Source organism: Kocuria sp. ChxB (assembly GCF_044359605.1).
Classification (GTDB): Bacteria; Actinomycetota; Actinomycetes; order Actinomycetales; family Micrococcaceae; genus Kocuria; species Kocuria rhizophila.
The window spans coordinates 978479-1035406 of the sequence record NZ_CP121123.1; the positions used below are offsets into that span (position 1 = coordinate 978479).

The 56928-nt window shown below is 68.7% G+C and carries 57 protein-coding genes (2 of these 57 only partly in view); 4 read left to right on the forward strand and 53 right to left on the reverse strand.

What is annotated here, in order from left to right; genetic code table 11:
• The 3 genes from P8S73_RS04245 to alr form a co-directional block, all read right to left on the reverse strand.
• On the reverse strand, nucleotides 1–434 hold the beginning of the coding sequence (locus P8S73_RS04245; protein WP_082019328.1) for an MFS transporter. Its footprint begins 1075 nt before the window's first position; 434 of the gene's 1509 nt are visible here — the first part of the coding sequence; its start codon is at nucleotides 432–434; its stop codon lies off the left edge, out of view.
• Between the two features lie 5 nt (nucleotides 435–439).
• Nucleotides 440–1156 carry a purine-nucleoside phosphorylase gene (gene deoD, locus P8S73_RS04250; protein WP_039102078.1) on the reverse strand — a complete coding sequence of 239 codons (717 nt, stop codon included), beginning with the start codon at nucleotides 1154–1156 and terminating at the stop codon, nucleotides 440–442.
• 252 nt (nucleotides 1157–1408) lie between these two features.
• The gene (gene alr, locus P8S73_RS04255; RefSeq protein WP_135009978.1) at nucleotides 1409–3361 is read right to left on the reverse strand and encodes an alanine racemase; all 1953 of its coding nucleotides are present in this window, start codon (nucleotides 3359–3361) and stop codon (nucleotides 1409–1411) included.
• A 286-nt stretch (nucleotides 3362–3647) separates the two neighbouring features.
• Here alr and P8S73_RS04260 point away from each other — a divergent pair, with 286 nt between their 5' ends.
• Both P8S73_RS04260 and P8S73_RS04265 read left to right on the forward strand, forming a co-directional pair.
• Nucleotides 3648–4988: a glycosyltransferase gene (locus P8S73_RS04260; protein WP_396350529.1), complete on the forward strand. Its 1341-nt coding sequence runs from the start codon at nucleotides 3648–3650 to the stop codon at nucleotides 4986–4988.
• A gap of 10 nt (nucleotides 4989–4998) precedes the next feature.
• Entirely contained in the window at nucleotides 4999–5796 is a 798-nt protein-coding gene (locus P8S73_RS04265; RefSeq protein WP_019309613.1) for a phosphatase, read from the forward strand.
• 99 nt (nucleotides 5797–5895) lie between these two features.
• Here the strand turns inward: P8S73_RS04265 and P8S73_RS04270 are convergent, their stop codons facing one another.
• From P8S73_RS04270 to glmS, 9 genes are all read right to left on the reverse strand, one after another.
• A complete protein-coding gene (locus tag P8S73_RS04270; RefSeq protein WP_019309614.1) occupies nucleotides 5896–6981 on the reverse strand; it encodes an inositol-3-phosphate synthase in 1086 nt (361 codons plus the stop codon).
• 231 nt (nucleotides 6982–7212) lie between these two features.
• Nucleotides 7213–8076, reverse strand: coding sequence for a LysE family translocator (locus tag P8S73_RS04275; RefSeq protein ID WP_396350530.1), 864 nt, complete (start codon nucleotides 8074–8076; stop codon nucleotides 7213–7215).
• Nucleotides 8073–9164 (reverse strand): L-glyceraldehyde 3-phosphate reductase, encoded by a 1092-nt coding sequence (gene mgrA / locus P8S73_RS04280; RefSeq protein WP_019309616.1) that lies wholly within the window; start codon nucleotides 9162–9164, stop codon nucleotides 8073–8075. Before mgrA ends, P8S73_RS04275 begins: the two co-directional genes overlap by 4 nt.
• Before the next feature lie 145 nt (nucleotides 9165–9309).
• A complete protein-coding gene (gene treZ / locus P8S73_RS04285; protein ID WP_047978152.1) occupies nucleotides 9310–11130 on the reverse strand; it encodes a malto-oligosyltrehalose trehalohydrolase in 1821 nt (606 codons plus the stop codon).
• A gap of 3 nt (nucleotides 11131–11133) precedes the next feature.
• Nucleotides 11134–13503, reverse strand: coding sequence for a malto-oligosyltrehalose synthase (gene treY, locus P8S73_RS04290; RefSeq protein ID WP_396350531.1), 2370 nt, complete (start codon nucleotides 13501–13503; stop codon nucleotides 11134–11136).
• A gap of 319 nt (nucleotides 13504–13822) precedes the next feature.
• A complete protein-coding gene (glgX, locus tag P8S73_RS04295) occupies nucleotides 13823–16021 on the reverse strand; it encodes a glycogen debranching protein GlgX (RefSeq protein ID WP_257744169.1) in 2199 nt (732 codons plus the stop codon).
• A gap of 84 nt (nucleotides 16022–16105) precedes the next feature.
• Nucleotides 16106–17770: a bifunctional ADP-dependent NAD(P)H-hydrate dehydratase/NAD(P)H-hydrate epimerase gene (locus P8S73_RS04300; protein ID WP_257744168.1), complete on the reverse strand. Its 1665-nt coding sequence runs from the start codon at nucleotides 17768–17770 to the stop codon at nucleotides 16106–16108.
• Complete coding sequence (locus tag P8S73_RS04305) at nucleotides 17763–18134, reverse strand: holo-ACP synthase (protein WP_124109441.1); 372 nt, start codon at nucleotides 18132–18134, stop codon at nucleotides 17763–17765. Before P8S73_RS04305 ends, P8S73_RS04300 begins: the two co-directional genes overlap by 8 nt.
• 365 nt (nucleotides 18135–18499) lie before the next feature.
• Nucleotides 18500–20383, reverse strand: coding sequence for a glutamine--fructose-6-phosphate transaminase (isomerizing) (glmS, locus tag P8S73_RS04310; protein WP_019309622.1), 1884 nt, complete (start codon nucleotides 20381–20383; stop codon nucleotides 18500–18502).
• A 74-nt stretch (nucleotides 20384–20457) separates the two neighbouring features.
• On the opposite strand from glmS, the gene coaA reads away from it, so the two are divergent.
• The gene (gene coaA, locus P8S73_RS04315) at nucleotides 20458–21414 is read left to right on the forward strand and encodes a type I pantothenate kinase (RefSeq protein ID WP_019309623.1); all 957 of its coding nucleotides are present in this window, start codon (nucleotides 20458–20460) and stop codon (nucleotides 21412–21414) included.
• Between the two features lie 112 nt (nucleotides 21415–21526).
• Entirely contained in the window at nucleotides 21527–21961 is a 435-nt protein-coding gene (gene mscL, locus P8S73_RS04320) for a large conductance mechanosensitive channel protein MscL (protein WP_019309624.1), read from the forward strand.
• A gap of 87 nt (nucleotides 21962–22048) precedes the next feature.
• On the opposite strand, the gene glmM is transcribed toward mscL, so the two are convergent.
• From glmM to rpoB, 41 genes are all read right to left on the reverse strand, one after another.
• A complete protein-coding gene (gene glmM / locus P8S73_RS04325) occupies nucleotides 22049–23404 on the reverse strand; it encodes a phosphoglucosamine mutase (protein ID WP_019309625.1) in 1356 nt (451 codons plus the stop codon).
• Nucleotides 23405–23449: 45 nt separating this feature from the next.
• On the reverse strand, nucleotides 23450–24490 hold the full coding sequence (gene ppk2, locus P8S73_RS04330) for a polyphosphate kinase 2 (RefSeq protein ID WP_019309626.1): 1041 nt from the start codon (nucleotides 24488–24490) through the stop codon (nucleotides 23450–23452).
• A 461-nt stretch (nucleotides 24491–24951) separates the two neighbouring features.
• Nucleotides 24952–25455 (reverse strand): 30S ribosomal protein S9, encoded by a 504-nt coding sequence (gene rpsI / locus P8S73_RS04335; RefSeq protein WP_019309627.1) that lies wholly within the window; start codon nucleotides 25453–25455, stop codon nucleotides 24952–24954.
• A gap of 32 nt (nucleotides 25456–25487) precedes the next feature.
• The gene (rplM, locus tag P8S73_RS04340) at nucleotides 25488–25931 is read right to left on the reverse strand and encodes a 50S ribosomal protein L13 (protein WP_019309628.1); all 444 of its coding nucleotides are present in this window, start codon (nucleotides 25929–25931) and stop codon (nucleotides 25488–25490) included.
• Nucleotides 25932–26204: 273 nt separating this feature from the next.
• On the reverse strand, nucleotides 26205–27158 hold the full coding sequence (locus P8S73_RS04345) for a tRNA pseudouridine(38-40) synthase TruA (RefSeq protein ID WP_059281415.1): 954 nt from the start codon (nucleotides 27156–27158) through the stop codon (nucleotides 26205–26207).
• Between the two features lie 93 nt (nucleotides 27159–27251).
• Nucleotides 27252–28016 (reverse strand): 50S ribosomal protein L17, encoded by a 765-nt coding sequence (rplQ, locus tag P8S73_RS04350; RefSeq protein WP_019309630.1) that lies wholly within the window; start codon nucleotides 28014–28016, stop codon nucleotides 27252–27254.
• Nucleotides 28017–28087: 71 nt separating this feature from the next.
• Nucleotides 28088–29107, reverse strand: a complete 1020-nt coding sequence (locus P8S73_RS04355) for a DNA-directed RNA polymerase subunit alpha (protein WP_019309631.1) — start codon at nucleotides 29105–29107, stop codon at nucleotides 28088–28090.
• Nucleotides 29108–29254: 147 nt separating this feature from the next.
• Entirely contained in the window at nucleotides 29255–29659 is a 405-nt protein-coding gene (gene rpsK, locus P8S73_RS04360) for a 30S ribosomal protein S11 (protein ID WP_012397714.1), read from the reverse strand.
• A 58-nt stretch (nucleotides 29660–29717) separates the two neighbouring features.
• Nucleotides 29718–30086, reverse strand: a complete 369-nt coding sequence (rpsM, locus tag P8S73_RS04365) for a 30S ribosomal protein S13 (RefSeq protein ID WP_012397713.1) — start codon at nucleotides 30084–30086, stop codon at nucleotides 29718–29720.
• Between the two features lie 158 nt (nucleotides 30087–30244).
• Nucleotides 30245–30358 (reverse strand): 50S ribosomal protein L36, encoded by a 114-nt coding sequence (gene rpmJ / locus P8S73_RS04370; RefSeq protein WP_012397712.1) that lies wholly within the window; start codon nucleotides 30356–30358, stop codon nucleotides 30245–30247.
• An 85-nt stretch (nucleotides 30359–30443) separates the two neighbouring features.
• Nucleotides 30444–30665, reverse strand: coding sequence for a translation initiation factor IF-1 (gene infA, locus P8S73_RS04375; protein WP_012397711.1), 222 nt, complete (start codon nucleotides 30663–30665; stop codon nucleotides 30444–30446).
• 211 nt (nucleotides 30666–30876) lie between these two features.
• Complete coding sequence (rlmN, locus tag P8S73_RS04380; RefSeq protein WP_121566355.1) at nucleotides 30877–32025, reverse strand: 23S rRNA (adenine(2503)-C(2))-methyltransferase RlmN; 1149 nt, start codon at nucleotides 32023–32025, stop codon at nucleotides 30877–30879.
• 48 nt (nucleotides 32026–32073) lie between these two features.
• A complete protein-coding gene (gene map, locus P8S73_RS04385; protein ID WP_019309633.1) occupies nucleotides 32074–32907 on the reverse strand; it encodes a type I methionyl aminopeptidase in 834 nt (277 codons plus the stop codon).
• A 182-nt stretch (nucleotides 32908–33089) separates the two neighbouring features.
• Entirely contained in the window at nucleotides 33090–33656 is a 567-nt protein-coding gene (locus P8S73_RS04390) for an adenylate kinase (protein ID WP_124109450.1), read from the reverse strand.
• 81 nt (nucleotides 33657–33737) lie between these two features.
• Nucleotides 33738–35051 (reverse strand): preprotein translocase subunit SecY, encoded by a 1314-nt coding sequence (gene secY / locus P8S73_RS04395; RefSeq protein ID WP_059281413.1) that lies wholly within the window; start codon nucleotides 35049–35051, stop codon nucleotides 33738–33740.
• A gap of 189 nt (nucleotides 35052–35240) precedes the next feature.
• The gene (gene rplO / locus P8S73_RS04400) at nucleotides 35241–35708 is read right to left on the reverse strand and encodes a 50S ribosomal protein L15 (RefSeq protein WP_019309636.1); all 468 of its coding nucleotides are present in this window, start codon (nucleotides 35706–35708) and stop codon (nucleotides 35241–35243) included.
• A 2-nt stretch (nucleotides 35709–35710) separates the two neighbouring features.
• A complete protein-coding gene (gene rpmD, locus P8S73_RS04405) occupies nucleotides 35711–35917 on the reverse strand; it encodes a 50S ribosomal protein L30 (protein WP_012397705.1) in 207 nt (68 codons plus the stop codon).
• Nucleotides 35917–36642 (reverse strand): 30S ribosomal protein S5, encoded by a 726-nt coding sequence (rpsE, locus tag P8S73_RS04410; protein WP_019309637.1) that lies wholly within the window; start codon nucleotides 36640–36642, stop codon nucleotides 35917–35919. Before rpsE ends, rpmD begins: the two co-directional genes overlap by 1 nt.
• On the reverse strand, nucleotides 36639–37010 hold the full coding sequence (gene rplR, locus P8S73_RS04415; protein ID WP_012397703.1) for a 50S ribosomal protein L18: 372 nt from the start codon (nucleotides 37008–37010) through the stop codon (nucleotides 36639–36641). Before rplR ends, rpsE begins: the two co-directional genes overlap by 4 nt.
• Nucleotides 37011–37012: 2 nt before the next feature.
• Nucleotides 37013–37549 carry a 50S ribosomal protein L6 gene (gene rplF / locus P8S73_RS04420; protein ID WP_019309638.1) on the reverse strand — a complete coding sequence of 179 codons (537 nt, stop codon included), beginning with the start codon at nucleotides 37547–37549 and terminating at the stop codon, nucleotides 37013–37015.
• Nucleotides 37550–37580: 31 nt separating this feature from the next.
• Complete coding sequence (rpsH, locus tag P8S73_RS04425) at nucleotides 37581–37979, reverse strand: 30S ribosomal protein S8 (RefSeq protein WP_059281412.1); 399 nt, start codon at nucleotides 37977–37979, stop codon at nucleotides 37581–37583.
• Nucleotides 37980–38053: 74 nt separating this feature from the next.
• Nucleotides 38054–38623, reverse strand: a complete 570-nt coding sequence (gene rplE, locus P8S73_RS04430) for a 50S ribosomal protein L5 (protein ID WP_019309640.1) — start codon at nucleotides 38621–38623, stop codon at nucleotides 38054–38056.
• Entirely contained in the window at nucleotides 38623–38961 is a 339-nt protein-coding gene (gene rplX / locus P8S73_RS04435) for a 50S ribosomal protein L24 (protein ID WP_019309641.1), read from the reverse strand. Before rplX ends, rplE begins: the two co-directional genes overlap by 1 nt.
• A 1-nt stretch (nucleotide 38962) precedes the next feature.
• Nucleotides 38963–39331: a 50S ribosomal protein L14 gene (gene rplN / locus P8S73_RS04440; RefSeq protein WP_012397698.1), complete on the reverse strand. Its 369-nt coding sequence runs from the start codon at nucleotides 39329–39331 to the stop codon at nucleotides 38963–38965.
• Nucleotides 39332–39832: 501 nt separating this feature from the next.
• Nucleotides 39833–40120: a 30S ribosomal protein S17 gene (gene rpsQ / locus P8S73_RS04445; RefSeq protein WP_019309642.1), complete on the reverse strand. Its 288-nt coding sequence runs from the start codon at nucleotides 40118–40120 to the stop codon at nucleotides 39833–39835.
• Complete coding sequence (rpmC, locus tag P8S73_RS04450; protein WP_019309643.1) at nucleotides 40117–40413, reverse strand: 50S ribosomal protein L29; 297 nt, start codon at nucleotides 40411–40413, stop codon at nucleotides 40117–40119. Before rpmC ends, rpsQ begins: the two co-directional genes overlap by 4 nt.
• A gap of 3 nt (nucleotides 40414–40416) precedes the next feature.
• Entirely contained in the window at nucleotides 40417–40833 is a 417-nt protein-coding gene (gene rplP, locus P8S73_RS04455; protein ID WP_019309644.1) for a 50S ribosomal protein L16, read from the reverse strand.
• Nucleotides 40833–41666: a 30S ribosomal protein S3 gene (gene rpsC / locus P8S73_RS04460; protein WP_012397694.1), complete on the reverse strand. Its 834-nt coding sequence runs from the start codon at nucleotides 41664–41666 to the stop codon at nucleotides 40833–40835. Before rpsC ends, rplP begins: the two co-directional genes overlap by 1 nt.
• A complete protein-coding gene (gene rplV / locus P8S73_RS04465; RefSeq protein ID WP_012397693.1) occupies nucleotides 41667–42032 on the reverse strand; it encodes a 50S ribosomal protein L22 in 366 nt (121 codons plus the stop codon).
• Nucleotides 42033–42084: 52 nt separating this feature from the next.
• Nucleotides 42085–42366 carry a 30S ribosomal protein S19 gene (gene rpsS, locus P8S73_RS04470; RefSeq protein WP_019309646.1) on the reverse strand — a complete coding sequence of 94 codons (282 nt, stop codon included), beginning with the start codon at nucleotides 42364–42366 and terminating at the stop codon, nucleotides 42085–42087.
• Nucleotides 42367–42378: 12 nt separating this feature from the next.
• Nucleotides 42379–43218 (reverse strand): 50S ribosomal protein L2, encoded by an 840-nt coding sequence (gene rplB, locus P8S73_RS04475; protein ID WP_019309647.1) that lies wholly within the window; start codon nucleotides 43216–43218, stop codon nucleotides 42379–42381.
• Nucleotides 43219–43249: 31 nt separating this feature from the next.
• The gene (gene rplW, locus P8S73_RS04480) at nucleotides 43250–43555 is read right to left on the reverse strand and encodes a 50S ribosomal protein L23 (RefSeq protein WP_019309648.1); all 306 of its coding nucleotides are present in this window, start codon (nucleotides 43553–43555) and stop codon (nucleotides 43250–43252) included.
• Nucleotides 43552–44175, reverse strand: coding sequence for a 50S ribosomal protein L4 (gene rplD / locus P8S73_RS04485; protein WP_039101860.1), 624 nt, complete (start codon nucleotides 44173–44175; stop codon nucleotides 43552–43554). The genes rplW and rplD overlap by 4 nt, the downstream gene beginning before the upstream one ends.
• 5 nt (nucleotides 44176–44180) lie before the next feature.
• Nucleotides 44181–44837 carry a 50S ribosomal protein L3 gene (gene rplC, locus P8S73_RS04490; protein WP_019309650.1) on the reverse strand — a complete coding sequence of 219 codons (657 nt, stop codon included), beginning with the start codon at nucleotides 44835–44837 and terminating at the stop codon, nucleotides 44181–44183.
• Between the two features lie 16 nt (nucleotides 44838–44853).
• Nucleotides 44854–45162, reverse strand: a complete 309-nt coding sequence (gene rpsJ, locus P8S73_RS04495) for a 30S ribosomal protein S10 (RefSeq protein ID WP_003803825.1) — start codon at nucleotides 45160–45162, stop codon at nucleotides 44854–44856.
• A gap of 719 nt (nucleotides 45163–45881) precedes the next feature.
• Nucleotides 45882–47072, reverse strand: a complete 1191-nt coding sequence (tuf, locus tag P8S73_RS04500; RefSeq protein WP_019309651.1) for an elongation factor Tu — start codon at nucleotides 47070–47072, stop codon at nucleotides 45882–45884.
• A 157-nt stretch (nucleotides 47073–47229) separates the two neighbouring features.
• Complete coding sequence (fusA, locus tag P8S73_RS04505) at nucleotides 47230–49344, reverse strand: elongation factor G (protein ID WP_059281410.1); 2115 nt, start codon at nucleotides 49342–49344, stop codon at nucleotides 47230–47232.
• An 81-nt stretch (nucleotides 49345–49425) separates the two neighbouring features.
• Nucleotides 49426–49896, reverse strand: a complete 471-nt coding sequence (gene rpsG / locus P8S73_RS04510; protein WP_012397685.1) for a 30S ribosomal protein S7 — start codon at nucleotides 49894–49896, stop codon at nucleotides 49426–49428.
• Nucleotides 49896–50270, reverse strand: a complete 375-nt coding sequence (gene rpsL / locus P8S73_RS04515) for a 30S ribosomal protein S12 (RefSeq protein ID WP_012397684.1) — start codon at nucleotides 50268–50270, stop codon at nucleotides 49896–49898. The genes rpsG and rpsL overlap by 1 nt, the downstream gene beginning before the upstream one ends.
• A 620-nt stretch (nucleotides 50271–50890) precedes the next feature.
• On the reverse strand, nucleotides 50891–54778 hold the full coding sequence (locus P8S73_RS04520) for a DNA-directed RNA polymerase subunit beta' (RefSeq protein ID WP_059281409.1): 3888 nt from the start codon (nucleotides 54776–54778) through the stop codon (nucleotides 50891–50893).
• Nucleotides 54779–54843: 65 nt separating this feature from the next.
• Nucleotides 54844–56928 carry the 3' portion of a DNA-directed RNA polymerase subunit beta gene (gene rpoB / locus P8S73_RS04525; protein WP_059281408.1) on the reverse strand. 1425 nt of this gene lie beyond the right edge of the window, so the window shows 2085 of its 3510 coding nt (coding positions 1426–3510); the start codon falls outside the window, past its right edge — the gene reads right to left on this strand; the stop codon is at nucleotides 54844–54846.

The window sequence follows — 56928 nt, forward strand, 5'->3', positions numbered from 1 at the left end:
ACCACGCGGCCCACGAGCACCACGGGGAAGGACGCGGAGCCCACGAAGCCGATCACGGAGCCCACCACGATCAGCCCGATGCTCAGGTACAGCAGCTTGCGGATGGCCACGGAGTCCGCGAGCGCGGAGTACACCACGGCGCCGATGCCGATGAGCACACCCGTGAGCGTGGCCTGCAGGCTCACGGTGGACTCGCTGAGGTTCAGCGCCTCGGCCATGGGCTGGGACGTGAACTTGAAGCCCTGGTCGATCACCAGGCAGAAGATGAAGAGGAACAGCAGCACGGGCACGGCACGGCGGGGGTTCACACCGCTCGTGGTGCGGGCCCCGGCGGCACCGGTGGCCGTGGCGGGCACGGCGGCCGCGGGCGTGGACGCCGCGCTCTGGGGCCCCGCCTCGGAGGCTGGGACGGGGTTCTGGTTCTCGGGGTTCATGTGGTTCACAGCTCCGTCACGGTTGCGGCCAGCTCGATCATCTGCGCGAACCCCGTCTGGCGCTGCTCGGGGCTCATCTCCTCGTGGGTCACCAGGTTGTCGGAGACCGTGAACATGGCCAGTGCCTCCACCCCGGCGGCCGCGGCGTTGGCGTAGAGCCCCACGGTCTCCATCTCCACGGCGAGCACGCCCATCCGGGCCCAGCGCTGCGTGGTGTCGTCCTGCGCGTGGTAGAAGGTGTCCGAGGACACCACGTTGCCGGCGTGGGCGGTGATCCCGCGCTCGGCGGCACCGCGGTACACGTGGTCCAGCAGCCGGAAGGAACCGGTGGGCGCCCACGTGCCGGGCAGGTCGAACTGCGCCAGGTAGTTGGAGTCCGTGGAGGCGGCCTGGGCGAGCACGATGTCGTTGAGGCCCAGCTCGGGGGTCAGTCCACCGCAGGAGCCGATGCGCACGAGCTTGCGGCAGCCGAACTCGTGGATCAGCTCCCAGCTGTAGAGCGCCATGGACGGGATCCCCATCCCGGTGCCCATGACGGACAGCTCGCGGCCGTTGAAGGTGCCGGTGTAGCCGAGCATGTTGCGCACGGAGTTGAACTGCACGGCGTCCTCGAGGAACGTCTCCGCGATGTACCGGGCGCGCAGCGGGTCGCCGGGCAGCAGGATGGTTTCGGCGATGGGTGCGCCATCGGGTTTGATGTGGGGTGTCGATGTCCGCGGCATGCGGTTCTCCTCGGGTCGGTGCGCGCAGGCGGCCGAGTGCCCATGGAACGACGACGCCGTCGGGGTCCCCCTGGGGTCTCACCGTCTGCGGTGGACGTGCAGGTGTCCGCCCTCATTGTGTCACGCAGAGGGGCCCCGTCCCGGTCTGACCGGGCGTGATCCGCGACGCATCCTGACCCCTCGGACCGGTGCCCCGGGGCGGTCGCGGGAACCGGTTCTGGCCCCGCCCACGCTTTGGTCGTGGCGGCCCCGTCACACCCGCGGGCACTGTGCCCAGCGCGAGCCGATTCCCCGCAGCGTCACCCGGCGCGTCTCGTTGGCCGTGTCCTCGTCCTGCCACTGGGCACCCAGGTCCGCGAGCACCCCGGCCAGGTCTGCGCCCTGCTGCTCGGGGGCGGCCTCGGCCCCGCGGGCCCGCTCGATGTCGACCACGAGCCGAGAGGCGCTCAGGTGCTCCACCTTGCCGGTGCCCCACTCCACCACGGTCACGCACGTGTCCAGCGTGTCCTCCAGGTCGATGCTCTCGATGTCCTCCGCCGACGTGAGGCGGTACGCGTCCACGTGCACGAGGTCCGGTCCGCCCGGGCGGGGACCGTCCGCCTGGTTGGGGTGGCGGCGCGCGAGCACGAACGTGGGCGAGATGATCCCCTCTCGCACGCCCAGCCCCTCGCCGAGCCCCTGGGTGAAGGTTGTCTTGCCCGCGCCCAGCTCGCCGTTGAGCAGCACCAGGTCACCCGCTCGCAGGTGCGGTGCCAGGGCGCGCGCCAGCTCGCGGGTCTCCTCCGCCGTCCCGAGCTCCCGGGTGAGACTCCAGTTCTCCCCCGCCGCGTCACTCTCCCCGGAGCCCTCCTGCGCGTCCTGCCCGGGCACGACGCCGCCCGGTCCGGTTCCCGGCCCACGGTCGCGGTCCGCGCCGGGTGCCTCCAGCGAATCCGCGGCGGGCTCCTCGCCGGTGTCCGCACCGGGGTGCCCACTGCGCTGGGCGTTCCGGTTCTGGCCGTGGGTGGAGCCCGGCTCCACCCCCACGTACTCGCGGGGGACGCGCGGCGAGATCCGGGTGACGATCTCGTAGTTGATGCTCCCGGCGGCGTCGGCCCACTCCACCACGGAGGGGTCCTCCCCGGCGCCGAAGAGCACGGCCTCGTCCCCGATCCGCACGGACTGCTCCTGCGAGCCGGCGCCCACTGGCCGTCCCAGGGACAGGTCCACGACGCACTGGTCCATCGCGATCCGACCCACCACCGGGTAGACCCGGTCCCCGATCCGCACGGGCGCTCCCGTGGCCACGCGCGGGACCCCGTCGGCGTAGCCCAGCGGGATCAGCGCGAGCCGGGTGGGCCCCTCGGTGCGGTAGGTGAGCCCGTAGGACACCCCGGCACCGGCCGGCACGTCCTTGACGTTGGCCACCCGGGTCCGCAGGGTCATCGCCGGGATCAGCCCGAACTCCTGCGGGGTGCGCTCCGCGAACGGGCTCAGGCCGTACAGCCCCAGCCCCACGCGCACGGCGTCGAGCAGCATGGTGTCCGGGTCCGGGAGGTCCGCCGCGGACAGCAGCCCCGGGGTGTTGGCGGCGTGGACCATCGTGGGGTTCAGACCCGCGTCGCGGGCGGCACGCACCGCGTCCCGGAACGCGGCCAGCTGCTGGGCCGTCTCCGGGCGGGACGGTTCGTCCGCGACGGCGAGGTGCGTGAAGATGCCCTCCACCGTGAGCAGCCCCTGGCCCTCGGCCTGGCGCACCCGTTCCAGCAGCTCCGGCCACTGCGCGGGGGTTGCCCCGTTGCGCCCCAGCCCGGAGTCGAACTTGAGGTGGACCACCGCGGGCCTGCCGACCGCCCGGGCGGCGTCCAGCACGAGGTCCAGCTCCCCGCCGCTGAGACCCAGGCGCACGTCCTGGCGCACCGCAGCAGGGAAGTCCGTGGCCGCGGTGTGCAGCCACGCCAGCACGGGGGCCGTGATGCCCTCTGCGCGCAGAGCCAGCGCTTCCGCCACGTGGGCCGTGCCGAGCATGTGGGCCCCGGCCGCGAGCGCCGCTCGCGCCACCCGGGGTGCACCGTGGCCGTACGCGTCCGCCTTGACCACCGCGATCAGGGTGCGGCCCCGGGCGAGATCGAGCAGCCGCCCCACGTTGTGCTCCACCGCGGCGAGGTCCACCACTGCGCTGCGTTCGCTGGGTCCGTCTGCCGGCCGGTTCTGCTCCGAGGTCATCTCACTCACGCCCCCATTGTGCCCCGACTCCGCCGCACACCCGAGGTGGCGGCCTGGCCTCCCCGACCGCGCGGTCGACGCGGTGCGCGTCCGGCGCCGGAGGTGCCGCCCGGCCACGGCAACAGCGCGTGCGGGGCGCGGAAAGAGCGGTGGCGAACCGCCCGAGGGGTTCGGCAGGGCAGGCCCGCGTATTCTTCCGGGGCAGGGCCGGGCCGCGGCGGGTCCGCGGCGCGTTCGTCCGGAGCCTGTCCCCGCCGCCGTCCGCGCGCGCCGGTAGGCTGGGCGCGTGCCTCCCGCCTGCCCCGACCGCGTGCTGCTGCTCAGCATGCACACCTCCCCCGTGGACCAGCCGGGCTCCGGGGACGCCGGGGGCATGAACGTCTACGTGTGGCACCTCGCGCGCGCACTCGCCCAGGCCGGGTGGCTCGTGGACATGGCCACGCTCGACCGCGACCCCTCCCACGCCGAGGGCGTGCACCCCTCGGACCTCGCACCGGGCATCCGGCTGCTCACCGTGTCGCTGCCCGGCGCGGCCACGGCCCCCAAGCAGGACCTGCCGCGCTTCACCGAGCCCTTCGGCCGCACCCTCGCGCACTTCTACAACGGCGACGACGCCGCTCCGCGCGTGCTGCACGCCCACTACTGGCTGTCCGCGGTGGCGGGGCTGGAGCTCGCCGAACACCTGCACGCCCCCCTGGTGCTGACCCTGCACACGTCCGCGGCCGCCAAGAACCTGCGCGCCGGCGCGGACGAGGCCCCCGAACCTCGTGAGCGCGAAGACGCGGAGCGGCGCATCATCTCCCGCGCGTGCCGCACCGTGGTCAACACCCCGGTGGAGGGCCGCCAGCTCGTGGAGCTGTATGCCGCGGACCCGGCACGGATCGCGGTGATCCCGCCCGGGGTGGACCCCACCGAGTTCCATCCCGCGCCACAGGATCCGACCTCTCAGTCCATCCAGCCCGTGGCCGTGCCCCGCGCCGGGGGGCACACGACCGTGCGTCCCGGCAGTGGTCCGGACGCTGCGAGTCCCACCTCTGCGGAGCCACCGGGCCGCCCGGAGCCCTTCACCGTGCTGTGCGCGGGTCGGATGCAGCCGCTCAAAGGTCAGCAGGTGCTCGTGCGGGCGCTCGGTCAGCTGCGCCGCACCCACCCGGAGATTCCCGTGCGGCTGGTCCTGGCCGGAACGGGTTCCCCGGACTTCCTGGACGGCCTGCGCGAGCTGGCCGGCGCGGAGGGGGTCGCGGGCGACGTCGTGTTCTGCGGGTCCCTGCCCCGCCCCGAGCTCGCCCGGCTCATGGGCTCGGTGGACGCGGTGGCCGTGCCGTCCTCGTCGGAGACCTTCGGGCTCGTGGCCGTGGAGGCCCAGGCGTGCGGAACCCCCGTGCTCGCCACGGACGTGGACGGGCTGCGCCACGCCGTGCGCGACGGGGAGACCGGCCGGCTCGTGCCCGGCAGGGATCCGGCGGTGTGGGCCGAGGCCCTGCACCGCGCGGCCGCCGATCCCACCGCGTGGAGAGCGATGTCACAGGCCGCGGCCCGGCGGGCGCGCGAACTGACGTGGGACGACGTCGCCGGGCAGCACGTCCGCGCCTACCTCGCGTGTGCGGGTGGCGGGCCCACCACCTAAACTCGCGACTGTGACCACCGCGTACCTGAGCCGTGACTCCCTCGCCCGATACCTGGACCGCTCCCGGATCACCGGAGCCGTCGCCACCCCGCGCGAGGCCAACCTCCGCAACATCCAGGGCTTCCTGGACGGGGACCAGCACCAGCACATGGGGGTCGAACGGACCCGCGAGTGGGACTTCGACTCCGTCTTCGAGCTCATGCGGGACCGCGTGGGCATCAACGACGACCCCGCCTACGTGAGCGGTCAGGACTCGATCTCCGCACAGCTGTGCGTGGCCAGGCTGGACGAGTACGCGGAGATCTTCAGCAGGGCGGTGCGGGGCCGCAAGCGCCTGCTCTTCGCCACGGGCCACCCCTCCGGGCTCGCGCCCGTGTACGCGCGCCTGGCCCGGGTGGCCCGCGCTTCCGGGGCCCGGGTGATCCGCTTCGACGAGGCCCTGCCCTTCGAGGACGGGGACGTCCGCCAGATCGAGGACGTGGTGATGGTCGAGCAGTACGGCGGGCTGCGCCACACCCACTTCCCCGACCCCATGCGGCTCGTGCTCGAGCACCTGGCCGAGCAGGGCAGGCAGGCACCGGATCTCGTGGTCTCGGACCACGGAATGGCCGGCTGGGCCGGGTCCCGTGCGGGGCTGCCCACCATTGCGATGGGCGACTGCAACGACCCCGGGATCTTCGTGGCGGAGGCCCAGAACCAGGTGGACGTGGTGGTGCCCCTGGACGACAACGTGGCCCCGCACCTCTACGACCCCCTGGTGGACTACGTCATCTCCCGCGCGGGACTCGCGGGGCAGGACCGCCCCTGAGTCGCCCGTCCCGCCCACGGGCGTCCGGACGCACCACGGCGCCCGGCACCGAACTTCTCGGTGCCGGGCGCCGCGATGGGTGCCGGGGATGTCAGTCGCTCAGCGCTCCACCTCGCCGCGGATGAACTTCTCCACGTTCTCGCGGGCGGTGTCGTCGTCGAACTGCTCGGGCGGGGACTTCATGAAGTAGGAGGACGCCGAGGTCAGCGGCCCGCCGATGCCCCGGTCCAGGCCGATCTTCGCCGCACGGATGGCGTCGATGATCACGCCCGCGGAGTTCGGCGAGTCCCACACCTCGAGCTTGTACTCCAGGGAGATGGGGGCGTTGCCGAAGCCGTGGCCCTCCAGGCGCACGAATGCGAACTTGCGGTCGTCCAGCCAGCCCACGTAGTCGGACGGACCGATGTGGACGTCCTTGGCGCGCATCTCGTGCGGCACGTTGGAGGTCACCGCCTGGGTCTTGGAGATCTTCTTGGACTCCAGCCGGGAGCGCTCCAGCATGTTCTTAAAGTCCATGTTGCCGCCCACGTTGAGCTGGTAGGTGCGGTCCAGTACGTAGCCGCGGTCCTCCAGCAGCTTGGCGAGCACGCGGTGGGTGATGGTGGCGCCCACCTGGGACTTGATGTCGTCGCCCACGATCGGCAGACCCGCGTCCGTGAACTTCTGCGCCCACTCGTCCGTGCCCGCGATGAACACGGGCAGGGCGTTGACGAACGCGACCCCGGCGTCGATCGCGGCCTGCGCGTAGAAGCGGTCCGCCTCCTCGGAGCCCACGGGCAGGTAGGACACGAGGACGTCCACCTGACGCTCCCGCAGCACCTGCGCCACGTCCACGGGCTCGGCGTCGGACTCCGTGATGGTCTCGCGGTAGTACTGGCCCAGCCCGTCCAGGGTGGGCCCGCGGTCCACGGTCACGTCCAGCGGCGGGACCTTGGCGATCTCCATCGTGTTGTTCTCACCGGCCAGGATGGCCTGGGACAGGTCCAGGCCCACCTTGGCGGCGTCCACGTCGAACGCGGCGACGAACTGCACGTCCCGCACGTGGTAGTCCCCGAACTGCACGTGCATGAGCCCGGGCACGGAGTCGGAGGGATCGGCGTCACGGTAGAAGTGCACGCCCTGGATGAGCGATGTGGCGCAGTTGCCCACACCGGCAACGGCCACGCGGATGGGATGTTCGGACACGGTTCTCCTCGACTCGGCGGATGACGGCCCACGCACGTCTCGCGCGCGTTCGTGCGGCCACGGAGTCACCACCGTGCCACGCCGCACTCGACCGACTTCACAGTGTAACCAGGCTCACCACCCTTTCCTTCCCGTGCGCGGACGACGACGCCCGGCCCAGCGCCTGCCCCGCAGCCAGGGTGCAGCCTCCCGCCCGGTGGCTCCCTCCGTCCCCGGCGCAGCGGCGAGGTGTCAGATCGTCAGCAGGGCCTCCACGAGCAGCCCCACGGCCACGAGGGCGAACACCACGCCGGAGACGATCTCGACCTCGGCGGTGCGGGCCTGGAACCGGCGCGCAAGGGCGGGAATGGACCCCGCCCAGGCCACCGCGAGGAACCAAGCGAGGCCCACGGCCACCATCATCCCCAGCACCGCGAGGGCCTCCCACCAGAGGATCCCGGCGGGAACCACCGAGCCGAACAGCGCCACGAAGAACACCACGGCCTTCGCGTTGGCGAGGTTGGTGACGGTGCCCTGGGCCAGCGCCCGCCAGGGGGTGAGACCCTCCGGGCCCAGGAACCGGCCGCGGCGGGAACCGGCGGAGAGCTCCGCGACGACCGCGGCGTCGTCGGAGCGCAGCGGATCCGTGGCGAGGCCCGTGCGGGCGGGTTCCGCGGCGACGTCGTGCGCCACGGGGTGCTGCGCGGCGGACCCCGTGCCGCCAGGACCGCGCCCGGGGGCGCCGCCCTGGACCGGGTGCGCGCCGCCTGGGTCCTGCGGCTCGTGGAGCACGGGGCCCAGGGTGCTGCTCCGGCGGGCCGCTCGGCCGTCGAGTCCCGAGCGCAGGGAGCCGTAGCCCATGCGCAGCAGGAACAGGGCGCCGCCGATCTGCACCGCGAGCTTCAGCACGTGGTTGTCGCTGATGAACACCGTGACGCCCATGAGGGACAGCGCGATCCAGGCGAAGTTCCCGACCATCACGCCCAGGGCGGTGAACACGGCGCTGGGCCGCGAGGACAGGAACGCGTTGCGCAGGATCACGAAGATGTCCGGACCGGGGACCACGATCCCCGCGATCCACAGTCCCAGCAGCGCCGCGTACTGCGCTGAGGTCATGCGTGCTTGGACTCGGTGGCCGCACCCCAGATGTTCACGCCGGCGTCCGTGACGAGCTCGTCGATCCGGCGCAGCTCGTCCGCGGAGAACTCCAGGTTGGCCACGGCCCGGGCGGAGTCCTCGATCTGCTGAGCGGAGGAGGCCCCCACCAGCGCGGAGGTGACCTGCCCGGAGTCCTGCGGGCGCAGGGTCCACGCGATCGCCATCTGGGCCAGGGTCTGGCCGCGCTCCTGTGCCATGGTGTTGAGCTCACGAATCTGGTCCAGCGTCTGCTCGCTGAGCCAGGACGGGTCCAGGGACTTGTTCTCCGCGGCGCGGGAGCCCTCCGGCACGCCGTTGAGGTACTTGTCGGTGAGCATGCCCTGCGCGAGCGGGGTGAAGCAGATGGAGCCCATGCCGGTCTCGGTCAGCGCGCCCAGCAGGTTCTTCCCGCCCGCGCGCTCGTTGGGCTGCTCGATCCAGCGGTTGAGCATCGAGTAGGAGGGCTGGTGGATCACCAGCGGGGTGCCCAGCTCGCGCATGATCCGCTGCGCCTCGAGTGTGAGGTCCGCACCGTAGGAGGAGACGCCCACGTACGTGGCGCGACCGGAGCGCACGATGTGGTCCAGTGCCCGCATGGTCTCCTCGAGCGGCGTCTCGGGGTCCGGTCGGTGGTGGTAGAACACGTCCACGTGGTCCAGGCCCATGCGTTCCAGGGACTGGTCCAGGGAGGTGACCAGGTACTGGCGGGAGCCGCCCACGTCACCGTACGGGCCGGGCCACATGTCCCACCCGGCCTTGGTGGAGATCACGAGCTCGTGGCGGTGCCCCGCGAAGTCCTCCTTGAGGATCCGGCCGAAGTTGAGCTCCGCCGAGCCCGCGGGCGGGCCGTAGTTGTTGGCCAGGTCGAAGTGGGTGATGCCCAGGTCGAATGCGCGGCGCAGCGTGGCGCGCATCCCGGCCACGGGCTTGTCGTCCCCGAAGTTGTGCCACAGCCCCAGGGAGACGGCGGGCAGCTTGAGCCCGGACTCCCCCACACGCCGGTACGGCATGGTCTCGTAGCGGTTCTCGGCAGGGGTCCACACGGTGTCGTCGCCATAGATCAGCATGGGCACCAGTCTGCCACCGCTCGGCTCCGCACACCGCACCGCATGACGGCGCACGACGCCGCCCGGGTCCCTTCGCGCACGACGCCGCCGGGCCCGTTCGCGTGCCAGGCGGCGTCGTGCGGGTTCGGTTGCCCAGCGGGCGGTCTCAGACGCGCAGCACCACGGCGGTCTCCGGGGCCACGCGCACGGTGCCCTCGGAGCCCGGCTCGGGGGCCGCGCCGCTGGCGAACAGCAGCTGGGGCTCATCCCCGCCCATGAGTGGCAGGTTGCGGGGCTCGTTGCCCAGGTTGATGGCCACGACCACGCCGTGCACGGACTCGGGCTCGCTCATCCGCTTGAGCACGAACCACTGCTCGTCGTCGCTGGCCTGGGTGGCCACGGTGTCCCAGCGCTGGTCGGTGAGCTCGGGGGTGCCCCGGCGCAGAGCGATGAGGTCCCGGTAGGCCCGGTAGATCCGCTCGTGGTCACCCTCGTGGACCTCGGACCAGTTGAGCTTGGAGCCCTCGAACGTCTGCGGGTCCTGGGGATCCGGCACGGTGGCGTGGTCCCAGTCCATCTGCGCGAACTCTGCCTTGCGGCCCTTCGCCACCGCCTCACCCAGCTCGGGCTCGGGGTGCGCGGTGAAGAACTGCCACGGCGTGCTGGCGCCGTACTCCTCCCCCATGAACAGCATGGGAGTGAAGGGCTGGGTCATGAGCCACGTGGCGGCGGCGATCGCCCGGTCCACGCTCATGGACTGGTTCATCCGGTCACCGGCCGCGCGGTTGCCCACCTGGTCGTGGTTCTGCAGGAACGTGACGAACTGGAACGGGCGCTGCTCGGCGGCGTCGATCTCCCGGCCGTGCGAGCGGCCCCGGAACGTGGAGTACGTCCCGTTGTGGAAGTACGCGGTGTGCATGGTCTTCTCCAGGGCGTGCAGGGACGCGAAGTCCCCGTAGTAGCCGTGGGTCTCACCCGTGAAGGCCGTGTGCGCGGCGTGGTGGACGTCGTCCAGCCACTGCGCGTCCATGCCCAGGCCGTGGCGGTCCGTGGCGGCAATCATGCGGGGGTCATTGAGGTCGGACTCCGCGATGGTCACCAGGTCCTTGCCCGTGCGGGCGGACTCCTCGGCCACGCGCTCGGCGATCTCCTCCAGGATGTGCGTGGCACGGGAGTCCGCGAGCGCGTGCACGGCGTCCAGGCGGAAGCCGTCCACGTGGTACTCACGCAGCCACATGGTGACGTTGTCCAGGATGTACTCGCGCACCCCGTCCGCGCCCCAGCCGTCCAGGTTGATGAGGTCTCCCCAGCTGGAGGCGCCGGGCTTGAAGTAGTCCGCGAACAGGGGCAGGTAGTTCCCGCTGGGTCCCAGGTGGTTGTACACCACGTCCTGGATCACGGACAGGCCCCTGGTGTGGCACGCATCCACGAAACGCTGGTACGCCTCGGGGCCACCGTAGGGCTCGGCCACGGTGTACCACGCCACGCCGTCGTAGCCCCAGTTGTGCTCGCCGTTGAAGCCGTTGACCGGCAGCAGCTCCACCGCGGTGACGCCCAGGTCCACCAGGTGGTCCAGCCTGCCGATGGCGGCGTCCAGCGTTCCTTCCGGGGTGAAGGTCCCGGGGTGCAGCTCGTACAACACGGAGTCCTGCAGCGGGCGGGGGCGAAAATCGGCGTCGTGCCACTCGAAGGCGTCGGCGTCGAACGTGCACGAGAGCTCATGGACGCCCTGCGGCTGGCGGCGCGAGCGCGGGTCCGGGAGCACGTCCGAGACCTGCTCGCGCTCCTTCGGCGTGCCCTCGTCGAAGGTCTTGGTCAGGATGTAGCCGTAGCGCACGGTGCCCTGCGGGGCGGCGTCGGCGGCGGGAAGCGTCCACCAGCCGGGGCGACCCTCGAGGCCCTCCATGGGGTGGTCCTCGCCCTCGATGCGGACGGTGACCTTGCGGGCGTGGGGCGCCCAGACATCGAAGCGGTGGTCGGTGCTCATGGTTCAGCTGTCCTTCCGGCGCAGGATCGCCACGGGGTAGGTGTCGAGGAGTTCGGCAAGGGCCACGGGCGCATCCTGGGCGGCCGTGAACTCGCGGTGTGTCAGGACGTCCTGCCACGTGCCGGGGGCCAGGGCCACGGTCTCGTCCGTGAAACCGCCCTCGGCGGCGAGCGTGGCGGGGAAGCGGGTGACCACGGTGGCCGCGCCGCCGCGGTCGAAGCCCAGGGCGTGCCCCGCGAGCGCACCCGTGGTCTCCAGAGGGGTGTAGTCCCCGAACAGCTCGGGGTGCTCGCGGCGCAGCCGCAGGGCGCGGGAGGTCAGCAGCATCCGGGCCGCCCCGGTCTCGTCCACCGCGGGGGTGGCCGCGGCGGAACCCGGCGCGGCGGCGTCGAGCTCGCAGAGCATGGCGTCGCGCGCGGTGAAGTCCACGGGGCGGCGGTTGTCCGGGTCCACGAGGGAGGGTTCCCACAGCTCCTGTCCCTGGTAGACGTCCGGGACACCCGGCAGGGTCAGCTGCAGGGCGGTGGCGGCCAGGGCGTTCGCCCAGCCCGGCTCGCTCACCCGGGCCACGCAGCCCTCCACGACGCCGCGGGCGCGCGGGTTCGTGAACAGGAAGTCGATGAAGCGGGTCAGCTCCCGCTCGAAGTCCTCGTCCCCGTCCACCCACGCGGTGGACACGGACGCCTCGCGCACGGCCTTCATCGCATAGTCGACGGCGCGGTCCCGCTCCAGGGGCCACGCACCCACCACGGCCTGCAGCACGAGGTTCACGGCGGGGCCGTCCGTGAGCGAGATCCCGGCGTCCTCCGCGCGGCCCACGAGCGTGGAGACGGTCTCGGCCCACACGCGCGGCAGCTCGGAGAGCACCGTGATCCGCGCGCGGACCGAAGCGGAGCGCTTGGTGTCGTGGGTCGTCAGCGCGTTCATGGTGGCCGGGGACTCCCGCTGGCGCCGCGCGGCCTCGGTGTGGAACTGCTCCGGGGTCAGGGAGAAGACCGAGGGGTCGCCGCCCACCTCCGTGAGGGACGTGAGCTGGGTCCAGCGGTAGAACGCGGTGTCCTCCACGCCCTTGGCCATGATCATTCCGGAGGTCTGCTGGAACCGCCGGGCCACCTCCGCCAGGTCCGCCTCCCGGGTGGCATCAGCGCCCAGGACGCGGGCGAGGTCCGTGAGCACGCCGTCGAGGTCCGCGCGCCGCTCCCGTGCCGCGGCCACGGCCTCACGGAGGTGCTCCGCACCCTCGGGCAGGTAGGTGCGGTACACGGGGAAGTTGGCGGCGATCTCCGCCAGCCCGTCGTACGACGCCTCCGCGCCGTGCGGGAAGTCCTCGGGCAGCTCGCGCACCAGTCGGTGGATCTCAGCGGCCAGGCCATGATCCGCCATGCGGCGCTTGGTCTCGTGGATCAGCTCGTCCCAGCGCACGGGTGTGCCGCCGCGCAGCTGCGTGTCCAGCGAGGCGAGTTCGTAGTGGCCCCGGGCATCGGTCAGCACCCGGTCGATCCAGCCCAGGGAGTCGTAGCCCGTGGTGCCCGCCGAGCGCCAGTCCGAAGGCAGGTGCTCCCCCGGTTCCAGGATCTTCTCCACCACGGTCCATGCGCCGCCCGTGACGTCGCCGAGCATCTCCAGGTAGCCACGCGGGTCCCGCACCCCGTCCGGGTGGTCGATCCGCAGCCCGTCCACGAGGCCCTCGCGGAACCAGCGGGAGACCTCCGCGTGGGACTCGTCGAAGACCACCCGGTCCTCCACGCGCACGCCGGCCAGCGTGGCCACGGTGAAGAACCGGCGGTAGTTCAGTTCGGAGTCCCCCCGGCGCCAGTTGACCAGCTCGTAGTGCTGGCGCCCGTGCACCTCGGCGGGGTCGTCGCCCTCGGACCAGGTGCCGTCCGCGAGCGGGTAGACGTTGTCGTAGTAGCGCAGCGTGCCGTCCTGGACGGTGAGTGCGGAGAGGTCCTCGTCGCCGTCGCCCAGCACCGGGATCAGCACCTTGCCGTGCCCGGCCTCCCAGTCCACGTCGAACGCGTCCGCGTAGCGGCTCTCACGCCCCTCGGCGAGCAGCGACCACCACCACGGGTTCTGCTGCGGCTCGGCCACGCCCTGGTGGTTGGGGACGATGTCCACCACCACGCCCAGGCCCGCGGCGTGCGCGGCCTCGGACAGCGCCGTGAGACCCGCGGAACCACCGCGCTCGGGGTCCACCTCGGTGGGGTCCACCACGTCGTAGCCGTGGTCGGAGCCGCTCGTGGCCCGGAGGATCGGTGAGAGGTACACCCAGTCCGCCCCGAGGCGCCGGATGTACGGGACAAGCCCCGCCACGCGGTGGAGGTCCTGCTGGGACGTGATCTGGAGGCGGTACGTGGAAGTGGGAGTCAGCACCCCTCCAGTCTCGCGGAGTGCGCGCGCTCGTGCCAGTCCATCCGCCCAGGGCAAGACTGCCCGGACCCGATGGCCACGACGTCGTCGGGGGCACCCCGCCGCAACCACAGTGCCGAGGACCCCGGGGCCGGGGTCCCGGTGCTCGGGATCCCCGGGACGTGGGACCCCGGCATCCGGCGTGTGGCACGCCGTCCCCGGGAGCGAGGCACGCCGGCACCCGGGACGACGAACGCGCCACCCCGCACGGGGTGACGCGTTCGGCACACTCACTGCCGGTCGCCGCCCGGGGATTCGGAGCGGGCGGCGGTCCTGGGCAGTGTCAGGGCAGGTCCGGGGTCTCGGCGTACACCGCCGCCGACGCCGCCACGGACGCGGCCACCGAGGCGTCCGGTTCCTCCTCGGGCTCCTCCCACGCGCGCAGCAGCACGGTGGACTTGCCGTCCATCTGCAGCACGCTGGAGTGCTCCCGCACGTCACCGTCCGAGTGCCGGCCGGCGGTGTCCAGGATCTCCTCCCACTTCATGCCGTACTCGGCCGGGGGCAGGGTCACGTCCACGGGCTCCGGGTTCGAGTTGAAGTACACGATGAAGTTGTCGTCCGTGATCCGGCGGCCGCGCATGTCCACGCCCGCGATGCCCTCACCGTTGAGCCACATGCCCACGGCGCGGGCCAGGGGCTCGTCCCAGTCGGCCGGGACCATGGGCGTGCCGTCGGTGTTGAGCCACGCGATGTCCGGCATGGCATCGCCCTCGCCCAGCTCCCCCATGTCCACGGGGCGGCCGTCGAAGAACTGCGAGCGCCGGAACGTGGGGTGCTCGTGGCGCAGCCGGGTGATGGCCGCGGTGAACTCCACGAGGGGCGCGTCCACCTTCTCCCAGTTGATCCACGTGAGCTCGTTGTCCTGGCAGTACGTGTTGTTGTTGCCCTTTTGGGTGCGCCCCAGCTCGTCCCCGTGCAACAGCATGGGGGTGCCCTGGGAGAGCATCAGGGTGGCCAGGAAGTTGCGCTGCTGGCGGGCGCGCAGGGCCAGCACCGCGGCGTCGTCCGTGGGGCCCTCCTCGCCGCAGTTCCACGAGCGGTTGTGGGACTCGCCGTCGTTGTTGTCCTCGCCGTTGGCCTCGTTGTGCTTCTCGTTGTAGGAGACCAGGTCCCGCAGCGTGAAGCCGTCGTGGGCGGTCACGAAGTTCACGGAGGCGAACGGGCGGCGGCCACTGTTCTCGTAGAGGTCCGCGGAGCCGGTGACGCGGGACGCGAACTCCCCCAGCGTGGCGGGCTCGCCGCGCCAGAAGTCGCGCACGGTGTCCCGGTACTTGCCGTTCCACTCGGTCCACTGCGGCGGGAAGTTGCCCACCTGGTAGCCGCCGGGACCGATGTCCCAGGGCTCCGCGATGAGCTTGACCTGCGAGACGATCGGGTCCTGCTGCACGAGCTCGAAGAACGTGGAGAGCTTGTCCACGTCGTAGAACTCCCGCGCGAGCGTGGCCGCGAGGTCGAAGCGGAAGCCGTCCACGTGCATCTCGGTGACCCAGTAGCGCAGCGAGTCCATGATGAGCTGCAACGAGTGCGGGTGGCGCACGTTGAGCGAGTTCCCCGTGCCCGTGTAGTCCATGTAGAACTTGTGGTCGTCGTCCACGGTGCGGTAGTACGCGTTGTTGTCGATGCCCTTCATGGACAGCGTGGGGCCCATGTGGTTGCCCTCGGCCGTGTGGTTGTAGACCACGTCCAGGATGACCTCGATGTCCGCCTGGTGCAGGGCCCGGACCATGGCCTTGAACTCCTGCACCTGGCTGCCCAGGTGGGAGGCGGCGCTGTACTCGTTGTGCGGGGCGAAGAACGCGATGGTGTTGTAGCCCCAGTAGTTGCGCAGGTCCTTCTCCAGCAGCGTGGAGTCCTGCACGAACTGGTGCACGGGCATGAGCTCCACCGCGGTGACGCCCAGCTTCTTGAGGTGGGCGATCACGGACGGGTGGGAGACCCCCGCGTAGGTGCCGCGCTGCTCCTCGGGGACCTCGGGGTGCTGCTCCGTGAGCCCCTTGACGTGCGCCTCGTAGATCACGGACTTGTGGTAGGGCGTGTGGGGGGTGCGGTCGCCCTCCCAGTCGAAGAACGGGTTGATCACCACGGCCTTCATCATGTGCGGTGCGGAGTCCTGGTGGTTCTCGGAGTCCTCGTCGCCGAAGTTGTAGGAGAACAGGGACTCGTCCCAGTCGATCCCGCCTTCCACGGCCTTGGCGTAGGGGTCCAGCAGCAGCTTGTCGGGGTTGCAGCGCAGCCCCTGGGCGGGGTCCCACGGGCCGTGCACGCGGTAGCCGTAGCGCTGGCCGGGCTGGACCGCCGGGAGGTAGCAGTGCCACACGTAGCTGTCCACGGCGGTGACCTCCACGCGGGTCTCCGTGCCGTCCTCGTCGAACAGGCACAGCTCCACGCGGTCCGCGACCTCGGAGAAGATCGCGAAATTGGTCCCCGTGCCGTCGAACGTGGCGCCCAGTGGATACGGGTGTCCGGGCCAAACTTCCATGTGGTTCTCCTCAAGGTGTGGTGGGGCCGAGCGCGGGTCCCCCGCCCTCGGCCAACCTCCCACCTTAGTCGCTCCGGGGCCTGCTCAGGGACGCGTGAGGACCGTGCGCGCATTCTCGGCGAGCACGGACGGGGGCACGGGGCCCTCCCCGTGGGCACGCGATGCGAGCGCGTGCAGCCCGGCTCCCAGCGCAGCGGCCGTGGCCCACCGGCCGTCACCGCACGCCCACGGTCCCAGACCCGCCAGGGCATCCGGGTGCTCGGCCACGTGGGCGAGCACGGTGCCCAGGATTCCCGCGAGCGTGTCCCCGGACCCGGCGGTCGCGAGCCACGGGCTGGCCCCGCCCACGCTGAGGCACAGGCACTCAGAATTCTCCGGGGATCCCGTGGCACCCACCGGTGAGGCGATCACCGTGGTGGCGCCCTTGAGCAGCACGGTGGCCCCGGTCAGGCGGGCGGCCTCCCTGGCCCAGCGCAGAGGGTTTGCCTCGATGGCCGTGCGCTCGACCCCCGACTCGCACAGCCCGAAGCCGTGCAGCCACTCGAAGATCTGGGACAGCTCCCCCGCGTGCGGGGTGAGGATCTTGTGCGGGCCCAGGCGGGCGTCCGCGACCGAGCGGGCGGCGGCGTCGAGCGCCCCGGCGTCCAGCACGGCGGGCTCCGCGGCCTCGATCACGGCCTCGACACGGGCCGCCTGGGCCTCGTCCCCCACCACGCCGGGGCCCGCGAGCCACGCCTGGACGTGCACGTCCCACGGCTGGTCGTCGGAGCACACAACCTCGGGGCTGCGGGCGAGCACCATGGCGCGCGCCGTGGAGTCCCCCAGGAAGCGGACCATGCCCGCGCCGGCATTCACCGCGGCCTGGGTGCACATGATGGCCGCGCCCGGATAGCTCGGCGCGCCGGCCACGACGCCCAGCACCCCGCGCGTGTACTTGGTGTCGGTGGCCCCGGGCCGCGGCCACGCGGCGAGGACGTCGCGGGCCTCGAGCCGGTGCACCGCCGCAGAGCCCATCTGGTCCTCGATGCCGATCGGCACCACCGTGAGCGATCCGGCGGCCTGTTCGCCCGGGGAGACCACGTGCCCGGTCTTCGCGCCCCCGAACGTGACGGTGGCGTCCGCACCCAGCACGGGCTCCGGCGTCTCACCGGTGTCCGCCGAGACGCCCGAGACGATGTCGCACGCCACCACCCGGGGGCCGCTGCGCTCCCCGCGCGCGTCCGCGTCCCGTTGCTCCTCGAACGCCCGCACCAGATCCGCGACCGGTCCGCGGAGCCCGCCGCTCGCACCGGTGCCGAGAACCGCATCCAGCACGAGGTCCACCGAGTGCAGCAGGGCCGCCGCTTCGGTCACGTGGAGGGGATCCGCCGCCTCCGTGCCTCCGGTTGATTCGGCCCTGCCCTGCGGGTCGTCCCCGGCCAGCCGCATGACGACGCCGCCCGCCCGGGTGAAGGCCGCCAGTCCCGCCTCGTGAGCGCGCGAGCCCGTGAGCACGGCCACCACCGACACCCCGCGACGACGCAGGAACGTCCCCGCCCACAGTCCGTCCCCGCCGTTGTTGCCGGTGCCCACGAGCACCACGGCCCTGCGTCCCGCGAGTGTGCCCCGGCGGGTGTGCCCGCGCAGCTGCTGCTCGCACTCGCGCGCCAGGCCCAGCGCCGCGCGGCGCATCAGCTCGTCCCCCCACCCCTCGTCCAGCAGCGGCTGCTCCGCCGCGCGGACGGCGGCGCCGGAAAATCCGTCAATCATGGTTCGTCCCTCCCTGCCCCTCCGCCACGACGAACGCCACGGCCATGCCGCCGTCGTGGGAGATGCTCACGTGCCAGGTCTGCACACCGCGTGCGCGCTGCTCCCGTTCCACGGTGCCCGTGGTGTGCAGCCGGGGCGCTCCGTGGGGGTCGTTGGTGACCCAGCAGTCCTGCCAGATCATGCCGGGCGGCGCGTTCAGCGCCTTGGCCGCAGCCTCCTTGACGGCGAACCTCGCCGCGAGGGACCGCGGGGCGAGCTCCCGCTCGTGCGGCACGAACAGCCGTTCCCGCAAGCGGGGAGTGCGCTCGAGCTGCCGCTCGAAACGCTCGATGTCCACGATGTCCACGCCGGTGCCCACGATCATGCCGCCAGCCTAGCGGCGCGCTCCGACCCCCTGAAGGTGCCGAACGCCGCCGTGCCCGTTCCGCACGGGCGGCCCGCAGACGTCGCGGATGCTGCGGGCCCGTGGACCGTGGAACCCCCACGCATGGGGCGGGACGCCTCCGCTCGGCGGCTGCGCGGCGTCGTCGTGCCGGGACCCCGGCGGCCGCTCCACGCCCCCGTCCTTCGACCTGCCGCCCTCAGCACGCCGCGTCCTGGTCCCCGGAGCTCTGGAGGCCGCCCGGCAGCGGAACGCGGGCCCGCGACCAGCGCCCGGAGACGACGACGGCGGGTGGCGCCCCCCCCTGGGAAGGGGCACGACCCGCCGTGCACTGCAGCCGGGTGCGGCTACTCGACCGTGACGGACTTGGCCAGGTTGCGCGGCTGGTCCACGTCGTAGCCCTTGGCTCCCGCGAGCTCGCACGCGAAGATCTGCAGCGGCACCGTGGCCACGAGCGGCTGCATGAGCGTGGGGGCCTCGGGGACGTAGAACACGTGGTTGGCGAACTCGCGCACGGCGTCGTCACCCTCCTCGGCGATCACGATGGTCTCGGCGCCGCGGGCGCGGATCTCCTGGATGTTGGAGACCACCTTGGCGTGCAGCGAGTCCCGCCCGTTCGGCGAGGGGACGATCACGATGACGGGCTGGCCCTGGTCGATCAGGGCGATGGGCCCGTGCTTGAGCTCACCCGCGGCAAAGCCCTCCGCGTGGATGTAGGCGATCTCCTTGAGCTTGAGGGCGCCCTCCATGGCCACCGGGAAGCCCACGTGGCGCCCCAGGAACAGCACGGACTCGGCGTCCTTCATGCTCGTGGCGAGCTCCTTGACCTGCGGCTCCACCTCGTCCAGCACCCGCTGGATCTTCCCCGGCATGGCCTCCAGCTCGGACAGCAGCGTGGCGATCTCGTCCTTGAACTTGTTGCCCCGCAGCTGTGCGAGGTACAGGCCCAGCAGGTAGGCGGCCGTGATCTGGGCCAGGAATGCCTTGGTGGAGGCCACGGCGATCTCGGGGCCGGCGTGCGTGTAGAGCACGGCGTCGGCCTCACGCGGGATCGTGGAGCCGTTGGTGTTGCAGATGGCCACTACCTTGGCGCCCTGCTCCTGCGCGTGGCGCACCGCCATGAGGGTGTCCATGGTCTCCCCGGACTGGGACACGGCGACCACCAGGGTCTTCTCGTTCACGATCGGGTCGCGGTAGCGGAACTCGTGGGCCAGCTCCACCTCGGTGGGGATCCGGCACCAGTGCTCGATGGCGTAGCGCGCCACCTGGCCGGCGTAGGCCGCCGTGCCGCACGCGATCACCACGATCTTGTCGATCGAGCGCAGCAGGGACTCGTCGATCTTGATCTCGTCCAGCGTGAGACGGCCGTTCTCGTCCAGGCGCCCGAGGAGGGTGTCCGCCACGGCGGAGGGCTGGTCGTGGATCTCCTTCTCCATGAAGGAGGGGTAGCCGTCCTTCTCGGCGGCGGCGGCGTCCCACTCGATGTCGAAGGGCTTGCCCTCGGCGGGGTTGCCGTGGAAGTCGACGATCGCGTAGTCCTCGGCGGTGATGGTGACGATCTGGTCCTGGCCCATCTCCACCGCACGCTTGGTGTAGTCGATGAAGCCGGAGACGTCCGAGCCCAGGAAGTTCTCGTGCTCGCCCAGGCCGATCACGAGCGGGGAGTTGCGGCGGGCCGCGACCACGCGGTCCGGGACGTCCGCGTGGACGGCCAGCAGGGTGAAGGCACCCTCCAGCCGACGGCAGGTGTCCTGCATGGCGACCGTGAGGTCCTTGTGCTCGGGGTCCTGCGCGTCGTAGGTGCGGGCCAGCAGCACGGCGGCCACCTCGGTGTCCGTCTCGGACACGAAGGTCTCGCCCTGGGCGGCCAGCTCGCGCTTGATCTCGCTGAAGTTCTCGATGATGCCGTTGTGGATCATGGCGAGCTTGCCGCCGTCTACCACGTGGGGGTGCGCGTTGACGTCCGAGGGGCCGCCGTGGGTGGCCCACCGGGTGTGCCCGATCCCGATCGTGGACTCGGGCAGAGGATCCGCCTCGAGCTCGCCGATCAGGTTGCTGAGCTTGCCCGCCTTCTTGCGGTACTCCACGTCGTGATCCGCGATCACGGCGACCCCGGCGGAGTCGTACCCGCGGTACTCGAGGCGGCGGAGCCCCTCGAGAATGACGTCCAGTGCGCCGTGCGACCGACCGTCAACGCCCTTTGAGCCCACATATCCCACAATTCCACACATGAAGATGCATTCTACCGGAAACGCCATCCCGCATGTGCGTGGCACCACGGCCTCGGGCCTACACTGGTCCGAGCATGAGCACCCAGCCCACCACCCAGCGCGTCTCTCCCTTCGTGGAGCTGGACCGACAGACGTGGTCCAGACTCTCGCACGAGATCGACGTCCCCCTCACCGCGCAGGAGATCGAGAACCTGCGCGGTCTCGGCGACCGCCTGGACGTGGACGAGGTGCGGGAGGTCTACCTCCCCCTCTCCCGCCTGCTCACGCTCTACGACATGTCCTCCACGCAGCTCAACGCCGCGACGAACTCGTTCCTGGGTGAGCACCACGCACGAACACCCTTCGTGATCGGGATCGCCGGCTCCGTGGCCGCGGGGAAGTCCACCACCGCCCGCCTGCTGCGCGAGATGCTCTCCCGGTGGCCCTCCACCCCCAACGTGCAGCTGGTCACCACCGACGGCTTCCTCCACCCCAACGCCGAGCTGCGGCGCCGAGGGCTGATGGACCGCAAGGGGTTCCCCGAGTCCTACGACCGGCGAGCGCTGCTGCGTTTCGTGGCCGAGATCAAGTCGGGCGCGGCCGAGGTCCGCGCACCCAAGTACTCCCACGTCACCTACGACATCCTCCCGGACGAGGAGGTGGTGGTGACCCGCCCGGACGTCGTGATCGTGGAGGGCCTCAATGTGCTCGCACCCGCCAAGCTGGAGAGCGGCAACCGCACCGCCCTGGCCCTGAGCGACTTCTTCGACTTCAGCATCTACGTGGACGCCCGCACCAGTGACATCGAGCGCTGGTACGTGGAGCGCTTCCAGGCCCTGCAGTCCTCGGCGTTCGCCGATCCCGACTCCTACTTCCACCGCTACGCGAACCTCACCGACGACGAGGCACGGGACGTGGCCACGGACATCTGGCACCGGATCAACGAGCCCAACCTGGAGCAGAACGTGCGCCCCACCCGGGGGCGGGCCCGCCTGATCCTGTCCAAGGACCACGACCACAAGATCCGACGGGTGCTGCTGCGCAAGAACTGACCGCCTCGCGTCGGAACCCGGTTCACCCGCCCACCGTTGTGCGACCGTGATGGTCACCGCTTGTCACCTATCGATTTCTTCCTTTCCGAAACCTGTGTGTACGCTGAGCGGCATGTTCAATGGTTTCAAGGAATTCATCATGAAGGGCAACGTGATGGATCTCGCCGTTGCCGTCATCATCGGCGCGGCCTTCTCCCAGATCGTCAACGCCCTCGTGGAGAGCGTGCTCATGCCCGCCATCTCCGCCCTCGTCGGGTCCCCCAACTTCGACGACTTCGCCGTGGTCACGCTCAACGGCAACGACCTCAAGTTCGGTGTGCTGCTCACCGCCGTCGTCAACTTCCTGCTCATCGCCGCCGCAGTGTACTTCTGCATCGTGATGCCCATGAACAAGATGATCGAGCGCCGCAACCGCCGTCTGGGCATCGAGCCCGCCGCGGAACCGGCCGATCCCAACACCGTGCTGCTCACCGAGATCCGCGACGCCCTGGCTGCCAAGCCCGGCACCGCGGGCACCGAGGGCCGCCACTCCGGTCCCGCCGTCTGACCCACCCGTCCCTTCTGAGAACGAGGGCCCCGCATCCGTGACGGATGCGGGGCCCTCGTTCATCTCGGCACACGCCGTGCGGGGCGCTCAGCCCTGGAGGCTCAGGTGCTCCTCGACCACGGCCACCAGCTGCTCCGCCTCGCGCTGGGCGTCGTCGTGGGTGGCGGCCTCCACCATCACCCGGACCACAGGCTCGGTGCCGGACGGACGCAGCAGAACACGCCCCTCCGCCCCGAGCCGCTCCTCGGTGCGGGCCACGGCCTCGAGGACCGGCTCACTGGTCTTGGCCGCGGCCTTGTCCACGTTCTTCACGTTGATCATCACCTGCGGCATCCGCGTCATGGTGGTGGCGAGCTCCTGCAGCGGCATGCCCGTCTGCGCCACGCGGGAGGCCAGCATGAGCCCCGTGAGCAGACCGTCACCCGTGGTGGCGTAGTCCGCCATGATCACGTGGCCGGACTGCTCGCCACCCAGGTTGTAGCCGTTGGCCACCATGGACTCCAGGACGTACCTGTCCCCCACCGAGGCCCGCACCAGGGTGATCCCGGCCTCGTCCAGGGCCAGCTGCAGACCCAGGTTGCTCATGACCGTGGCCACCAGCGTGTCCTGGTTCAGCCGCCCGGCCTCCTTCATGGCAATCGCCAGGATGCACATGATCTGGTCGCCGTCCACCTCCGTGCCCGTGTGGTCCACCGCGAGGCAGCGGTCGGCGTCGCCGTCGTGCGCGATGCCGAGGTCCGCCCCGAGTTCACGAACCGCCTGCTTCAGCGGACCGAGGTGGGTGGAACCCACACCGTCGTTGATGTTCAGCCCGTCCGGTTCCGCACCGATCACGTGCACCGTGGCGCCCGCGTCGCGGAAGGCGTCCGGGGACGCCCCAGACGCCGCGCCGTGCGCGCAGTCCAGCACGATCGAGAGCCCGTCCAGCCGGTGGGGAATGGCTCCCACCAGGTGCAGGATGTAGCGGTCCTCGGCGTCGGACAGCCGTGTCACGCGGCCCACGTCGGCACCTGTGGGGCGCACGAAGTCCTTGGCCTCGTAGACCTGCTGGATGGTGTCCTCCACGGCATCCGGCAACTTCTTGCCCCCGTGGGCCAGGAACTTGATGCCGTTGTCCGGCGCCGGATTGTGGGACGCGGAGATCATCACACCGAAGTCGGCGTCGATGTCGCCCACCAGGTAGGCCGCAGCCGGGGTGGGCAGCACCCCGGCGTCGTACACGTCCACGCCGGAGCTCGCGAGCCCTGCGGTGACGGCGGCGCCGATGAACTCGCCGCTCGCGCGACCGTCCCGTGCCACCACCGCGGTGGGCCGTCTGCCCTCGGGTGCGTGGCGGTGTCCCAGGACGATTGCCGCGGCCTGCGACAGTTCCATGGCCAGTTCAGCTGTGAGGAGGCCGTTCGCGAGACCGCGGACGCCGTCCGTTCCAAAGATTCTAGACATCGCAGATCATCCTACGGCCATCCGGCCGGTTGCAGCCGCACCCCGTCAGTCCTTCCCGGGGCGAACCACGGGAAAGCCGTCGGGGTTGGTGCCGTTGTCGTCGGTGAAGTCCGTGGCCCCGCCCACGATCTTGGAGTCCACGTCCCCCACGAGCGCGCGGTCCTTGTTGGGGTAGTCGAACTGCGTCAGGACGTGACGCATGGCCTCCAGGCGGGCCCGCTTCTTGTCGTTGGACTTGATCACGGTCCAGGGCGCGTCGCCGGTGTCCGTGTAGAAGAACATGGCTTCTTTCGCCTCGGTGTAGTCGTCCCACTTGTCCAGGGAGGCCACATCCGTGGGCGAGAGCTTCCACTGGCGCACGGGGTCCGTGCGGCGGGACTGGAACCGTGCGAGCTGCTCGGCCCGGGTCACGGAGAACCAGAACTTGATCAGGTGCGTTCCGGAGTTCACGAGCATGCGCTCGAACTCGGGGGCCTGGCGCATGAACTCGTAGTACTCCTGGGAGGTGCAGTAGCCCATGACGCGCTCCACGCCCGCGCGGTTGTACCAGGAGCGGTCCATGAGCACGATCTCCCCACCGGAGGGCAGGTGCTGCACGTAGCGCTGGAAGTACCACTGCGTCTGCTCGATGTCCGTGGGCTTCTCGAGCGCCACCACCCGCGCCCCGCGGGGGTTCAGGTGCTCCGTGAAGCGCTTGATCGCGCCGCCCTTGCCCGCGGCGTCGCGCCCCTCGAAGATGATGAGCAGCTTCTGCCCGGTCTCCTTGATCCAGAGCTGGAGCTTGAGGAGCTCGATCTGCAGCGCGCGCTTGGTGCGCTCGTAGTCCTTGCGGGAGAGCTTTTCGTCGTACGGGTAGCCGATCTTCCAGGCCTGGGAATCCCCCGCGCCGGTCGTCTTGTGGAGCTTCCTGTCCAGCTCGGAGATCTCGTCCAGTTCGGCCGCGTAGTCCTCCACCACCGACACCCGGTGCTGCTCCTTCTTGAGCGCCTCGTCCACCGCGCTGTCCTGCTCGGCGTGCCTCGCCGCCTCGTTCTCTGCCTTCGCGATGATCGCGTTCTCCTGCTGCTGCTCCGGTTGCTTGCTCATGCGGGCCCTCTCGTGACGGTGCGGTGGGAGCGGCGGTGCTCCACTTCACACTTTACGCCCGCGTCACGCGCCGGTTACCCGCGCAACACCGGGCACGACGACGCCGCGCCCGCCCGCGCGCCCCTCCCCTCCCCCCGGCCACGCAGCCCAGGACGCAAAAACGCAGGGCCCCGGGCCTCGGCCGAAACCGAGGAACGGGACCCTGCAAGACGAAACCCGGCCGAGGCCTGGACGGCCTCGCACAGCGCGAGGGGAGCCAAGCGCGAAACGACGCAGGGCCCCGGGCCTCGGCCGAAACCGAGGAACGGGACCCTGCGAGACGAAACCCGGCCGAGGCCTGGACGGCCTCGCACAGCGCGAGGGGAGCCAAGCGCCAAACGACGCAGGGCCCCGGGCCTCGGCCGAAACCGAGGAACGGGACCCTGCGAGACGAAACCCGGCCGAGGCCTGGGTGGCGTCGTTTAGCGCTTGGAGTACTGCGGAGCCTTGCGCGCCTTCTTGAGGCCGGCCTTCTTGCGCTCGATGACGCGGGCGTCACGGGTCAGGAAGCCTGCCTTCTTGAGGGCGGGACGGTTGTGCTCGGCGTCGATCTCGTTGAGCGCGCGAGCCACGCCCAGGCGCAGTGCACCGGCCTGGCCGGAGGGGCCGCCGCCGGAGATGCGGGCGATGACGTCGTAGCCGCCCTGCAGCTCGAGGAGGGTGAACGGATCGTTCACCTCCTGCTGGTGCAGCTTGTTGGGGAAGTACTCCTCCAGGCTGCGGCCGTTGACGGTCCACTTGCCGGAGCCGGGGATGAGGCGCACGCGGGCAACGGCCTGCTTGCGGCGGCCCACGGCCTGGCCGGGAACGGTCAGGGCGGGGCGCTCCGACATGGCGGCGCCACCGGCCACGGACTCGGTGGACTCGGAGGTGTAGCTGGTCAGCTCCACGTCCTCGGTGATCTGCTCTTCAGTGTTCTGAGCCACGATTCTCCTTATGTGTTCTTCGTTGGCCCGAATTACTGGGCGACCTGCGTGAATTCGTAGGGCTTGGGCTGCTGCGCCTGGTGCGGGTGCTCGGCACCGGCGTAGACCTTGAGCTTGGACAGCTGCTGGGCTGCCAGCTTGTTCTTGGGCAGCATCCCCTTGACGGCCTTCTCCACGGCGCGCGTGGGGTTCTTCTCGAGCAGCTCGGCGTAGCTGGTGGACTTGAGTCCGCCCGGGTAGCCGGAGTGGCGGTAGGCGCGCTTCTTCTGGAGCTTGGAGCCGGTGAGGGCCACCTTCTCCGCGTTGATGATGATGACGAAATCGCCGGTGTCCACGTGGGGAGCGAAGGTCGGCTTGTGCTTCCCGCGCAGCAGCGTTGCGGTCTGGCTGGCAAGACGACCCAGGACGACGTCGGTGGCGTCGATGACGTGCCACTGACGCTGGACGTCACCGGGCTTCGGAGTGTACGTACGCACGTTGATCTGCCTTCGTTTGTCTGGTGAAGACACGATTACTCGTGTCGATCGGTTCTGCTGTGCTTCGGGGCCCGGGTGAGATCCGGGCGGCATCCGTGCGTCCGCAACCCGGTGCACCGCACGGCCCTGCGCTCTGCAACATGAGCGACCGCTGCGGGTACACGTGAACCGGGGCAGAACACGCACAACAGCGTTCGATGATACCGGATCCCCGCTCCGCCCGCCACTCACGGCCAGGACTGCCCCGGGGAGCACCCGTGCGCTCCCCGGCCGTCAGTCGTCGTCTCGCCGGGCTCGGGTCACGCGCGCACGCTCGGCGAGTTCCTGCGCGTCGGGATAGTGCACCGCGTCCAGGACCAGGCCGTGGGCCGGGGCCATCGCCACGGCGGCGTCCCGGACCCGTGCCTCGAGCCGCTGAGCGGGCCACGCGGCGTCGTGCCGCCCCTGCCCCACGCGCACCACCGCGCCCACGATCGAGCGCACCATGTGGTGGCAGAAGGCATCGGCGGTGAGCGCCGCCGTGATCATGCCGTCCGCCCCGCGCGTGACGGACGCCCGCTGCAGCTCGCGCACCGTGGTCGCACCCTCGCGAGGCTTGCAGAAGCTCAGGAAGTCGTGCAGACCCAGGAGGTCTCGCACCGCCCGGTCCATGGCGGCCACGTCGAGCCTCTCGTCCACCCACCAGGAGTACGTGCGCGCCAGCGGGTCGTGGCCCGTCACGGCATCGGCCACGCGGTAGAGGTAGCCGCGGGACAGCGCCGAGAAGCGCGCGTCGAAGCCCACCTCGGCCACGGACACGTCCCGCACCACCACGGCGCCCACGGCGGGCGCCCATCCCTCCGCGGCCCGATCCTTGCCGAGCACCCTGTTCAGCGCCCCGTTCAGCCGCCGCGTCAGCTCCGGCACGGGCGCGCCCGCCCCCGTCTCCCCGTCACCATGCTGCGTGGGCACGCCGCCGCGCACGACGTCGCGTGACATGCCACGCCGCCTGCTCTGCTGCTGCCAGCGCTGCCGGGGCACATCCACGTGCACGGTCTGGTGCCGGGCGTGCACCCCCGTGTCCGTGCGTCCGGCCACCACGGTGGGACACGCCTCGCGGAAGATGAGGGAGAGCGCGTCCTCCAGGGCCGCCTGGACGCTCGGCAGACCCGGTTGCCGCGCCCACCCCTTGAACGGCGCACCGTCGTACGCCAGGTCGATCCGCAGTCTGATCTGCTCCTGCCCCACAGGTCTCCCTCTCGTTCTCGGAGACGACGACGCCGCCGCAGGCAACCTGCGGCGGCGTCGTCTCCGGTGTCCGTTCGACCGAAGAACCCGAGACTACTCGGAGATCTTCTGCGCGGCGGCGCCGCCCGCGGGCTGGAAGCCGGCGGCCTCGGCGTTGGCCGGAGAGTCGAACCAGATCTCCGCGGTGGTGCCGGAGTACCAGCGCGAACCGGGCACGTGGTACTTCATGGAGTTGCGGTTGCCCTTGACCGAGAAGCCCTCGGGGGCCTCACCGGACTCGAGCGGAGCGTGCGAACCCGGGAACTCGGCCTCCGAGTTCTCGGCGGCGACCTCAGCGGCCTCCTCCGAGCCCACGGCAGGAGCCTGCTCGTCGGCCGGGATCTCCTTCTCCTGGACGTCCGCGGTGGTGGAACCGGCGGGGGTGTCCACGGGAGCGGCGGGAGCCGGGGCAGCCTTGGCCGTGGCGCGCTCGGCCTCGGACACGGTCGCCTTGGAGGCCACGGGCTCCATCACGAGCTCGATGACGGCCATGGGGGCGTTGTCGCCCTTGCGGTTGCCGATCTTGGTGATGCGGGTGTAGCCGCCTTCGCGACCCTCCATGGCCGGCGCGATGCTGGTGAACAGCTCGTGCACCACGGACTTGTCGGTCAGCTGACGCATGACCCGACGGCGGGAGGCCAGGTCACCGCGCTTGGCGAAGGTGATGAGCCGCTCCGCCACCGGACGCAGGCGCTTGGCCTTGGTCACGGTGGTGGTGATCCGCTTGTGCTCGAACAGCTGCTGGGACATGTTCGAGAGGATCATGCGCTCGTGGGTCGGCCCGGCGCCGAGACGGGGTCCCTTGGTAGGGGTAGGCATAGTAGATCTCCTGGTGATCGGTCCCGCGCGGGCAACTCATCGCCCGCGGGGCACGGAAAGTGGTGTGGGCGTCAGTCGAGATCGACGTCGAACGGGTTGTTGTTGTCGTCCTCGTCCTCGAGCGACGCCGCGTGGGCGGCGAGGTCGTAGCCCGGAGGGGAGTCCTTGAGGGCCAGACCGAGCTCGCCGAGCTTGTCCTTGACCTCGTCGATGGACTTGGCACCGAAGTTGCGGATGTCCATCAGGTCGGCCTCGGAACGACCCACGAGCTCACCCACGCTGTGGATGCCCTCGCGCTTGAGGCAGTTGTAGGACCGGACCGACAGCTCGAGGTCCTCGATGGGCAGCGCCATGTCCGCGGCGGCGGCCGCGTCCGTGGGCGAAGGACCGATCTCGATGCCTTCCGCCGCGGAGTTCAGCTCGCGGGCCAGCCCGAACAGCTCCACCAGCGTGGTGCCGGCCGAAGCCACCGCGTCGCGCGGAGAGATGGCCTCCTTGGTCTCCACGTCGAGGATGAGCTTGTCGAAGTCGGTGCGCTGCTCCACACGGGTGGCCTCCACGCGGAAGGTCACCTTGAGCACGGGAGAGTAGATCGAGTCCACGGGGATCCGACCGACCTCCGCGTCACCGGACTTGTTCTGGGACGCCGAGACGTAGCCGCGGCCGCGCTCGATGGTCAGCTCGATCTCGAGCTGGCCCTTCGAGTTAAGGGTCGCGATGTGCAGCTCGGGGTTGTGCACCTCGACACCGGCCGGAGCCGAGATGTCAGCCGCGGTGACCTCGCCCGGGCCCTGCTTGCGCAGCCACGCGGTGACGGGCTCGTCCTCCTCGGAGGACAGCGAGAGCTTCTTGATGTTCAGGATGAGCTCGGTGACGTCCTCCTTGACGCCCTCCACGGTGGAGAACTCGTGCAGCACGCCGTCGATGCGGATGCTGGTCACGGAGGCCCCGGGGATGGAGGACAGGAGCGTGCGGCGCAGGGAGTTGCCGAGGGTGTACCCGAAACCCGGCTCGAGGGGTTCGATCACGAACCGGGAGCGGTTCTCGGCCACAGCCTCTTCCGTGAGGGTGGGGCGCTGTGCGATGAGCACTGATGTTTCCTTTCAGCGTGCCTCCGCCATATGACGCACGCAGGTGGTGGAAAACAAAATGGGTGGATGCCGCGGTGAGCAGGCGAGGTCACCGCGTCGATGCGTGGTCACCGGGCTCCTGGGAGCCCGGTGACCACGCGACACGAGTCAGACGCGGCGGCGCTTGGGGGGACGGCAGCCGTTGTGCGCTGACGGGGTCACGTCCTGGATGGAGCCGACCTCCAGCCCGGTGGCCTGCAGAGCGCGGATCGCGGTCTCGCGCCCCGAGCCCGGTCCCTTGACGAACACATCCACCTTGCGCATGCCGTGCTCCTGGGCGCCCTTGGCCGCGGCCTCGGCGGCCTGCTGCGCGGCGAACGGAGTGGACTTGCGCGAGCCCTTGAAGCCCATGCCGCCGGCCGAGGCCCACGACAGGACCGCACCCGAGGGGTCGGTAATGGACACGATGGTGTTGTTGAACGTGGACTTGATGTGAGCCTGACCTTGGGTCACATTCTTGTTCACCTTGCGACGCGGCTTGCGAGCGGCCGTCGCGCGAGTTTTCTGGGCCATGGATTCTCCTACAAAGATCTTCGACGTCGGTCAGCCGCCCACTGGACGGCGGCCGCGATTACTTCTTCTTACCGGCGACCGTGCGCTTGGGACCCTTGCGGGTGCGCGCGTTGGTCTTGGTGCGCTGGCCGTGGACGGGCAGACCCCGACGGTGACGCAGGCCCTGGTAGCTGCCGATCTCGACCTTGCGGCGGATGTCGGCGGCCACCTCACGGCGAAGATCGCCTTCGACCTTGTAGTTGCCTTCGATGTAGTCACGCAGCTCCACGAGCTGCGGATCGGTGAGATCCTTGACGCGCACGTCCCCGGAGATGCCCGTGGCTTCCAGAGTTTCGAGTGCGCGGGTGCGGCCCACGCCGTAGATGTAGGTCAGCGCAACTTCCAGCCGCTTTTCACGGGGAAGATCAACGCCTGCGAGACGAGCCATAGTGGCGGTTCTCCTTGATGTTCCGGAGGTCTTGAACACCGCGTCCCGATCGTGCTGCGACCGGTCTCCGGCCTCCGTGCCGGGGGTTGCCGCGCCCTGGGGCGGCGGCTGCGGTGTCCGTTCTTGTCAATCCACTTGCGTGGGCGGGAGCGTTCCCGTCAGCCCTGGCGCTGCTTGTGCCGGGGGTTCTCGCAGATCACCATGACCCGCCCGTTGCGGCGGATCACCTTGCACTTGTCGCAGATCTGCTTGACGCTCGGTTGGACCTTCATCGCATTCCTTCGCGTACTCGTAATGGCGTGTGCACTCCGACCCCTGCCGTGCGGACGCTGTCTGCGCGAGCACGGGGCCTGGATGCTACTTGTAGCGGTAGACGATCCGGCCTCGGGAGAGGTCGTAGGGGCTGAGCTCCACCACCACGCGGTCCTCGGGGAGGATCCGGATGTAGTGCTGGCGCATCTTGCCAGAGATGTGGGCGAGCACCTTGTGCCCGTTGGTCAGCTCCACACGGAACGACGCATTGGGCAGTGCCTCGACCACAGTGCCTTCGATCTCGATGACTCCGTCTTTCTTGGCCATATCCTCCGCTAACTTCTCGAGGGGTCCGGGTGTCTATCCGGACGGCGGTGCCCGCTTCCAGCTGCCCAGACGAACAACCCCGCGCCGCACGTGGCAACGAGGGGGTGGGTTCCGGGCATGACTCGATCTGCGAGCACAAACAACCAACCGACGACACTACCCGGTTCTGCGTGTTGGCGCAAGCGACGGCGGGGTGGTTCCGCAGCGACCGTCAGACGTCCGTGGCCAGCTGCCCGCACGCGCCGTCGATGTCCGACCCGCGGGTGTCGCGCACCGTGGTGGGGATCCCGTGGGCGCGCAGGCGCTCCACGAAGTTCTGCTCCACGCCCGGACGGGACGCCGTCCACTTGGAGCCCGGTGTGGGGTTGAGCGGGATGGGGTTGACGTGCACCCAGCCGCCGCCGCGCTTGTTGAGCTTCTCCCCCAGCAGGTCCGCGCGCCAGCCCTGGTCGTTGATGTCCCGGATCAGGGCGTACTCGATGGACACGCGCCGGCCCGTGGCGTCGTAGTAGTCCCGGGCGGCGTCGAGGGCCTCGTCCACCTTCCAGCGTGTGTTGATCGGAATGAGCTCGTCACGCAGCTCGTCGTCCGGGGCGTGCAGGGAGAGCGCGAGCGTGATGGGCAGCTTCTCGAGCGTGAACTTCCGGATCCCGGGAACCAGCCCCACCGTGGACATGGTGAGACCGCGCGCCGAGATGCCCAGCCCGTCCGGTGAGGGGTCGATGATGCGGTGGACCGCCCCCATGGTGGCCTTGTAGTTGGCCAGGGCCTCCCCCATGCCCATGAACACGATGTTCGACACCCGTTGCGGCGCTTCTTCGGGGTCTCCCACGGCGCCGTCCCGCAGCGCTCGAACACCTTGGACCACCTGGTCCACGATCTCCGCGGCGGAGAGGTTGCGGGTGAGGCCGGACTGGCCCGTGGCGCAGAACGGACAGTTCATGCCGCAGCCCGCCTGGGAGGAGATGCACATGGTGACCCGCTTGTCGTAGCGCATCAGCACGGACTCGACCATGGCGTTGTCGTACAGGCGGTGGACGGACTTGACCGTCATTCCCTCGTCCGCACGCAGCTGCCGCACGGTCCGCAGCAGCGGGGGCATGGCCTTGGCCACCAGATCCTCGCGCTGGTCCGCCGGCAGGTCCGTCATGGCCTCGGGGTCCGCCTCGAACCTCTCGAAGTAGTGCTTGGACAGCTGGGACGCCCGGAAGGCGGGGTAGCCCGCGTCCTTCAGGAACGCCTTGCGCCCGGCCATGTCGAAGTCCGCTATGTGCAGCGGGGGTTTGCCTCGACGGGCGGGCTTGAACACGAGCTGGCCGGCTTCCGGCCGCGGGGTGATCTCAACGGGTTGCGTGGTCATTGCTGTCCTCTCCCTGCGAGTGTCCCAGGGTCGTGGTGGTTGCCGGTCTCAGGTGCCGGGGATGGGCACCGGGTGGACTCCCAGTGGTGCGAGCTCCGCCGCTCCGCCGTCCTCGGCGGTCAGCACCCAGAGCCCCTGGCTGTGCAGGCACACGCTGTGCTCCCACTGGCTCGCGCGGGAACCGTCCACCGTGACCACGGTCCAGTCGTCGTCGAGCACGCGGGTCTCGATGTCCCCGCGCACGAGCATCGGCTCGATCGCCAGTGCCATCCCGGTGGTCAGGCGTGGCCCCCGGTGCTTGATCGCGAAGTTCGGGACGTCCGGCGCCATGTGCATCTCCGTGCCGATGCCGTGGCCCACGTAGTCCTCGAGGATGCCCAGCCGGGCCCCCACCGCCGCCCGCACGTGGTTCTCCACGGCGAGGCCGATGTCCCCCACGTGCGTACCCGTGGCCATCGCGGCGATGCCCCGCCACATGGCGGCCCGGGTCACGTCGGAGAGCTGCTGGTCCGCGGGATCGTGCGTGGTGCCCACCAGGACCGTGCGGGCGGAGTCACCGTGCCAGCCCCCGACCACGGCGCCGCCGTCGATCGAGACGATGTCCCCGTCCCGCAGCACCCGCTCCCCCGGGATCCCGTGGACCACCTCGTCGTTCACGGAGGTGCACACAGTAGCGGGATACCCGTGGTAGCCGAGGAAGTTGGAGCTCGCCCCGTGCTCGTCCAGGACGGCACGGAACGCCGTGTCCAGGTCCGCGGTGGTGGCCCCGGGCACGGCGGCCGCCACGGCGGCGTCGAGCGCCAGAGACGTCACCACGCCCGCGCGTGACATGGCCGCCAGCTCGGCGTCGGACTTCAACTGGATCCTGCGGCGTCCGAACACAGTGCTCGGCTCCTCCCGTGTGTTGTCGATGGCACCGACCCCGGAACCCCGGTGCGGTGGGCGGACGGGCCCCCGAACCGGTGCTCGCGCACCGCCTCGGGGGCCCGGTCATGGTGAAGATTTTTTGTGGACTGCGCGGCAGCGCCGGTCCGGTGAGCGGCACTCGACGCCGCACCGCCGTGTCAGCGGGGCAGCGCCGCCATGATGCGCTCGGTGACCTCGTCGATGCTGCCCAGGCCGTCCACACGGACCACGATGCCGCGGTCCTCGTAGACGCCCACCACGGGAGCGGTCTGCTCGTCGTAGACGTCCAGCCGGTGCCGGATGACGTCCTCGGTGTCGTCGGTGCGCCCCTGCTCCTGGGCCCGGCCCAGCAGACGGGACACGAGCTCGTCGTTGTCCGCCGTGAGCAGGAGCACCACGTCCAAGGACACCTGGCTCGCCTCGAGGATCCTGTCCAGTTCTTCGACCTGTGCCGTGTTGCGGGGGTAGCCGTCCAGCAGGAACCCCGCTGCGGTGTCCGGCTGGGACAGGCGATCCCGCACCATGTCGTTGGTCACGGAGTCCGGCACCAGGTTGCCCGCGTCTGTGTAGCGCTGCGCCTCACGGCCCAGCTCCGTCTGGTCCTTGATGTTCGCACGGAAGATGTCCCCGGTGGAGATGGCGGGAACGCCCAGCCGCTCGCAGATCCGGGCGGCCTGCGTGCCCTTGCCTGCACCGGGCGGTCCGATGATCAACATGCGGGTCATGTTCTCTCCTTGCGTCGTCGTGAACGTGGACTCCAGTCTAACGGCCCGCCAACACGCGGCCCCGGTCTGTCAACGACCGGCTCAGGTGCGCAGGAGCCCCTCGTAGTGGCGCTGCTGCAGCTGCGCGTCGATCTGCTTGACGGTGTCCAGGCCCACGCCCACCACGATCAGCAGGGAGGGGCCGCCGAACGGGAAGTTCTGGTTGGCGTCGAAAAGCACCAGGGCGATCAGCGGGATCATCGACAGGATGCCCAGGTACAGCGCGCCGGGAAGCGTGATGCGCGTGAGCACGTAGCGCAGGTAGTTCTCCGTGGGGCGACCCGCACGGATCCCGGGGATGAAGCCTCCGTAGCGCTTCATGTTGTTGGAGACCTCCTCCGGGTTGAACGTGATGGACACGTAGAAGTACGTGAACGCCACGATCAGCAGGAAGTACGTGACCATGTAGACCGGGTGGTCACCGCCGGCCAGGTACGTGTTGATCCAGTCCACCCACCCGGGGGCGGGGCTGCCGTCGTCCGGCATGGCGAACTGCGCGAGCATCGTGGGCAGCGTGAGCATGGAGGAGGCGAAGATGATGGGGATCACGCCAGCCATGTTGACCTTGAGCGGGATGTAGGTGCTCGTGCCGCCGATCGTCCGCCGGCCCACCATGCGCTTGGCGTACTGCACGGGGATCCGCCGCTGCGACTGCTCCACGAAGACCACGCACGTGATCACCACGAGGCCGATCGCGCACACACCCAGGAACACTCCCCAGCCGCGGGACTTGAGGATGTCGCCGAGAGCCGAGGGGAAGGTGGCCGCGATGGAGGTGAAGATCAGCAGCGACATGCCGTTGCCCACGCCGCGGTCCGTGATGCGCTCGCCCAGCCACATGATCACGGTGGTGCCCGCCGTCATGGTGATGATCATGATGATGATGACCATGATGGAGTCGTCGGGAATCACCGGCAGGGGGCAGTTGCCCAGCAGGCTTCCGGAACGGGCCAGGGACACCACCGTGGTGGCGTTCAGTGCGGCCAGCCCGATCGTGAGGTACCGAGTGTACTGGGTCAGCTTGGTCTGCCCCTGCGCGCCCTCGTCGTGGAGCTCCTGGAAGCGCGGGATCACCACGCGCAGCAGCTGCACGATGATGCTCGCCGTGATGTAGGGCATCACGCCCAGGGCGAAGATCGACAGCTGGAGCAGCGCACCTCCGCTGAACAGGTTGACCAGGTCGTACGCCCCGCCCGTGGTGTTTCCCATGGCGAGACACTGCTGCACGTTGCCGTAGTCCACGCCCGGCGCGGGGATGAAGGTCCCCAACCGGTAGATCACGATGATCGCGAGCGTGAACAGCAGCTTGTTGCGCAGCTCCGGCGTGGTGAACGCCCGCGCGAAAGCACTGAGCACTGGTCCTCCTCCAAAACGTGGTGGCCCGGTGGGTTCCGACCCCGGGCAAGTCTAGCGAAGGATGTGCCGCGACCCTCCCGGCCCGCGTCCGCACATCCCGGCAAAAACAGCGGGCCCCGTGCCGGTGATCCGGCACGGGGCCCGCTTCCAGTTCAGGGATTCACCCTACAACCGAATGCTGGAAACTTCTCACGCGTTCTGCGTGGAACCGCCAGCCGCGGCAATCTTCTCGGCCGCGGAGGCCGAGAACTTGTCCGCGGTGATGTTCAGGGCCACGGAGATCTCCCCGCTGCCCAGCACCTTCACCGGCTGGTTCTTGCGCACTGCACCCTTGGACACGAGGTCCGCGACGGTGACGGTGCCACCCTCGGGGAACAGCTCCGCGAGACGGTCCAGGTTCACGACCTGGTACTCCACGCGGAACGGGTTCTTGAACCCGCGCAGCTTCGGCAGACGCATGTGCAGCGGCAGCTGCCCGCCCGCGAAACCGGCCTTGACCTGGTAGCGCGCCTTGGTGCCCTTGGTACCGCGGCCCGCCGTCTTGCCCTTGGAGGCCTCACCGCGGCCAAGACGGGTCTTGGCCTGGTGCGATCCGGGAGCCGGACGCAGGTGGTGAACCTTCAGAGCGTGGCGCTTGTTCTGGGTGTTCTCAGCCATGCTCAAGCCTCCTCAACCTCTACGAGATGGGTCACCGTGTTGATCATGCCCACGGTGGCCGCATCGGCCTTGCGCTCCACGACCTGGCCGGGGCGCTTGAGACCCAGCGAACGCAGCGTGTCGCGCATGTTCTGCTTCTGACCGACCACGGAGCGGACCTGCTTCACGCGCAGGGTCGCGCCGGTGGCCTGGATGCGCTTTCCGTTCATCAGGCACCTGCCTTCTGGATGTCACGCAGCAACGGCGCCGGGACGACCTCGTCCATGGGCAGGCCACGGCGGGCCGCCACGGACGCGGGCTCCTCGAGCTCACGCAGCGCCTGGATGGTCGCGTGCACGATGTTGATCTGGTTGGAGGAACCGAGGGACTTGGAGAGCACGTCGTGGATGCCCGCGCACTCCAGGACCGCACGCACCGGACCACCGGCGATCACGCCGGTACCCGGGGTGGCCGGGCGCAGCATGACGACGCCGGCCGCGGCCTCACCCTGCACACGGTGCGGGATGGTGCGGTCCTCCACGCGGGGAACCCGGAAGAAGTTCTTCTTGGCCTCCTCGACACCCTTGGAGATGGCCGCGGGAACTTCCTTGGCCTTGCCGTAGCCCACACCGACCATGCCGTTGCCGTCGCCGACGACCACGAGAGCGGTGAAGCTGAAGCGACGACCACCCTTCACGACCTTGGAGACGCGGTTGATGGTCACGACACGCTCGAGGAACTTGTCCTTCTCCTCGTCACGGCCGCCGCGGCCACCACGGCCGCCACGGTCGTTGCGGGAGCCGCGCTCGTTGCGCCCACCGCGGTCGTTGCGACCGCCGCGGCCACCGCGGTTCTCGTCGGAACCACGCTGCGAGGCGTTCGCCTCAGCCGTCTCGTTGGAACCGTTGGTGGCTTCGCTCACCTGAGTTTCCTTCTCGTTCTTCTGCTCGCTCACAGCGCCAGACCTCCTTCACGGGCACCCTCGGCCACCGCGGCCACACGGCCGTGGTACTTGTTGCCGCCGCGGTCGAACACGACGGTCTCGATCCCCGCAGCCTTGGCACGCTCGGCGATCAGCTCACCGATGCGCTTGGCCTTGGCGGTCTTGTCGTCGGACGACGCACGCAGGTCGTTCTCCATGGTGGACGCGGAGACCAGGGTGAAGCCCTTGTCGTCGTCGATCACCTGGGCGACCATGTGGCGGGTGGAACGCGTGACCACCAGGCGGGGGCGCAGCGCGGTTCCGGCGATGTGCTTGCGGACGCGGCGGTGACGCCGTGCGCGCTGAGCAGCCTTCGACTTTCCCTTGATTACGAGAGCCATGATTACTTACCAGCCTTTCCGGCCTTGCGGCGGATCTGCTCGCCCGCGTAGCGGACGCCCTTGCCCTTGTAGGGGTCGGGCAGACGCAGGGAGCGGATCTTCGCGGCGACCTGGCCAACCTGCTGCTTGTCGATACCGGAAACGGTGACCTTGTTGTTCCCCTCGACGGACAGCGTGATGCCGTCCGGCGCGTTGAAGGGAACCGGGTGGCTGTAGCCCAGAGCGAACTCCAGGTTGGCCCCCTTGGCCTGCACGCGGTAACCCGTGCCCACGATCTCCAGCTGCTTGGTGTATCCCTCGGACACACCCTGGATCATGTTGGCGATCAGGGAACGCGTGAGACCGTGCAAGGAGCGGGACTCGCGCTCGTCGTTGGGACGGGACACCTGCACGGTGCCGTCCTCGACGACCACCGTGATGGGTGCCGCGACGGTGTGGGTCAGCGTGCCCTTGGGGCCCTTGACCGACACTGCGGAACCGTCCACGGAAACCTCCACACCGGCGGGCACAGAGATCGGGAGACGTCCAATACGTGACATGTCTTCTTCCTTTCTTCTTCTGTGCTACCGGTTACCAGACGTACGCGAGGACTTCCCCGCCCACGCCCTTCTTGCCGGCCTGCTTGTCAGTGAGCAGCCCGGAGGACGTGGAGAGGATCGCGATGCCGAGGCCACCGAACACCTTGGGGAGGTTGGTGGACTTCGCGTACACGCGAAGGCCCGGCTTGGAGATGCGGCGGACACCAGCGATGGAGCGCTCACGGTTGGAGCCGTACTTCAGCGACATGGTCAGGGTCTTGCCGACCCGGGCCGGCTCCTCGGACCAGTCCGCGATGTAGCCCTCGGCCTTCAGGATCTCCGCGATGCGGGCCTTCAGCTTCGAGTACGGCATGCTCACGGTGTCGTGGTAGGCGGAGTTCGCGTTGCGCAGACGCGTCAGCATGTCTGCGACGGGATCTGTCATTGTCATGTGGGCTTCAGCCCTTCCTCGTCACGGTTTCCCTGCCGGTTGCAGCCCGCAGGGACCTTTTGACGTCGATGGAATCAGTTGGTCTTGAACGGGAAGCCGAGCGCCTTGAGCAGGGCACGGCCTTCGTCGTCGGTCTTGGCGGTGGTGACCACGGTGATGTCCATGCCGCGCACGCGATCGATCTTGTCCTGGTCGATCTCGTGGAACATGGACTGCTCGGTCAGGCCGAACGTGTAGTTGCCGTTGCCGTCGAAGTGGCGGTCGGACAGACCACGGAAGTCACGGATACGGGGCAGCGCCAGGGTGACCAGGCGGTCCAGGAACTCCCACATGCGGTCGCCGCGCATGGTGACGTGCGCGCCGATCGGCATGCCCTCACGCAGCTTGAACTGCGCGATGGACTTCTTGGCTCGGTTGATCACGGGCTTCTGGCCGGTGATGGCGGTGAGGTCCTTGATGGCGTTGTCCACCAGCTTGGAGTCCTTGGCCGCCTCGCCCAGACCCATGTTGACCACGACCTTGACCACGCGCGGCATCTCCATGACGTTCGCGTAGCCGAACTGCTCCTGCAGAGCCGGAGCAACGGTCTCCTGGTACTTGGTCTTGAACCGGGGGGTGAACTTGGTTTCGGTCGTTTCGCTCATCACAGATCCTTGCCGGTGCTCTTGGACACGCGAACGCGGACGGTCTTCTGCTTGCCGTCACGCTCCACGGTCTCGGTGCGGTAGCCCACACGGGTCGGCTTGCCGGTCTCCGGGTCCACGAGCATCACGTTGGAGATGTGGATGGGAGCCTCGGACTTGACGAGGCCGCCGGCTTCGCCCTGGGCGTTGGCGCGCTTGTGCTTGGTCACGACGTTCACGCCCTCGACCACCACGCGGGAGGTCTCGGTGATCACGCGCAGAACCTTGCCCTGCTCGCCCTTGTTCTTGCCGGTGATGACCTGCACGAGGTCGCCGGTCTTGATCTTGAATTTAGCCATGTCAGAGCACCTCCGGAGCCAGCGAGACGATCTTCATGAACTTCTTGTCGCGCAGCTCGCGGCCCACCGGGCCGAAGATGCGCGTGCCGCGGGGGTCCCCGTCGTTCTTCAAGATCACTGCGGCGTTCTCGTCGAAACGGATGTAGGAACCGTCGGGACGGCGCCTCTGCTTCTTGGTACGGACCACAACCGCCTTGACGACGTCACCCTTCTTGACGTTGCCGCCGGGGATGGCGTCCTTGACGGTGGCGACGATGACGTCACCAATGCCTGCGTAACGGCGTCCGGATCCACCGAGCACACGGATGGTGAGAATTTCCTTCGCACCCGTGTTGTCGGCAACCCGCAGCCGCGATTCCTGCTGAATCACTGAATACTCCTGTCGTCGCGCCGGTTCTCATCCAAACCTGCTGAATGTCGAGCCTTGCGGAACGGTGGTCGTGTGAACGCTTCGCGCCACGGTCTCCCCCGAGGCCGTAGGAGGGGCCCGGGGCGCTGCGCGAAGTTTGCACGCGGTGATCTCGCACGTGTGGACGAGGGAACTCGTCCTGCTGCCCTGCCCGGATTCATGACTGAGCGCAGAATCAACGGGCAAGTTCTCGCAGCGCGCCCACCGAACGGGTGGGTCGCCTTCCGCGGCGGACCGCGGGACTTGCCGCCGGCCCGTGAACGTACCGCGGGGGCACGAGGGTCGGCTGTGGATTCCGGCTCAGCAGGGTCGAAGCCAGAGGGCACACGTGTGTCGACACGCGTACCGGCCTACTCTACCGCGTCGGTACGTCGATCGCCAATCGCCGGTGCGCGCACATGCAGCAGGCCCCCGCCCGGAGCACCGGACGGGGGCCTGCCATCGAGACCCGGTGGGAAGGACCTACTTAGCCTTCTCGATGATCTCCACGATCCGCCAGTTCTTGTTGGCGGACAGCGGACGCGTCTCGACGATGCGCACGAGGTCGCCGACGCCGCAGGAGTTCTGCTCGTCGTGCGCCTTCACACGCTTGGACTTGCGCAGCACCTTGCCGTAGAGCGCGTGCTTCACGCGGTCCTCGACCTGGACCACCACGGTCTTGTCCATCTTGTCGGAGACCACGTAGCCCTGGCGGGACTTGCGGTCACCGCGCTCGGCCGTGGCCGTCTCGTTGTTGACCTGCTCGCTCACTTGGCATCATCCTCAGACTTGGCAGCCTTCTTCGAGGCCTTCTTCTCGGTCTTCGCTGCGGCCGGCGCCACGTCCTCGCGGATACCGAGCTCGCGCTCACGCAGCACGGTGTAGATCCGCGCGATGTCGCGCTTGACGGACTTCAGACGCGAGTTGCTCTCGAGCTGACCGGTTGCAGCCTGGAAGCGCAGGTTGAACAGCTCTTCCTTGGACTTGCGCAGCTGGTCGGTGAGGGCACCGGTGTCAAGAGCCGCGAGGTTGTCCATGTTCAGATCCTTGGATCCAATAGCCATTGATCATTCACCGCCTTCGCGACGCACGATGCGTGCCTTCATCGGGAGCTTGTGGATTGCCAGACGCAGCGCCTCACGCGCCACCTCTTCGCTCACGCCCGAGATCTCGAACATGACGCGTCCGGGCTTGACGTTGGCGACCCACCACTCGGGGGAACCCTTACCGGAACCCATGCGGGTCTCGGCGGGCTTCTTGGTCAGGGGACGGTCCGGGTAGATGTTGATCCAGACCTTGCCGCCACGCTTGATGTGACGGGTCATGGCGATACGCGCGGCCTCGATCTGACGGTTCGTGACGTACGCCGGGCTCATCGCCTGGATGCCCCACTCGCCGAACGTGACCTGGGTTCCGCCCTTGGCCTGTCCCCGACGACGCGGGTGGTGCTGCTTGCGGAACTTCACACGACGTGGGATAAGCATTACTTACCACCCTCTGCGTTGTTGGCCTCCGCAGCGCTGTTCTGCTGGGGGGCTGCGGCGGAGTCGCGCTCACGGCGCCCGCCACGGTCGTTACGGTCATTCGGACGACGACGCCGCTCGCCACCGCCGCCTCCGCGACGGTCGTTGCGACCGCGCGAGGACGGAGCAGCCGCCTGCTGGGCAGCCAGTTCCTTGTCGGTCAGGTCGCCCTTGTAGATCCAGACCTTCACGCCGATGCGGCCGAAGGTGGTCTTCGCCTCGAAGAAGCCGTAGTCGATGTTCGCGCGCAGGGTGTGCAGGGGCACACGGCCTTCGCGGTAGAACTCCGAACGGGACATCTCCGCACCGCCCAGACGGCCGGCGCACTGGATCCGGATGCCCTTGGCACCAGCGCGCTGCGCGGACTGGATGGCCTTCTTCATGGCGCGGCGGAACGCGACACGGGAGGCCAGCTGCTCGGCAACACCCTGGGCGACGAGCTGCGCGTCGATCTCCGGGTTCTTCACCTCGAGGATGTTGAGCTGGATCTGCTTGCCGGTGAGCTTCTCGAGCTCGCCGCGGATGCGGTCCGCCTCGGCGCCGCGGCGGCCGATCACGATGCCCGGACGTGCCGTGTGGATGTCCACGCGGACGCGGTCACGGGTGCGCTCGATCTCGACCTTGGAGATGCCGGCGCGGTCCATGCCCTTCGACATGAGCTCGCGGATCTTGACGTCCTCGCGGATGTAGTCCTTGTAGCGCTGACCCGGCTGGTTGGAGTCGGCGTACCAGTGCGAGACGTGGTCGGTGGTGATGCCCAGACGGAATCCGTTGGGGTTGATTTTCTGTCCCACTTAGCGGACCTCCTCCTTCTCCGGGGTCGCCACGACCACGGTCACGTGGCTCGTGCGCTTGTTGATGCGGAACGCACGGCCCTGGGCACGCGGCTGGAACCGCTTCATGGTGGGGCCCTCGTCCACGAAGGCCGCGGAGACCACGAGGTCTTCCGGCTTGAACGCGAGTCCCTCGCGGTCGGCCTTCTGCCGGGCGTTCGCCACGGCGGATTCGAGAACCTTGAACACCGGCTCGGAAGCTGCCTGGGGGGCAAACTTCAGAATCGCCAATGCCTCATTCGCCTGCTGGCCACGAATCAGGTTGACGACGCGCCGGGCCTTCATAGGCGTCACGCGGATGTAGCGCGCAGATGCCTTGGCTTCCATTGCTTTCCTTCTCTCGTCTTGTCGAAGAAGTGCAGCGTGCTGACCCCTGGGGTCAGCGACGCTTGCCCTTCTTGTCGTCCTTCACATGGCCGCGGAACGTGCGGGTGGGAGCGAACTCGCCGAGCTTGTGCCCGACCATCGACTCCGTGACGAACACGGGAACGTGCTTGCGCCCGTCGTGCACGGCAATGGTGTGGCCGAGCATGTCGGGGATGATCATGGAACGGCGGGACCACGTCTTGATGACGTTCTTGGTGCCCTTCTCGTTCTCCTTGGCGACCTTCACGAAGAGGTGCTGATCAACGAAAGGGCCCTTTTTGAGACTGCGTGGCATTGTTCAGGCTCCTTAGCGCTTGTTCTTGCCGGTACGACGACGACGCACGATGAGCTTGTCGCTTTCCTTGTTGGGGCGACGGGTGCGTCCCTCGGGCTTGCCGTTGGGGTTGACCGGGTGACGACCACCGGAGGTCTTGCCCTCGCCACCACCGTGGGGGTGGTCCACCGGGTTCATGACCACACCGCGGACGGTCGGGCGGATGCCCTTCCAGCGGTTGCGGCCGGCCTTGCCCCAGTTGATGTTCGACTGCTCGGCGTTGCCGACCTCGCCGATGGTCGCGCGGCAACGCACGTCCACGTTGCGGATCTCGCCGGAGGGCAGGCGCAGCTGGCCGTACTTGCCCTCACGGGCGACCAGCTGGACCGAGGCGCCGGCGGAGCGGGCGAGCTTGGCTCCCCCACCCGGACGCAGCTCCACGGCGTGCAGGACGGTGCCCACGGGGATGTTGCGCAGCGGCAGGTTGTTGCCGGGCTTGATGTCCGCGGTGGGGCCGGACTCCACGACGTCACCCTGCTTGAGGCGGTTCGGCGCGATGATGTAGCGCTTGGTGCCGTCCACGTAGTGCAGCAGGGCGATGCGAGCCGTGCGGTTCGGGTCGTACTCGATGTGCGCGACCTTGGCGTCCACGCCGTCCTTGTCGTGACGACGGAAGTCGATCACGCGGTACTGGCGCTTGTGGCCACCACCCTTGTGGCGGGTGGTGATGCGGCCCGTGTTGTTGCGACCGCCCTTCTTGGGCAGCGGACGCACCAGGGACTTCTCGGGCGTGGTGCGCGTGATTTCTACGAAGTCCGCAACCGACGAGCCACGACGGCCCGGGGTTGTCGGCTTGTGCTTACGGATAGCCATGTTTTGAGTTCCTCGTTAAAGTGGTCTCCGCTCAGGAGAGCGGACCGCCGAAGATGTCGATGGAGCCTTCCCGAAGGGACACGACGGCACGCTTGGTGGCCTTTCGCTGTCCCCAGCCGAAGCGAGTGCGCTTGCGCTTGCCGGGACGGTTGAGGGTGTTGATGGACGCAACCTTCACACCGAAGATCTGCTCGATTGCGTACTTGATCTCGGTCTTGTTGGCTGAGGGGTCCACCTGGAAGGTGTACTTGCCCTCGTCGATCAGACCGTAGGACTTCTCGGAGACCACGGGACGGATGATGACGTCGCGCGGGTCCTTGTTGTAGATGGCGCTCACTTGGCGTCCTCCTGCTTGCTACCGGACGCGGCTGCCACGAACGACTCGTAGGCGGCCTTGGTGAAGACCACGTCGTCCGAGACGAGCACGTCGTACGTGTTGAGCTGATCGGCGTACACGGCGTGCACGTTGACCAGGTTGCGCACGGACAGCGCGGCGGTGTCCTCGCCGCGGCCCAGCACGACCAGCAGGTTCTTGCGCTCGGAGATCGAGCGCAGCGCCTGCTTGGCGGCCTTCGTGGACGGCTCGGCACCGCTCACCAGATCCGCAACCACGTGGATGCGGCCGTTGCGGGCCCGGTCGGAGAGGGCTCCGCGCAGGGCGGCGGCCTTCATCTTCTTGGGGGTGCGCTGGGAGTAGTCACGCGGCGTCGGACCGTGGACCACGCCACCACCGGTCATGTGCGGGGCGCGGATGGAGCCCTGACGGGCGCGGCCGGTGCCCTTCTGCTTGAACGGCTTGCGGCCGGCGCCGGAGACCTCGGCGCGGGTCTTGGTCTTGTGCGTGCCCTGACGCGCGGCGGCCAGCTGGGCGACGACGACCTGGTGCAGCAGCGCCACATTGGTCTGTGCGTCGAAGATCTCAGCGGGCAGCTCGACGTTGACGGTTTCAGTTGCCATGGATATCAAGCTCCCTTCACGGTGGAACGGACGAGGACGACCGATCCCTTGGGGCCCGGCAGGGCGCCTTTGATGAGCAGCAGGGAGTTCTCGGCGTCAACCGCGTGCACGGTCAGGTTCATGGTGGTGTGACGGGCGTTGCCCATCCGACCGGCCATGCGCATGCCCTTGAACACGCGTGCGGGGTACGACGCGCCGCCGATGGAGCCCGGCTTGCGGTGGTTCTTGTGCGCACCGTGGGAGGCGCCGACACCGGAGAAGCCGTGACGCTTCATCACACCGGCCGTGCCCTTGCCCTTGGTGGTGCCGACCACGTCGACCTTGGCGCCGGCCTCGAAGAGCTCGACGGACAGTTCCTGTCCCAGCTCGTACTCGGCGGCGTCGGAAGTACGGAGTTCGACGACGTGGCGACGGGGCGTTACGCCTGCAGCGGCGAAGTGACCGGCCAGCGGCTTGGTCACCTTGCGGGGATCGATCGCACCGAAGCCGATCTGCACGGCGTTGTAGCCGTCCTTGTCCTCGTTGCGCAGCTGCGTCACGACGTTGGAGTCGGCCTTGACCACGGTCACCGGCACGAACTTCCCGTTCTCGTCCCAGACCTGGGTCATGCCGAGCTTCGTGCCCAGCAGGCCCTTCACCTGGCGTTCGAAAGTGGTAGTCATTGGGGTGCGATCCTTTTTACAGCTTGATTTCGATGTTCACGTCAGCGGGCAGGTCGAGACGCATGAGCGAGTCGACAGCCTTGGGCGTGGGGTCGATGATGTCGATCAGCCGCTTGTGCGTGCGCATCTCGAAGTGCTCGCGGCTGTCCTTGTACTTGTGCGGCGACCGGATGACGCAGTACACATTCTTCTCGGTGGGCAGCGGGACGGGTCCCACCACCGTGGCGCCTGCGCGCGTCACCGTCTCAACGATCTTCCGGGCCGAGACGTCGATGACCTCGTGGTCATAGGACTTCAGCCGGATGCGGATTTTCTGTCCCGCCATGGCGTCGTGACTCTCTTTCTTCAAGTACTTCCCTGTATGGAGCCCAGGGCTCCTTGTGTTCGGCGGCCTCTGCCGCCACCCCGCACAGACTGAATCCGGACGATTCCGGGTTCCTCACCCTGCCGGGGCTCCGGCACCCGAACTCGGGCGTGTCGCGGTGGACGACGCTTCCGAACTCGCACAATGACATGGTGCCGGTGATGAGTGGTTGTCCGCGGCGCGGCCGCGCGGTGCTGCGTGCGTCACGAGTGCTTCGGCTGCACAACTGCATTGCACCCGGTTCCTGCGACGGACGAGGCGTTGGTGCCACCGCGCGTGAAGCACGCGCCGCTGAGCGAACAACAGCGACCATTCTGCCAGAGAGAACAGCAGCGGCGCAACCTGCGAGACCGCACCTGGGACGCTTCCCCGGGCCGAACGACGCCGCCCCGTCCCACTCGGGAACGCGAGGTCAGGTGGCCGCAACCGCTAGGCCCATTCGTCATGCACCGGGGGCGCACCGCTGCCACAGCGATCGCCGGCCGCCGGCGGCGTCGACCCGCGGCACCGGGTCACCTGGGGACCTGGGGACCTGGGGACCCGGGGACCCGGGGACCCGGGGACCCGGGGACGCGGAAACCTCGGCGTAGCTCGCGGGTACGACGAAGCCCCGTGGTTCCGGGGAACCACGGGGCTTCGAGAGGGATCAGTTCAGAACCTCTCCCCGATCATCAGCATGATCACTTGATGATCTTGGTCACACGACCCGAGCCAACGGTGCGGCCACCCTCGCGGATGGCGAAGCCGAGGCCGTCCTCCATGGCGATCGGCTGAATCAGCTCGACCGTCATCTCGGTGTTGTCGCCGGGCATGACCATCTCGGTGCCCTCGGGCAGCGTGATGACGCCGGTGACGTCGGTGGTGCGGAAGTAGAACTGCGGACGGTAGTTCGAGTAGAACGGGTTGTGACGCCCGCCCTCTTCCTTGGACAGGATGTAGACGTTGGCCTCGAAGTCGGTGTGCGGGGTGATGGAACCCGGCTTGCACACGACCTGGCCGCGCTCGACGTCGTCACGCTTGAGACCGCGCAGCAGCAGGCCGCAGTTCTCGCCCGCCATGGCCTCGTCCATCTGCTTGTGGAACATCTCGATGCCGGTGACCGTGGTCTTCTGCACGGGGCGGATGCCCACGATCTCGACCTCGGAGTTGATCGGCAGGGTGCCGCGCTCGGCGCGACCCGTCACCACGGTGCCACGACCGGTGATGGTGAAGACGTCCTCGATGGGCATGAGGAAGGGCTTGTCGGTGTCGCGGATGGGATCCGGCACGTTCTCGTCCACGGCCTCCATGAGGTCCTCGACGGACTTGACCCACTGGGCGTCGCCCTCGAGAGCCTTCAGAGCGGAGACGCGCACCACGGGGGCGTTGTCACCGTCGAAGCCCTGGTCCGACAGCAGCTCGCGAACCTCCATCTCGACGAGGTCGAGCAGCTCTTCGTCGTCCACCATGTCGGACTTGTTCAGCGCGACCAGCAGGTAGGGCACGCCCACCTGGCGGGCGAGCAGCACGTGCTCGCGGGTCTGCGCCATGGGGCCGTCGGTGGCGGCGACCACGAGGATCGCGCCGTCCATCTGAGCCGCACCGGTGATCATGTTCTTCACGTAGTCGGCGTGACCCGGGGCGTCCACGTGGGCGTAGTGACGCTTGTCGGTCTGGTACTCGATGTGCGCGATGTTGATCGTGATGCCGCGCTGCTTCTCCTCCGGGGCGGAGTCGATGGCACCGAAGTCGCGCTGCTCGTTGACGTCCGGATACTTGTCAGCCAGGACCTTGGAGATTGCAGCGGTGAGCGTGGTCTTGCCGTGGTCAACGTGGCCAATGGTGCCAATGTTGAGGTGCGGCTTGGTGCGCTCGAACTTGGCCTTCGCCATGATGTGTTCCTCCTAGAACATTGAGGTGAGACTTGCTCGACTGCTCCGGGCACCGGAGCGTGTGACCACAGCGCATCGGCGCTGAGCGTGTCGAAACCTGTGCAAGTCTACTTCTGGATTACGAATTTACTGAAATCTCGGGGCGAACCCCGATGGCTCACTCGCCGCGGTTCTTCTGGATGATCTCCTCGGCCACGGCCTTGGGAACCTCTGAGTAGCTGTCGAACTGCATGGAGTACACGGCGCGACCCTGCGTCTTGGAACGCAGGTCGCCGATGTAGCCGAACATCTCGGACAGCGGCACCAGAGCCTGCACGAGCTTGACACCCGTGACGTCCTCCATGGACTGGATCTGGCCACGGCGGGAGTTCAGGTCGCCGATGACGTCGCCCATGTACTCCTCGGGCGTGCGGACCTCGACGGCCATGAGCGGCTCGAGCAGCACCGGGTTGGCACGGCGCGCGCCCTCCTTGAACACCATGGAGCCGGCGATCTTGAACGCCATCTCGGAGGAGTCGACGTCGTGGTAGGCGCCGTCGACCAGCGTGGCCTTGACGCCCACGACCGGGTAGCCGGCGAGGATGCCGAGCTGCATGGCGTCCTGGATGCCGTGGTCCACGGAGGGGATGTACTCGCGCGGCACGCGACCACCGGTCACGGCGTTGTCGAACTCGTACAGTTCCTCAGCGTCCAGGGGCAGCGGCTCGAAGGAGACCTGAACCTTGGCGAACTGGCCGGAGCCACCCGTCTGCTTCTTGTGGGTGTAGTCGACCTTCTCGACAGGCTTCTTGATGGTCTCGCGGTAGGCCACCTGGGGCTTGCCCACGTTGGCCTCCACGCGGAACTCGCGCTTCATGCGGTCCACCAGGATGTCCAGGTGCAGCTCGCCCATGCCGCCGATCTCGGTCTGGCCGGTCTCGTCGTTGAGGGACACCGTGAAGGTGGGGTCCTCGGCGGAGAGCTTCTGGATGGCGGTGGAGAGCTTCTCCTGGTCGCCCTTGGTCTTGGGCTCGATGGCCACGAAGATCACGGGCTTGGGGAAGCTCATGGACTCCAGCACGATCGGGCTGGAGGAGTCGCACAGGGTGTCACCCGTGGTGGTGTCCTTCAGACCGATGGCCGCGTAGATGTGACCGGCGGAGATCTCCTCCACCGGGTTCTCCTTGTTGGAGTGCATCTGGAAGAGCTTGCCGATGCGCTCGCGCTTGCCCTTGGTGGAGTTCAGGACCTGCTCGCCGGCCTTGGCCTTGCCGGAGTACACACGGATGTACGTGAGCTGGCCGTAGAACGGGTGCGACGCGACCTTGAACGCCAGCGCGGCGAACGGGCCGTTGGCGTCTGCGGTGCGGGTGAGCACCTCTTCCTCGTCGTTCACGGCGTGACCCTGCACGTCCTCCACGTCGAGCGGGGAGGGCAGGTAGTCCACCACGGCGTCGAGCATGGGCTGCACGCCGCGGTTCTTGAACGCGGAGCCGCACAGCACGGGGTACGCGGCGGAGGAGATGGTGAGCTTGCGGATGCCGAGCTTGATCTCGTCCTCCGTCAGCTCCTCGCCGCCGAGGTACTTCTCCATGAGGTCGTCGTCGGCCTCGGCCACGGCCTCGACCAGCTGGTTGCGGTACTCCGCGGCGCGGTCCTGGAGGTCCTCGGGGATCTCACGGGTCTCGTACTTGGCACCCAGGGAGACGTCACCCTTGGAGTCGCCCTCCCAGACCAGGGCCTTCATGGTGATGAGGTCGACCACGCCCACGAAGTCGTTCTCCGCGCCGATCGGCAGCTGCAGCACGAGCGGGGTGGCACCCAGACGGGACTTGATGGTGTCCACGGTGAAGTAGAAGTCGGCGCCCAGCTTGTCCATCTTGTTGACGAAGCAGATGCGGGGCACTTCGTACTTGTCGGCCTGGCGCCACACAGTCTCGGACTGGGGCTCCACGCCCTCCTTGCCGTCGAAGACCGCCACGGCGCCGTCGAGCACGCGCAGGGAGCGCTCGACCTCGACCGTGAAGTCCACGTGACCCGGGGTGTCGATGATGTTGATCTGGTAGTCGTGCCAGTAGCACGACGTCGCGGCGGAGGTGATGGTGATGCCGCGTTCCTGCTCCTGGGCCATCCAGTCCATCGTGGAGGCACCGTCGTGCGTCTCGCCGAGCTTGTGGTTGATGCCCGTGTAGAACAGGATGCGTTCGGTGGTCGTGGTCTTACCGGCATCGATGTGAGCCATGATGCCGATATTGCGGACCTTGTTGAGGTCGGTAAGCACGTCGAGTGCCACGATGGTTCCCTTCGTAAAAGGTGGTGCCGGGCCCTGGAAGTCGGCCCCGCGGATCCGCGGGGCCGACAGGACTACCGAATTTTACCAGCGGTAGTGGGCGAAGGCCTTGTTGGACTCGGCCATCTTGTGGGTGTCCTCGCGGCGCTTGACAGCGGCACCGAGGCCGTTGGAGGCATCGAGGATCTCGTTCTGCAGGCGCTCGGTCATGGTGTTCTCACGACGGGCCTTGGAGTAGCCCACGAGCCAGCGCAGGGAGAGCGCCTGGGCGCGACCGGCCTTGACCTCGACGGGCACCTGGTAGGTGGCGCCGCCGACGCGACGGGAGCGGACCTCGAGGGCCGGCTTCACGTTCTCCAGGGCCTTCTTCAGGGTGGCCACCGGATCGGAGTTGGTCTTGTTGCGCACACCCTCGAGGGCACCGTAAACGATGCGCTCGGCGGTGGACTTCTTGCCGTCCTGCAGGACCTTGTTGATCAGCTGCGTGACCACGGGCGAGCCGTAGACGGGATCGACAACGAGGGGGCGCTTGGGAGCGGGACCTTTACGAGGCATTACTTCTTCTCCTTCTTGGCGCCGTAGCGGGAGCGGGCCTGCTGGCGACCCTTGACACCCTGGGTGTCGAGCGCGCCGCGCACGATCTTGTAGCGGACACCGGGGAGGTCCTTCACACGACCGCCGCGCACGAGCACGATGGAGTGCTCCTGCAGGTTGTGGCCCTCGCCGGGGATGTAGGCGGTGACTTCCACGCCGCCGTTGAGCTTCACACGGGCCACCTTGCGCAGCGCCGAGTTCGGCTTCTTGGGCGTGGTGGTGAACACGCGGGTGCAGACGCCGCGCTTCATGGGGTTCCCCTTGAGCGCGGGAGCCTTGGTCTTCACGACCTTGGAGTGCCGGCCCTTGCGGACCAGTTGCTGGATAGTTGGCACAGTGCCTCCTGTTGGAGCGGAGTCCGGTGATTGCCGGGCCCGCCGGTGACGGAACATTGATCCCGGGGTGCTCGCGGGCAGGTTCCGCGCCGCGGATCTACCCCTGAGCATGACGAAAGATGGCATCTAGGTACAGGGTGCGTACCACAGGACAGGGTCCGATTTGCCATCTCATTGCAGAATGCCCGGAATCGAGCAATTCTTCCCCACCGTATCAGACCCGTCCGGTCCGGGGAACCGGGGAGGGGCCGTCCTGGGAATCCCCGCGAGCCGTCGCGGTCTCACGTGCGGGCCACCCGCCGGACAGCAACCCGTGCGGCCACCCTTCCACCACGCGCCGGCCCGGTCTGGACAACTGTTTTCGTTTGTCTTGTGGGCTGGCAATGGAATCTTCGTGCGCGGTCAACTGCATGCGTTTGTTCTTTGATCTCGGCTCTCACCAATCTGCGCCCCTTCCCCCTGCGGCCGTCCGCGTCTGGATCAACGACAGGAGCCCGGACACGACGAAGCCCGGGTGGACCTCCCTCGTGCGGGAGACCCACCCGGGCCGGGTCGGAACTCAGTCGCTCTTCACCACGCAGTCACCGCGCCCGTGGCACGGGACCGGCAGTGCGGGCGACTCAGTTGCCGAAGTCGTAGTCGTCCAGCGGGATGGCCTGGAACTCGGAGCCCAGTCCGCCGGCGTTCTCCTCGGCGTAGCTGAAGTCGGCGAATGCGGACGGGTCCGTGAACATCTGGGCCTTCGCCTCCTCGGTGGGCTCCACGTCCACGCTGTTGTACCGGTCCAGACCGGTACCCGCGGGGATGAGCTTGCCGATGATGACGTTCTCCTTGAGACCCAGCAGCGGATCCGACTTGCCCTCCATGGCGGCCTGCGTGAGCACACGCGTGGTCTCCTGGAAGGACGCGGCGGACAGCCACGAGTCCGTGGCCAGCGAGGCCTTGGTGATGCCCATGAGCTCCGGACGCCCGGCGGCGGGACGGTTGCCCTCGGCCACCGCACCGCGGTTGGCCTCGAGGAAGCGCACGTTGTCCACCAGCTCACCCGGCAGCAGCGCGGTGTCACCGGACTCGATGATGGTCACGCGACGCAGCATCTGCCGGACGATGACCTCCACGTGCTTGTCGTGGATGCCCACGCCCTGCGAGCGGTACACGCCCTGGACCTCGTCCACGAGGTGCTTCTGCGCTTCGCGGGGACCGCGGATGCGCAACACCTCCTTGGGATCCACCGCACCGGTGACGAGCTGCCGGCCGACGTCGACGTGGTCGCCGTCCGCCACGAGCAGCTTGGCGCGGCGCAGCACCGGGTAGGCGAACTCCTCGTCGCCGTTGTCCGGGACCACCACGATCTTGAGGGACTTGTCGGTGTCCTCGATGCGGATCCGACCGGCCACCTCGGAGATCGGGGCCACGCCCTTGGGGGTGCGGGCCTCGAAGAGCTCCTGGATTCGGGGCAGACCCTGCGTGATGTCACCGTCCGAGGACGCCACACCACCGGTGTGGAAGGTGCGCATGGTCAGCTGGGTACCGGGCTCGCCGATGGACTGCGCGGCCACAATGCCCACGGCCTCGCCGATGTCCACCAGCTGGTTGGTGGCCAGCGACCGGCCGTAGCACGCGGCGCACACGCCCACGGCGGACTCGCACGTCAGGACCGAGCGCACGCGCACCTGGTCCACACCGGCGTTGTAGAGCTTCTCGATCATGGCGTCGGACATGTCCGCGCCGGCCTCGGCCAGCACCTCGCCGTTCTCGTCCGCCACGGCGCTGGCCAGCACGCGGCCGTGCACCGTGTTCTCCACGTCCTCGCCGAGCGTGCGCACGCCGGTGTCCGTGATGTCCGCCAGCGGCAGCGTCAGACCGCGCACGGTCTGGCAGTCCGACTCGCGCACGATCACGTCCTGCGAGACGTCCACCAGACGACGGGTCAGGTAGCCCGAGTTGGCGGTACGCAGCGCGGTGTCCGCGAGACCCTTTCGGGCACCGTGGGTCGCGATGAAGTACTCCAGCACCGACAGGCCCTCACGGTAGGAGGACTTGATCGGACGGGGCATGATCTCGCCCTTGGGGTTGGCCACGAGACCACGGATGCCGGCGATCTGGCGGACCTGCATCCAGTTGCCTCGAGCGCCCGAGGACACCATGCGGTTGATGGTGTTGGTGGGCTCCAGGTTGTCGCGCATGGCCTGCGCAACCTCGTCGGTGGCCTTGGACCAGATGTCGATGAGCTCCGAGCGGCGCTCGTCGTCGTCGATCAGACCCTTGTCGTACTGACCCTGGATGCGCGCGGCCTGCGCCTCGTAGCCCTCCATGATGGCGGGCTTCTCCGGCGGGGTCGCGATGTCCGAGATGGCCACGGTGACGCCCGAGCGCGAGGCCCAGTGGAAGCCGGCGTCCTTGAGGTTGTCCAGCGTCTTGGCCACGCGGGTCATCGGGTAGCGCTCCGCGAGGTCGTTCACGAGCGCGGACAGGTGCTTCTTGTCCGCGACGTTCTCGTCCCAGGGGTAGTCCTCGGGCAGCGTCTCGTTGAACAGCACGCGCCCCAGGGTGGTCTCCACGACGGCGGGCTGACCCGGCTCCCAGCCCTCCGGGGCCTCCCAGCCCGCGTAGGGCACGAAGTCCTCGAGGCGGATCTTGCACTTGGCATTGAGGTGCAGCTCACCGGAGTCGTTGGCCATGATGGCCTCGGCCACGGAGGAGTAGCTGTTGCCCTCCCCCGCCCATCCCTCACGCACGGTGGTGAGGTGGTACAGGCCGATGATCATGTCCTGCGAGGGCAGGGCGATCGGCTTGCCGTCCGAGGGCTTGAGGATGTTGTTCGAGGACAGCATCAGCACGCGCGCCTCGGCCTGGGCCTCCGGGGACAGCGGCAGGTGCACCGCCATCTGGTCACCGTCGAAGTCGGCGTTGAACGCACCGCACACGAGCGGGTGCAGCTGGATGGCCTTGCCCTCCACAAGCTGCGGCTCGAACGCCTGGATGCCCAGACGGTGCAGGGTGGGCGCACGGTTCAGCAGCACGGGGTGCTCGGTGATGACCTCTTCCAGCACGTCCCAGACCTGCGGGCGGTAGCGCTCCACCATGCGCTTGGCGGACTTGATGTTCTGCGCGTGGTTCAGGTCCACCAGACGCTTCATCACGAACGGCTTGAACAGCTCCAGCGCCATCTGCTTGGGCAGACCGCACTGGTGCAGCTTCAGCTGCGGGCCCACCACGATCACGGAACGACCGGAGTAGTCCACACGCTTGCCCAGCAGGTTCTGACGGAAGCGTCCCTGCTTGCCCTTGAGCATGTCGGACAGGGACTTCAGGGCACGGTTGCCCGGACCCGTGACGGGACGGCCGCGGCGACCGTTGTCGAACAGCGAGTCCACGGCCTCCTGCAGCATGCGCTTCTCGTTGTTCACGATGATCTCGGGGGCACCGAGGTCCAGCAGACGCTTCAGGCGGTTGTTGCGGTTGATCACACGACGGTAGAGGTCGTTGAGGTCGGAGGTCGCGAACCGGCCACCGTCCAGCTGCACCATGGGGCGCAGCTCCGGCGGGATCACCGGGACGGCGTCCAGGACCATGCCGAGCGGCGAGTTGTCCGTGGTGAGGAACGCGTTGACCACCTTGAGGCGCTTCAGGGCGCGGGTCTTGCGCTGGCCCTTGCCCGTGGCGATGGTCTCGCGCAGCGCCTCGGCCTCGGCCGCGAGGTCGAACGTCTCGAGGCGCTTCTTGATGGACTCGGCGCCCATGGAGCCCTCGAAGTACATGCCGTAGCGGTCCACCATCTGGCGGTACAGGGACTCGTCGCCCTCGAGGTCGTTGACTTTGAGGTTCTTGAAGCGGTCCCAGACCTTCTCCAGGTAGTCGATCTCGCGGTCGGCGCGCTTGCGCACGTTCGCCATCTGGCGGTCGGCGGAATCGCGCAGCTTGCGCTTCTCGGCGGCCTTGCCGCCCTCCTCCTCGACGCGTGCGAGGTCGGTCTCGAGATCGCGGGCGATCGCGTTGATGTCCGCGTCCCGGGTGTCCTCGAGCTGCTTCTTCTCGCGGTCGATCGCGGCCTGCAGGTTGGGCAGGTCGTCGTGACGTGCCTGCTCGTCCACGGACGTGATCATGTACGCCGCGAAGTAGATGACCTTCTCGAGGTCCTTGGGCGCGAGGTCCAGCAGGTAGCCCAAGCGCGAGGGAACGCCCTTGAAGTACCAGATGTGGGTCACGGGAGCGGCGAGCTCGATGTGGCCCATGCGCTCACGACGCACCTTGGCACGCGTGACCTCCACGCCGCAGCGCTCGCAGATGATGCCCTTGTAGCGCACGCGCTTGTACTTGCCGCAGTAGCACTCCCAGTCCCGGGTGGGACCGAAGATCTTCTCGCAGAACAAGCCGTCCTTCTCGGGCTTGAGCGTGCGGTAGTTGATGGTTTCCGGCTTCTTGACCTCGCCGTAGGACCAGCCGCGGATCTGATCCGCGGTGGCCAGGCCGATCTGCATGAGACCCAGTGAAGAATCGTTGGACATAAGGTCCTGTCCCTCTTTCGTAAAATCCTGAAGTGTGACGAGCTGATCTGTGGACGAGCGGGGTCTCAGACCTCTTCGACCGAGCTGGGCTCGGAGTGGGAGAGGTCGATGCCGAGCTCGTCGGCAGCCCGGAAGCTGTCGTCCTCGGAATCACGCATTTCCACTGCGTTGCCGTCCGCGGAGAGGACCTCCACGTTCAGGCACAGGGACTGCATCTCCTTGATGAGCACCTTGAAGGACTCGGGCACACCCGGTTCGGGGATGTTCTCGCCCTTGACGATGGCCTCGTACACCTTCACGCGGCCGTGGACGTCGTCGGACTTCACGGTGAGCAGCTCCTGCAGGGTGTAGGCGGCGCCGTACGCCTCGAGCGCCCACACCTCCATCTCACCGAAGCGCTGACCGCCGAACTGCGCCTTACCGCCCAGCGGCTGCTGGGTGATCATGGAGTACGGACCGGTGGAGCGGGCGTGGATCTTGTCGTCCACCAGGTGGTGGAGCTTCAAGATGTACTGGTAGCCCACGGAGACCGGGTCCGGGAACGGCTGGCCGGATCGGCCGTCGAACAGCCGGGCCTTGCCGGAGCGCCCGATCAGGCGCTGACCGTCCCGCGTGGGGTTGGTGTGGTCCAGCAGGTCGAAGATCTCGTCCTCGCGGGCGCCGTCGAACACCGGGGTGGCCACGTTGGTGGGTCCGGAGCTCTTGGGGAAGTTGCTGAGCCCCTTGAGCCACTCGGGGTCGCCCTCGATGTTCCAGCCCTGCTTGGCCAGCCAGCCGGTGTGGACCTCGAGCACCTGGCCCAGGTTCATGCGGCCGGGCACGCCCAGCGGGTTCAGGATGACGTCCACCGGGGTGCCGTCCTCCATGAACGGCATGTCCTCGACGGGCAGGATCTTGGAGATGACGCCCTTGTTGCCGTGGCGTCCGGCGAGCTTGTCGCCGTCCGTGATCTTGCGCTTCTGCGCCACGTAGACGCGCACCACCTGGTTGACGCCGGCGGGCAGGTCGTCGTCCTCGTCCTCGCGGTCGAAGACGCGCACGCCGATCACGGTGCCGGACTCGCCGTGGGGCACCTTGAGGGAGGTGTCGCGCACCTCGCGGGACTTCTCGCCGAAGATGGCGCGCAGCAGGCGCTCCTCGGGGGTCAGCTCGGTCTCGCCCTTGGGCGTGACCTTGCCCACGAGGATGTCGCCGGCCTGGACCTCGGCGCCGATGTGGATGATGCCGCGCTCGTCCAGAGCGGAGAGCACCTCCTCCGACACGTTCGGGATGTCACGCGTGATCTCCTCGGCACCGAGCTTGGTGTCGCGGGCGTCGATCTCGTGCTCCTCGATGTGAATGGACGTAAGGACGTCCTCGGAGACCATGCGCTGGGAGAGGATGATGGCGTCCTCGTAGTTGAGGCCCTCCCAGGACATGTACGCGATCAGCAGGTTCTTGCCCAGTGCGAGCTCACCGTGGTCCGTGGAGGGACCGTCGGCGATCACCGTACGGGGCTCCACACGCTGGCCCTCGGACACGATCACGCGCTGGTTGTACGTGTTGCCCGGGTTGGAGCGCACGAACTTGTTGATCGGGTAGAGCTTGGTGGTGCCGTCGTCGTTGAGCACCGTGACGAGGTCCGCAGAGACCTCCTCGACCACACCCGGCTTGGTGGCCAGGACGGAGTCCCCGGCGTCCAGTGCGGCGTAGCGCTCCATGCCGGTGCCCACGAGGGGCGCCTCGGAGGTGAGCAGCGGCACGGCCTGACGCTGCATGTTGGCGCCCATGAGCGCGCGGTTGGCGTCGTCGTGCTCGAGGTACGGGATCAGGGCGGTGGCCACCGACACCATCTGGCGCGGGGAGACGTCCATGAACTCGATGTCGGTCGGGTCCACGAGCACGGCCTCGCCGGAGCCGTCGGAGGCACGGGCGAGGACGGCGTCCTCGGCGAAGTGGCCGTCGTCGGTCAGGGGCGCGTTGGCCTGCGCGATGGTGAGCCCGCGCTCGTCGTCCGCGGTGAGGTAGACGACGTCGTCGGTGACGGTGCCGTCCACGACCTTGCGGTAGGGCGTCTCGATGAACCCGAACGGGTTGATGCGCGCGTAGGTCGCGAGCGAGCCGATCAGACCGATGTTGGAGCCCTCAGGGGTCTCGATCGGGCACATGCG

Bases quoted from the DNA above. Each gene is read 5' to 3' on its own strand.
- deoD (WP_039102078.1), bottom strand. From the start codon at position 1,156: ATGCCGCGGACATCGACACCCCACATCAAACCCGATGGCGCACCCATC.
- alr (WP_135009978.1), bottom strand. From the start codon at position 3,361: ATGACCTCGGAGCAGAACCGGCCGGCAGACGGACCCAGCGAACGCAGC.
- P8S73_RS04275 (WP_396350530.1), bottom strand. From the start codon at position 8,076: ATGACCTCAGCGCAGTACGCGGCGCTGCTGGGACTGTGGATCGCGGGG.
- mgrA (WP_019309616.1), bottom strand. From the start codon at position 9,164: ATGCTGATCTATGGCGACGACACCGTGTGGACCCCTGCCGAGAACCGC.
- treZ (WP_047978152.1), bottom strand. From the start codon at position 11,130: ATGAGCACCGACCACCGCTTCGATGTCTGGGCGCCCCACGCCCGCAAG.
- glgX (WP_257744169.1), bottom strand. From the start codon at position 16,021: ATGGAAGTTTGGCCCGGACACCCGTATCCACTGGGCGCCACGTTCGAC.
- P8S73_RS04300 (WP_257744168.1), bottom strand. From the start codon at position 17,770: ATGATTGACGGATTTTCCGGCGCCGCCGTCCGCGCGGCGGAGCAGCCG.
- P8S73_RS04305 (WP_124109441.1), bottom strand. From the start codon at position 18,134: ATGATCGTGGGCACCGGCGTGGACATCGTGGACATCGAGCGTTTCGAG.
- glmS (WP_019309622.1), bottom strand. From the start codon at position 20,383: ATGTGTGGAATTGTGGGATATGTGGGCTCAAAGGGCGTTGACGGTCGG.
- coaA (WP_019309623.1), top strand. From the start codon at position 20,458: ATGAGCACCCAGCCCACCACCCAGCGCGTCTCTCCCTTCGTGGAGCTG.
- mscL (WP_019309624.1), top strand. From the start codon at position 21,527: ATGTTCAATGGTTTCAAGGAATTCATCATGAAGGGCAACGTGATGGAT.
- glmM (WP_019309625.1), bottom strand. From the start codon at position 23,404: ATGTCTAGAATCTTTGGAACGGACGGCGTCCGCGGTCTCGCGAACGGC.
- ppk2 (WP_019309626.1), bottom strand. From the start codon at position 24,490: ATGAGCAAGCAACCGGAGCAGCAGCAGGAGAACGCGATCATCGCGAAG.
- rplQ (WP_019309630.1), bottom strand. From the start codon at position 28,016: ATGCCTACCCCTACCAAGGGACCCCGTCTCGGCGCCGGGCCGACCCAC.
- rpsK (WP_012397714.1), bottom strand. From the start codon at position 29,659: ATGGCCCAGAAAACTCGCGCGACGGCCGCTCGCAAGCCGCGTCGCAAG.
- rpsM (WP_012397713.1), bottom strand. From the start codon at position 30,086: ATGGCTCGTCTCGCAGGCGTTGATCTTCCCCGTGAAAAGCGGCTGGAA.
- rpmJ (WP_012397712.1), bottom strand. From the start codon at position 30,358: ATGAAGGTCCAACCGAGCGTCAAGCAGATCTGCGACAAGTGCAAGGTG.
- infA (WP_012397711.1), bottom strand. From the start codon at position 30,665: ATGGCCAAGAAAGACGGAGTCATCGAGATCGAAGGCACTGTGGTCGAG.
- rlmN (WP_121566355.1), bottom strand. From the start codon at position 32,025: ATGACCACGCAACCCGTTGAGATCACCCCGCGGCCGGAAGCCGGCCAG.
- P8S73_RS04390 (WP_124109450.1), bottom strand. From the start codon at position 33,656: ATGACCCGCATGTTGATCATCGGACCGCCCGGTGCAGGCAAGGGCACG.
- rplO (WP_019309636.1), bottom strand. From the start codon at position 35,708: ATGGCTGAGAACACCCAGAACAAGCGCCACGCTCTGAAGGTTCACCAC.
- rpmD (WP_012397705.1), bottom strand. From the start codon at position 35,917: ATGAACGGAAAGCGCATCCAGGCCACCGGCGCGACCCTGCGCGTGAAG.
- rplR (WP_012397703.1), bottom strand. From the start codon at position 37,010: ATGGCTCTCGTAATCAAGGGAAAGTCGAAGGCTGCTCAGCGCGCACGG.
- rplF (WP_019309638.1), bottom strand. From the start codon at position 37,549: ATGTCACGTATTGGACGTCTCCCGATCTCTGTGCCCGCCGGTGTGGAG.
- rpsH (WP_059281412.1), bottom strand. From the start codon at position 37,979: ATGACAATGACAGATCCCGTCGCAGACATGCTGACGCGTCTGCGCAAC.
- rplE (WP_019309640.1), bottom strand. From the start codon at position 38,623: ATGAGCGAAACGACCGAAACCAAGTTCACCCCCCGGTTCAAGACCAAG.
- rplX (WP_019309641.1), bottom strand. From the start codon at position 38,961: ATGGCTAAATTCAAGATCAAGACCGGCGACCTCGTGCAGGTCATCACC.
- rpmC (WP_019309643.1), bottom strand. From the start codon at position 40,413: ATGGCTATTGGATCCAAGGATCTGAACATGGACAACCTCGCGGCTCTT.
- rplP (WP_019309644.1), bottom strand. From the start codon at position 40,833: ATGCTTATCCCACGTCGTGTGAAGTTCCGCAAGCAGCACCACCCGCGT.
- rplV (WP_012397693.1), bottom strand. From the start codon at position 42,032: ATGGAAGCCAAGGCATCTGCGCGCTACATCCGCGTGACGCCTATGAAG.
- rpsS (WP_019309646.1), bottom strand. From the start codon at position 42,366: ATGCCACGCAGTCTCAAAAAGGGCCCTTTCGTTGATCAGCACCTCTTC.
- rplB (WP_019309647.1), bottom strand. From the start codon at position 43,218: ATGGCTATCCGTAAGCACAAGCCGACAACCCCGGGCCGTCGTGGCTCG.
- rplD (WP_039101860.1), bottom strand. From the start codon at position 44,175: ATGGCAACTGAAACCGTCAACGTCGAGCTGCCCGCTGAGATCTTCGAC.
- rplC (WP_019309650.1), bottom strand. From the start codon at position 44,837: ATGACTACCACTTTCGAACGCCAGGTGAAGGGCCTGCTGGGCACGAAG.
- rpsJ (WP_003803825.1), bottom strand. From the start codon at position 45,162: ATGGCGGGACAGAAAATCCGCATCCGGCTGAAGTCCTATGACCACGAG.
- tuf (WP_019309651.1), bottom strand. From the start codon at position 47,072: ATGGCGAAGGCCAAGTTCGAGCGCACCAAGCCGCACCTCAACATTGGC.
- rpsG (WP_012397685.1), bottom strand. From the start codon at position 49,896: ATGCCTCGTAAAGGTCCCGCTCCCAAGCGCCCCCTCGTTGTCGATCCC.
- P8S73_RS04520 (WP_059281409.1), bottom strand. From the start codon at position 54,778: ATGTCCAACGATTCTTCACTGGGTCTCATGCAGATCGGCCTGGCCACC.